45 protein-coding genes (1 of these 45 running past the window's edge) are annotated in these 57,671 nt (G+C 55.0%); 17 read left to right on the top strand and 28 right to left on the bottom strand.

Annotated features, from left to right (window positions below; translation table 11 throughout):
- From VHE34_RS09990 to VHE34_RS10030, 9 genes are all read right to left on the bottom strand, one after another.
- On the bottom strand, positions 1–4,068 hold a 4,068-nt coding region (locus tag VHE34_RS09990; RefSeq protein ID WP_325587312.1), incomplete at its 3' end, for an amino acid adenylation domain-containing protein.
- A gap of 9 nt (positions 4,069–4,077) precedes the next feature.
- Positions 4,078–5,844, bottom strand: coding sequence for an NAD(P)/FAD-dependent oxidoreductase (locus tag VHE34_RS09995; protein ID WP_325587314.1), 1,767 nt, complete (start codon positions 5,842–5,844; stop codon positions 4,078–4,080).
- Between the two features lie 12 nt (positions 5,845–5,856).
- Positions 5,857–6,168, bottom strand: coding sequence for a hypothetical protein (locus VHE34_RS10000; RefSeq protein ID WP_325587316.1), 312 nt, complete (start codon positions 6,166–6,168; stop codon positions 5,857–5,859).
- Positions 6,169–6,173: 5 nt separating this feature from the next.
- On the bottom strand, positions 6,174–6,539 hold the full coding sequence (locus VHE34_RS10005; protein ID WP_325587318.1) for a hypothetical protein: 366 nt from the start codon (positions 6,537–6,539) through the stop codon (positions 6,174–6,176).
- Positions 6,540–6,541: 2 nt separating this feature from the next.
- Entirely contained in the window at positions 6,542–8,983 is a 2,442-nt protein-coding gene (locus VHE34_RS10010; protein ID WP_325587320.1) for a penicillin acylase family protein, read from the bottom strand.
- A 19-nt stretch (positions 8,984–9,002) separates the two neighbouring features.
- On the bottom strand, positions 9,003–10,097 hold the full coding sequence (locus VHE34_RS10015) for a VOC family protein (protein WP_325587322.1): 1,095 nt from the start codon (positions 10,095–10,097) through the stop codon (positions 9,003–9,005).
- A gap of 11 nt (positions 10,098–10,108) precedes the next feature.
- Entirely contained in the window at positions 10,109–12,202 is a 2,094-nt protein-coding gene (locus VHE34_RS10020) for an aminotransferase class I/II-fold pyridoxal phosphate-dependent enzyme (RefSeq protein ID WP_325587324.1), read from the bottom strand.
- 244 nt (positions 12,203–12,446) lie between these two features.
- Positions 12,447–16,067, bottom strand: a complete 3,621-nt coding sequence (locus VHE34_RS10025) for a hypothetical protein (RefSeq protein WP_325587326.1) — start codon at positions 16,065–16,067, stop codon at positions 12,447–12,449.
- A 29-nt stretch (positions 16,068–16,096) separates the two neighbouring features.
- On the bottom strand, positions 16,097–16,975 hold the full coding sequence (locus VHE34_RS10030; RefSeq protein WP_325587328.1) for an ABC transporter ATP-binding protein: 879 nt from the start codon (positions 16,973–16,975) through the stop codon (positions 16,097–16,099).
- Positions 16,976–17,255: 280 nt separating this feature from the next.
- Between VHE34_RS10030 and VHE34_RS10035 the strand changes: the two genes are divergently transcribed.
- Both VHE34_RS10035 and VHE34_RS10040 read left to right on the top strand, forming a co-directional pair.
- Entirely contained in the window at positions 17,256–18,290 is a 1,035-nt protein-coding gene (locus tag VHE34_RS10035; protein ID WP_325587330.1) for a histidine kinase, read from the top strand.
- Positions 18,287–18,997 carry a LytTR family DNA-binding domain-containing protein gene (locus VHE34_RS10040; RefSeq protein WP_325587332.1) on the top strand — a complete coding sequence of 237 codons (711 nt, stop codon included), beginning with the start codon at positions 18,287–18,289 and terminating at the stop codon, positions 18,995–18,997. The genes VHE34_RS10035 and VHE34_RS10040 overlap by 4 nt, the downstream gene beginning before the upstream one ends.
- Here the strand turns inward: VHE34_RS10040 and VHE34_RS10045 are convergent.
- The 7 genes from VHE34_RS10045 to VHE34_RS10075 form a co-directional block, all read right to left on the bottom strand.
- On the bottom strand, positions 18,961–19,515 hold the full coding sequence (locus VHE34_RS10045) for a UpxY family transcription antiterminator (RefSeq protein WP_325587334.1): 555 nt from the start codon (positions 19,513–19,515) through the stop codon (positions 18,961–18,963). The genes VHE34_RS10040 and VHE34_RS10045 overlap by 37 nt on opposite strands.
- 133 nt (positions 19,516–19,648) lie before the next feature.
- On the bottom strand, positions 19,649–20,323 hold the full coding sequence (locus VHE34_RS10050; RefSeq protein WP_325587336.1) for a response regulator transcription factor: 675 nt from the start codon (positions 20,321–20,323) through the stop codon (positions 19,649–19,651).
- A 420-nt stretch (positions 20,324–20,743) separates the two neighbouring features.
- The gene (locus tag VHE34_RS10055) at positions 20,744–21,226 is read right to left on the bottom strand and encodes a cytidine deaminase (protein WP_325587338.1); all 483 of its coding nucleotides are present in this window, start codon (positions 21,224–21,226) and stop codon (positions 20,744–20,746) included.
- A 2-nt stretch (positions 21,227–21,228) separates the two neighbouring features.
- The gene (locus tag VHE34_RS10060; protein WP_325587340.1) at positions 21,229–22,461 is read right to left on the bottom strand and encodes a transglutaminase domain-containing protein; all 1,233 of its coding nucleotides are present in this window, start codon (positions 22,459–22,461) and stop codon (positions 21,229–21,231) included.
- Positions 22,462–22,480: 19 nt separating this feature from the next.
- Positions 22,481–24,028: a signal peptidase I gene (gene lepB, locus VHE34_RS10065; RefSeq protein WP_325587342.1), complete on the bottom strand. Its 1,548-nt coding sequence runs from the start codon at positions 24,026–24,028 to the stop codon at positions 22,481–22,483.
- Positions 24,029–24,081: 53 nt separating this feature from the next.
- Positions 24,082–24,765 (bottom strand): alpha/beta hydrolase, encoded by a 684-nt coding sequence (locus tag VHE34_RS10070; RefSeq protein WP_325587344.1) that lies wholly within the window; start codon positions 24,763–24,765, stop codon positions 24,082–24,084.
- A gap of 5 nt (positions 24,766–24,770) precedes the next feature.
- A complete protein-coding gene (locus tag VHE34_RS10075) occupies positions 24,771–25,934 on the bottom strand; it encodes a sigma-54 dependent transcriptional regulator (protein ID WP_325587346.1) in 1,164 nt (387 codons plus the stop codon).
- A gap of 78 nt (positions 25,935–26,012) precedes the next feature.
- Here VHE34_RS10075 and VHE34_RS10080 point away from each other — a divergent pair, with 78 nt between their 5' ends.
- The 3 genes from VHE34_RS10080 (at position 26,013) to VHE34_RS10090 (ending at position 27,722) form a co-directional block, all read left to right on the top strand.
- Positions 26,013–26,672, top strand: coding sequence for a 4'-phosphopantetheinyl transferase family protein (locus VHE34_RS10080; RefSeq protein ID WP_325587348.1), 660 nt, complete (start codon positions 26,013–26,015; stop codon positions 26,670–26,672).
- A gap of 12 nt (positions 26,673–26,684) precedes the next feature.
- A complete protein-coding gene (locus tag VHE34_RS10085; RefSeq protein ID WP_325587350.1) occupies positions 26,685–27,479 on the top strand; it encodes a DUF4846 domain-containing protein in 795 nt (264 codons plus the stop codon).
- Positions 27,480–27,590: 111 nt separating this feature from the next.
- Positions 27,591–27,722: a hypothetical protein gene (locus tag VHE34_RS10090; protein WP_325587353.1), complete on the top strand. Its 132-nt coding sequence runs from the start codon at positions 27,591–27,593 to the stop codon at positions 27,720–27,722.
- Between the two features lie 41 nt (positions 27,723–27,763).
- On the opposite strand, the gene VHE34_RS10095 is transcribed toward VHE34_RS10090, so the two are convergent.
- Positions 27,764–28,750, bottom strand: a complete 987-nt coding sequence (locus VHE34_RS10095; RefSeq protein ID WP_325587355.1) for a pyruvate dehydrogenase complex E1 component subunit beta — start codon at positions 28,748–28,750, stop codon at positions 27,764–27,766.
- Between the two features lie 191 nt (positions 28,751–28,941).
- Here VHE34_RS10095 and VHE34_RS10100 point away from each other — a divergent pair, with 191 nt between their 5' ends.
- Positions 28,942–29,400, top strand: coding sequence for a DinB family protein (locus tag VHE34_RS10100; RefSeq protein ID WP_325587357.1), 459 nt, complete (start codon positions 28,942–28,944; stop codon positions 29,398–29,400).
- Between the two features lie 76 nt (positions 29,401–29,476).
- Here VHE34_RS10100 and VHE34_RS10105 read toward each other — a convergent pair whose 3' ends face one another.
- Genes VHE34_RS10105 through VHE34_RS10115 form a run of 3 tightly spaced genes read right to left on the bottom strand, consistent with a single transcriptional unit; the run spans position 29,477 to position 38,080 of the window.
- On the bottom strand, positions 29,477–30,925 hold the full coding sequence (locus tag VHE34_RS10105) for a hybrid sensor histidine kinase/response regulator (protein WP_325587359.1): 1,449 nt from the start codon (positions 30,923–30,925) through the stop codon (positions 29,477–29,479).
- A 13-nt stretch (positions 30,926–30,938) separates the two neighbouring features.
- Complete coding sequence (locus VHE34_RS10110) at positions 30,939–32,222, bottom strand: response regulator (RefSeq protein WP_325587361.1); 1,284 nt, start codon at positions 32,220–32,222, stop codon at positions 30,939–30,941.
- A 14-nt stretch (positions 32,223–32,236) separates the two neighbouring features.
- Positions 32,237–38,080 (bottom strand): HAMP domain-containing protein, encoded by a 5,844-nt coding sequence (locus VHE34_RS10115; protein WP_325587363.1) that lies wholly within the window; start codon positions 38,078–38,080, stop codon positions 32,237–32,239.
- Positions 38,081–38,187: 107 nt separating this feature from the next.
- Between VHE34_RS10115 and VHE34_RS10120 the strand changes: the two genes are divergently transcribed.
- From VHE34_RS10120 to VHE34_RS10150, 7 genes are all read left to right on the top strand, one after another.
- Positions 38,188–38,634 carry a response regulator gene (locus tag VHE34_RS10120; RefSeq protein ID WP_325587365.1) on the top strand — a complete coding sequence of 149 codons (447 nt, stop codon included), beginning with the start codon at positions 38,188–38,190 and terminating at the stop codon, positions 38,632–38,634.
- Positions 38,635–38,754: 120 nt separating this feature from the next.
- Positions 38,755–39,099, top strand: coding sequence for a hypothetical protein (locus VHE34_RS10125; protein WP_325587367.1), 345 nt, complete (start codon positions 38,755–38,757; stop codon positions 39,097–39,099).
- A 156-nt stretch (positions 39,100–39,255) separates the two neighbouring features.
- Positions 39,256–40,440 carry an acyltransferase family protein gene (locus VHE34_RS10130; protein WP_325587369.1) on the top strand — a complete coding sequence of 395 codons (1,185 nt, stop codon included), beginning with the start codon at positions 39,256–39,258 and terminating at the stop codon, positions 40,438–40,440.
- Positions 40,441–40,470: 30 nt separating this feature from the next.
- A complete protein-coding gene (locus tag VHE34_RS10135; protein WP_325587372.1) occupies positions 40,471–41,679 on the top strand; it encodes an acyltransferase family protein in 1,209 nt (402 codons plus the stop codon).
- 16 nt (positions 41,680–41,695) lie between these two features.
- Positions 41,696–42,727 carry a sensor histidine kinase gene (locus VHE34_RS10140; protein ID WP_325587374.1) on the top strand — a complete coding sequence of 344 codons (1,032 nt, stop codon included), beginning with the start codon at positions 41,696–41,698 and terminating at the stop codon, positions 42,725–42,727.
- Positions 42,728–42,732: 5 nt separating this feature from the next.
- The gene (locus VHE34_RS10145; protein WP_325587376.1) at positions 42,733–43,449 is read left to right on the top strand and encodes a LytTR family DNA-binding domain-containing protein; all 717 of its coding nucleotides are present in this window, start codon (positions 42,733–42,735) and stop codon (positions 43,447–43,449) included.
- 18 nt (positions 43,450–43,467) lie between these two features.
- Entirely contained in the window at positions 43,468–44,067 is a 600-nt protein-coding gene (locus VHE34_RS10150; protein WP_325587378.1) for a GNAT family protein, read from the top strand.
- Here VHE34_RS10150 and VHE34_RS10155 read toward each other — a convergent pair.
- The 6 genes from VHE34_RS10155 to VHE34_RS10180 form a co-directional block, all read right to left on the bottom strand.
- Positions 44,052–44,591, bottom strand: a complete 540-nt coding sequence (locus VHE34_RS10155; RefSeq protein ID WP_325587380.1) for a GNAT family N-acetyltransferase — start codon at positions 44,589–44,591, stop codon at positions 44,052–44,054. The two genes, VHE34_RS10150 and VHE34_RS10155, sit on opposite strands and share 16 nt — an antisense overlap.
- A gap of 79 nt (positions 44,592–44,670) precedes the next feature.
- Positions 44,671–47,724 (bottom strand): efflux RND transporter permease subunit, encoded by a 3,054-nt coding sequence (locus tag VHE34_RS10160; protein WP_325587382.1) that lies wholly within the window; start codon positions 47,722–47,724, stop codon positions 44,671–44,673.
- Positions 47,721–48,668 (bottom strand): efflux RND transporter periplasmic adaptor subunit, encoded by a 948-nt coding sequence (locus VHE34_RS10165; protein ID WP_325587384.1) that lies wholly within the window; start codon positions 48,666–48,668, stop codon positions 47,721–47,723. Before VHE34_RS10165 ends, VHE34_RS10160 begins: the two co-directional genes overlap by 4 nt.
- Positions 48,665–49,903, bottom strand: coding sequence for a TolC family protein (locus VHE34_RS10170; protein ID WP_325587386.1), 1,239 nt, complete (start codon positions 49,901–49,903; stop codon positions 48,665–48,667). The genes VHE34_RS10165 and VHE34_RS10170 overlap by 4 nt, the downstream gene beginning before the upstream one ends.
- Before the next feature lie 93 nt (positions 49,904–49,996).
- Positions 49,997–50,623 carry a hypothetical protein gene (locus VHE34_RS10175; protein ID WP_325587388.1) on the bottom strand — a complete coding sequence of 209 codons (627 nt, stop codon included), beginning with the start codon at positions 50,621–50,623 and terminating at the stop codon, positions 49,997–49,999.
- 3 nt (positions 50,624–50,626) lie between these two features.
- On the bottom strand, positions 50,627–51,877 hold the full coding sequence (locus tag VHE34_RS10180; protein WP_325587390.1) for a HAMP domain-containing sensor histidine kinase: 1,251 nt from the start codon (positions 51,875–51,877) through the stop codon (positions 50,627–50,629).
- Between the two features lie 98 nt (positions 51,878–51,975).
- Here VHE34_RS10180 and VHE34_RS10185 point away from each other — a divergent pair, with 98 nt between their 5' ends.
- From VHE34_RS10185 to VHE34_RS10200, 4 genes are all read left to right on the top strand, one after another.
- The gene (locus VHE34_RS10185; protein ID WP_325587392.1) at positions 51,976–52,533 is read left to right on the top strand and encodes a DUF177 domain-containing protein; all 558 of its coding nucleotides are present in this window, start codon (positions 51,976–51,978) and stop codon (positions 52,531–52,533) included.
- A gap of 31 nt (positions 52,534–52,564) precedes the next feature.
- Positions 52,565–52,756, top strand: coding sequence for a 50S ribosomal protein L32 (gene rpmF, locus VHE34_RS10190; RefSeq protein WP_325587394.1), 192 nt, complete (start codon positions 52,565–52,567; stop codon positions 52,754–52,756).
- Between the two features lie 104 nt (positions 52,757–52,860).
- On the top strand, positions 52,861–53,802 hold the full coding sequence (plsX, locus tag VHE34_RS10195; RefSeq protein ID WP_325587396.1) for a phosphate acyltransferase PlsX: 942 nt from the start codon (positions 52,861–52,863) through the stop codon (positions 53,800–53,802).
- Positions 53,802–54,734 carry a type II CAAX prenyl endopeptidase Rce1 family protein gene (locus tag VHE34_RS10200; protein WP_325587398.1) on the top strand — a complete coding sequence of 311 codons (933 nt, stop codon included), beginning with the start codon at positions 53,802–53,804 and terminating at the stop codon, positions 54,732–54,734. The genes plsX and VHE34_RS10200 overlap by 1 nt, the downstream gene beginning before the upstream one ends.
- A gap of 53 nt (positions 54,735–54,787) precedes the next feature.
- Here the strand turns inward: VHE34_RS10200 and VHE34_RS10205 are convergent, their stop codons facing one another.
- Positions 54,788–57,202, bottom strand: a complete 2,415-nt coding sequence (locus VHE34_RS10205; RefSeq protein ID WP_325587400.1) for an ABC transporter permease — start codon at positions 57,200–57,202, stop codon at positions 54,788–54,790.
- Positions 57,203–57,331: 129 nt separating this feature from the next.
- Positions 57,332–57,671: the 3' portion of an ABC transporter permease gene (locus VHE34_RS10210; protein WP_325587402.1), read on the bottom strand. 197 nt of this gene lie beyond the right edge of the window; 340 of the gene's 537 nt are visible here — the last part of the coding sequence; its start codon lies off the right edge, out of view — the gene reads right to left on this strand; its stop codon occupies positions 57,332–57,334.

Raw genomic sequence — 57,671 nt, forward strand, 5'->3', positions numbered from 1 at the left:
GGTCGGCAGCTCCAGCGGCAGCACCCCCGTCAGCCGGCTCTTCCAGTAGCCCAGCTTCCCGGCCAGCACCTCCCCTTTCAGGTGGTTGCGCTGCCAGATGGCATAATCGGCATATTGCAACGGCAACGGCAGCAGACCCGGTGGCCGCCCCGCCACCCCCGCATTGTATAATTCCATTAATTCATTCACGAGAATAGTATTCGACCAGCCATCGGTAGCGATATGATGCAACACGACCAATAGGATCCATCCACCGTTTTGCAGCGTCACCAGCTGAGCCCTTAGCTTACAATCCACGGCAAGATCGAAAGGCTGCCGGGTGAGTGACAAAAGCAGCGCCTCGAGAGGGGCACCGCCCTCTTCATAGCCTCCTCCCTCGATGATCCCCAGTGCCCATGAATAGTCTTCCGCTATCCACTGATAGGGCACCCCTGCCTCCTGGCCGATCATCGTACGCAGCACCTCATGCCGGCGGATCAACGCCTGGAAGGCCCGCTCCATTGCCGCCGGATCGATATCGCCAGGGAGCTGCAAGGCCATAGGATTATGGTAGGCGACGGTTCCCTCCAGCCGGTCGATGAACCACAGCCGCTCCTGGCTGTAGGAAAGGGGCATCCTGGATGTCGTGCGTGCTATCGGCGTCAGCGGCTCCTGCACCATGCGTTCCCGTCCCGACCAAAATGCCAGCAGCGAAGAAATGGTCGGATGATCGAATAATTCCCCGATGGATATCTCCATCTGCAGTTGATCGCGCATTGCGGTTATCAGCCGGATGGCAAGCAACGAATGACCGCCGGACTGAAAAAAATCATCCTCCAGGCCTATCCGCTCCAGTCCCAACAGGGTCTTCCAGATTGCCGTCATCCTTATCTCTGCCTCCGTTCGTGGCTCCTCATACGAGGCTGCATCGACACCTTCTTCCGTTATGCCCGCCAATGCAATTCTATCCAGCTTCCCATTGCCGGTCAGCGGCAGTTCCTTCACCCTGATGATCCGTGCCGGGATCATATATTCCGGCAGCCGCATCCGTAAATACGCTTTCATTTCCGACGCATCGAATACATCGCTTCCCGCCAGGTAGACCACCAACTCCTGTCCGCCGTGCTCCCTTTGACGGGCCGCCACCACCAGGCGCAGCGCCGGATCATACTCCTTTAGCATGGATTCGATCTCTCCCGGCTCTACCCGGTAACCGCGGATCTTCACCTGATCGTCCATCCTGCCGATATACTCGATGCTGCCATCCGGCAGCCACCGTACCCTGTCCCCCGTTTTATAGGATAAGGCCCATTCACCGCTTCCGTATGGGTTGTTTACGAACCGGTCCCCGGTCATCTCCGGCTGATTGATATATCCCCGGGCAAGCCCGGGACCGGATATATATAATTCACCCGGCGCCCCCACCGGGCAAAGGCGTGACATTTCATTCAAAACATAAACCCTGGTTCCCGGAAACGGCTTACCCACAGGCACTCTTCCGGAATGACTCCGGTCGGTCCGGACAACATGCAATAATTTACCAATGGTGGTCTCCGTTGGACCATAATGGTTGACGATGCTGCAACTGCCGCCGGATGCGGCGATCATCTCGGCGACATGGCCATTCAATGCCTCACCGCCGAAGATCAATAATTTATTGGGTAACAGCAGATCATGCCCGCTGCTCAGTGCCGCCCAATGGGACGGTACGATCTTTAAACACTCGATCTGTTCCCGTTCAAAATATTCCCGCAGCGCCCGGGCATCGCTCAACATGCCCTGCGGGAACAGATGCAAAGCGGCGCCGGACAACAAGGCCCCATAGATCGATGTGTTTCCCAGGTCGGCCGATAGCGTCGAAACCAGGGCGAACGAACGACATTTTCCGGTGTTCGCCATTTGTTCCAATCCCTCCGCATAATCCAAAAGGCTTCGATGGTCGATCAACACTCCTTTCGGTCTGCCCGTCGACCCGGAAGTGTAGATGACATAGGCGCCGGCTTCTGCACCCGGTTCCATATCCATATCGGCATCGCTCTCGAGGCTGATGACGGCATCCTCCAGGTGCAAGTCGATCAACTGCAGGTCATTCAGTTGTGGATGCCCGACCACGATAGTCGCTACCCCATCCCTCATCCGGCTGCTGCATATCAGCACCCCAGGACAGATATCTTCCAGGATGTATTGCATCCGGTCGGCCGGATTCGCGGGATCGACCGGAACGTAGACGCCGCCCGCTTTCAGGATGCCCCAGATTGCGATGAGGCTGTCTATTCCCGCTTCGAGCACCATCGGCACCAACCTGTCCTTCCCAACTCCCTTGCGTCGAAGATAGCGGCCCAGCTGGTTCGATCTCCTGTTCAGCTCCCGGTAGCTGAGTCTCGTATCTCCGTACACGAGGGCAGTTGCTTCAGGCGACCTTCTGACCTGCTCATTCCACCTCCCCACAACCGTGGTCCATTTACGGAACCGCTTTTCGCCTGCCGCCGTCTCCCAGTCCCCCACGGGGAACACCTCCGCCAGTCGACGCCGTTCCGTCTCGTCCATCAGTTCCAGTTCATCAATCGCCTTGTCAAGGTCTCCTGACACCCGTCCAAGCAGGTTCATATAGTGATTCAATAATCCCTCCATCGCATAACGGGAATAAAGCTCCCTTCGATAAACGATATCGATGGTCAACTCCCTGTTGATACCCGATAGGGCAATGGTGAGATCGAATTTCGGCACGATCTTTTCAAAAGTCTCCGGCTCCATCCGAAGACCCGGCACAAGGGTTCCCTCCCCTCCCGGCGCATTTTCCAGAACGAACATGATACCGAACAGGGGAGCTCGCCCCGCCTCCCGCCTGATACCAAGAGCTTCTACGATCTTTCCAAACGGTACCTCCTGGTTCTCCAACGCATCTAGCGTCGTTTGCTTCACCTGATGCAGCAATTCCCGGAAACACATCCCGGCCCGGAGACTGCTCCTGATGACAAGTGTATTGGAAAAAAAACCAATAATTCGTTCGGTTTCATGCCGCTGCCTCCCGGCAACCGAACTCCCGACACCAATGTCTTCCGCTCCTGTATGCCGGAACAGCAATACTTTGAATACACTCAACAACAACATATACTGCGTAACCTGCTCCTGCCGTGACAGCATTTGCAGCGCGCTCGTAACATGCTCTTCGGCCCTCGCACTCACGATCCCTCCGGGTTGCCCCGCCGTCTCCGGCAGTTGATGCTCCGGAGGAAGGTGGAAGACGGGCATTCCTTTCAACTGCTGGCGCCAGTACAAAACCTTGCCATCGAAAACCTCGCCCGAACAACTGGCCCTTTGCCAGGCTGCGTAATCCCGATACTGAATGGGCAGAGGCTGCAGATCTGCCGGCCGGCCAGTGACGGCAGCCGAATAGAGGCTGGTCAATTCATTGATCAGGATACCGACCGACCATCCGTCCGCAGCAATATGATGAAGCACGAGCACTAGAATATGCTCCTGCTCTCCGATACAAATCAATCGGCATCGGAGCATATAATCTGCGGCCATGCGAAACGGTTCGTCGATCAGGCCGATGATCCGCTGTTCAAGCAACGCCGGATCACCGGGGTCCGCCGGCACCTCCGTCACCGTCATCCGCCAATCATCGGCGGGTATAACCTCCTGGTAGGGAACCCCGTTCTCCTGGCGGATTACGGTCCGCAGGATCTCGTGTCGCACAACCAGCTTTCTGAGGGAATCTTCCAGTATATTTCTTTCCAGGTGGCCCCTCAACCGCAACACCGAAGGCAGATGGTATGCCCTGCTGCCTTCCTTCTGGTCTACGAACCATAACCGCTCCTGTGAAAAAGACAATGGATATCGACCCGCCCCCCCCTTTTGACGGAGTATCGGCAGCTGCCTGTCGTCGTCCTTTTTCAGCTGGAAATGCTCATTCCTGAGAAATTGAACGATCGACTCCTTACTGATCCTGATCCTGCTTAGCAGACCTTCATCAACCTCCATTCCTTCCGGCACCCGTAATTGCAACTGGTCCTCCTGTAGCGAAATGTCAATGCCCAGCTTCTTTGCCGCATGAACAAGCTCTAACGTGTCGTTGATTTTCACAAGCGAAGGTTAAATGAATTGAACCTGCCGGTCCACAGGTTGCTCCTGGTCCTTCCCGGTTTGGGTATCGAATCGGTATAGCTCCCTCAATTGATCATCGACCTCTTTCAGACCCCTCACCTCCGTGCGGGGAGAGAACAACCTGTCCTCTGCCCACCTCCCGGGATCGAGGCTTACGCCCCATACATTGATCCAATAAGGGTCCGGCAAAAGACTTAGTGTCTCCGGCATGCAATCTTCCAGGATCATCCTGAACAGCACCTGCGCAAAATCCTCGATATACCGCATGGCCTCCCGGTAATCACTCACCAGCTCATCGGCAGTTTTGCCGGGCCGCAACACCCGGTCATAAAGCGTTTTGATGAAGGGCACCGCGAGGTAATCGATAAAGCGGAACGAGAAGCTCCCACGCGATCTGCCCGACCACTCCACAAACAGTTTCCGGATACGGAGACTTAAGACGCTGAATGAATTGATCACTTCCCTTACCCTTATGAATTTCTTGTCATCCAGGAAGATAGCATTGAACATCTGGGGTGCCGCAATCGTCCAGCCGACAACGATATCCCACAGATAGCTCAACGACTCCACCTGGGGGTTCCCAAAATAGGGATACGAGGATTGAATATCCGCAATAAGCCATTCATTCTGAGAGATGATGAATTGATCATAGAACTGCACTCGCTCCCGATCCACAACTCCCAGGGAAAGGTCGTCCTCTATCAATCTGGTTATTGCCATATTGGTCAGGCCGATCAGGTTCGATCCGGGTGAGTAAAAGGGGTCCGGGAACACCGCTGCCTCCCCGGTACAAGCCCACCGGTGCTCGGACATGATCTTTCTTGACGAATAACTGTAATGCCTCAACCCGAGAAAATCCATTACCTCGAAGGACCTCATATGATCGGCCACCTCGGGGTACCGATGCCGGATCCAGGCCTCGGCCTTCGAAAGGGTGTTCAGATCGCTGTATGATTGCACCTTTTCGTCTATCACGACGCCGATACTGGTATTGTTGTTGGTGAGTGGAATGATCCATATCCAGAATCCGGGCCCCATCAAATGCGTCGTCGAATAGTACCGGATCCGGTGGGGCACCCGCTGGTGCCACTCCCGGTCGTCCGCGGATACGAGATCGCTGACGTCGAATCTTCCTTTCACCCGGAACCAGACGGCGCTGCACTTGCTGTCGACCTGCTTGCGAAATCCCAGTTTTTTTTGCAGCAACGATCTCCTTCCCGTCGCGTCGATCGCCCATCGGCAGGTCACATGCACTTCTTCCCCCCCCGCATCGAGGTAGACTACCTCGTGTCCGGCGCCCTCCCTGAGCTGGATATCCGTCACTGATACTCCATCGACGATCCTGACCCCATTGACCCGGTTCAGCCAGGCAAGGTCGTTCTCAAATTTCCCCCTGTCGATCTGGTAGGAATCCACCGGCGAGAATTTGGATAACCCCACCTCCGCAAATTCGCCAAACTGCTTGCCCTCTTCCCTGAAGAAATATCGAAGTCCCGCCTTGACATATTGATCGTTTTTCAGATAACCCGAAAGCTGTAACACCTCCCGGAAATAATACCCGGCGATCTCAACGGTCGATTCCCCAACCTTGTATGCTGCCTCCCGCACAGGGAAGCGGTTCTTTTCCAGAACGAGGATATTGATCGCCGGGATCGTCAATGTGAGCTGCCGGGCCAGCGATAACCCGGCAAGACCTCCACCGCTTATGATCACATCATAAGCGTACGGCGACACGGTTGGTTCGGCTGTTTGCATAATGATCGCTTGCTAGTTGGTGGTAGTGGTTTCCATCGAAGCCTTATCATTTTTCTCCTTTTCTTCCGCGCTGAAGGTCACCCGGAATCTCAGATCGGACAATTTCCTTTCGTGGTTGACCCGGTAACTGAAATTGTCGAAACTTTCCAGATCGGCCACGATATGCTCCATCGCATCTTCCTTTCCGGCGGGAGTCACAAAAAAGATCGCAGCGGTTAGCCTTGTCAGCAAATTTTCATAGGGAAGCGCCCACTCGCTTACGATCCCTCCGTCCTTGAGACGGGACAATACTTCTTTCACGTCGTTGATTTCTTTTACGTACATGGTGTTTATGTTTTTAGATTGATAATTGATTGCCGCCGATTCAGCGATTGCCGGAACAAATACCCGGTCAGCGAGCCTAAACCCGCCAGAAGACCTCCGATGATCATACACACCAGGATCAACCCTCCCCAATGACCAAGATGCAGCAGGCGGGCGATTCGTGTCGCCAGGATATGGTCATTTCGTACCGAACGGATAAAGATCAGCGCTCCCCACACAAGTCCGTTACCAAGAAAACCCTGTAAAAAGGACGAACGCCCGCTTTTGCCAAAACAAAATCCACCGACCATAGCTATCGGGACTGTCGACCACCAGAAAGGAATAAGGAAATTGGCCAGCAGCGAGCCGGCAAAGACCAGGATAAAAACCATATCTATTTTGGCTTGATTGTAAGGGTAGATAGAATTCCGGCCCCACCCCGTTTCCCGGAAGGCAGAAAGATCAGTTCGTTCAACCGCCCATCCCGCCAGCCCTCGAACAGGTTATCGTAATAATAGCTTCCAGGATTGCCCGACTGTCCCCCAGGTAAAATGCCGTATCCCCTGACCACAGGCCCCAACTCGACCACCATCCGCCAGGATGGACCCGTGCGGTCGGAAACCGCATCGATTGTATTGGGCGCTCCGTCAACACTGTAAGGTCCGATGCCGAACATGGGGATCCCGCTCGGGTGACCGATCAGGCATAGCCGGCTGTTTCCCCACTCCCACCGGCTATCCATATCGCCCAGGTTCTTCCGTAGCCCGGCAACGGCCGTAGAGTAAGCTCTGTTGATCACATCGGTAGCCGTCTCTCTTCGTCCGGTACGCTTATCATCGATCCAACCGGAGCCGGGATCTCGCAGGATCAATGCCGCAGTCTTTTGATTATCGGGCCAGGGCAGCGGTATCTTGCCATCCGCCTCAAGATCATCCGACCAGATTTCCCGGTATAACTCATCCCACCATGCCGTAAAAACAGTCGCTCCGATCGAATGGCGTTTGTACTCGAGGTCCCAACCCCGCAGTTCCTGTAACACCAGCTTGTCCCCGGGGATGCGGGTGCTGTCAAGTTCTTTTAACATCTGCGGCAGCACTTCGGAAGCAAGTTCGCTGTAACTATCGGCTTGTAGCAGGCGAAAACTGTCAACGTTGATGGCCGACATGCCCGAGAGGCGCATATTGATCCTCCTCGCCCTGTCATTGGGTTCGAATAGACCGGCAATGATATAGGGATAACTGGAGTCGGTGAGCGATTGATTCGCCGAACTGACAAACTTCCTCGGCGGATCAAGGACATAAGGCGTTCGATCCGCCGGTATCCATCCCTTCCAGTCATTTGCCGACCGGCTTCCATCCAACAGGACGCGCACCCGGTCCCGCGACCCGATGGGAAACCGACCAGCGGAAGTGATGGCGATTTGGTTGTCATTGTCCGCATAGACGAAATTCTGGGCGGGACAGCAGAAATAGGTCAGGGCATTCCGGTAGTCTCCATAATTCCGGGCCCTGTTGAGAAGGTAAAAGGTCTTCAACTCATTGGAAATTTCGTGCATCGTCCATCGCATGGCCAAACCATCCAGGGGACCAGGCCGGTCCGACAACTGATCGGTGGAGTGCCTTTCACCATCATAAACGACCGGTCCATGACAGGTAGAAAGAACGGTATCGTATTCCTTCCGCCCTCCCCTGAGCGTGAATTCCTCCACCCGGCGCTCCACCTCCCGCCATTCACCGTCATACAGATACTCCTTCTTCGTCGCGTCCCGGAACTTCACACGGTACCAATCGATCACTTCGGCGGATGTATTGGTCACTCCCCAGGCGATCTTGCTATTGTATCCGATCACGACACAGGGTAACCCCGGTATCGAAACTCCATATACATTTTCACCGGGACTCTGCAGCTGCACTTGATACCAGATGGACGGCAGGGTTAGCAACAGGTGAGGGTCATTCGCCAGTAACGGGTACCCGCTCGCTGTCTTGCTGCCATTCACCGCCCAATTGTTACTTCCGATCCCCTCGGGCCAGTGCTTTGCGCTTACGATCGCCGGCAGGGCAGCAACGTTCCTGCCGGCGCCGGCCGTCCTTTCCCCGGGCTTGAAGTTCCAGGGGGTGTTCACCGGTATTACAGGCTCCGGATTGGCAGATGGTGAATACAACTCATTGAACTTTCCCTGCCCCAGGATCTCCAATGCGTTCGTCATCTTGAATGCGGATTCGCCTCCCGTCAGTGTCTCGGCCATTAATTTCAACACCAGCAGACTGTATAAAGGCCGCCAATGCTGTGGCTTGTAGCCGAACAACTTGAACTCCACCGGGTAGTCCGCCTCTCCGAGCCCGTCGATATATGCATTGACACCCGCCGCATAGCCTTCCAGGGCCGTTCGGGTATCCGGATCGCCCATGACGGAGTCCAGGGCGCGCTGCGCCGCATAGGCAAGTCCGATACGCCTCTTGAACATATCCCGGCCGAGCACCCCGCGGCCAAGTACTTCGGATAACCTGCCGGCAGCCGTCCTCACTTCCATGTCCATCTGCCATAACCTGTCCCTGGCAGTGACATATCCCTGCGCAAAAAAAAGGTCATAGTCACTCTCCGAAAAAATATGCGGCACTGCATTGGAATCATATTGCACAAAGATATCGGCATGCGCTCCGCGGAGCCTCATCGCTCTGTCGCCCGAAAGCTGCCGCCTTTCTGCATTCTGCCAGACACCTACCGACGGACTCAGGAACCCGCCCAACGGCGGCAACATTCCGATCCGTAACTGCAGGATGGCGATAAAGGCGCTTAACAGAAAAAGTGACGCCAGCATTCGAAGTATTCGCATTTCAGTCGATTGATATTTCTCAGACTTTTTGGATCTCCATTTCCTCGGCCCTCTTCAGCACATTGATATTGTTTAGCGCGAACCCGCAGTACCCGTTCACCCGCTGTACGATCTCATATAGAAAGAACGGCCGGTCACTGATCGGCTTGATGAACTTTTGCAACAGGTAGGTGTCCTGTTCCTTGTCGATCAGGATGCCTTCCTCCTGCAAACTATCGAGGTCGATCCCCCTGAGATCGGGGTTATCACGCAACAACGCATAATAGGAGTCCGGAAATCGAACGAATTCCACATTCTTCTCCCGGAAAGCTCTCGTGGTGGCTACCATATCATCCGTTGCAAATGCGAGATGGTGAATCCCGGGACCAAAGGTCTCGATATTCTTCTGAACCTTGGATTTGCTCATGTAGTTCTCCGGCTCGGCAATGACAAGCGTAAGCTTCTTATCCGGAGATTGATTGATATTCAGTAGCATCCCGGTCTTATTATCCTCCCCGGTGCCGATACTCTGCACCATACGGGTACCGATGGCCTGCGTCAGGTAATTTGTCCAATATCCGCTTTCGTTGATCCGAACTTCGCCGGCGATATGATCGATGGCTTGCAGACGCACCTTGCCGGCCCCGGGCGGTCTCTTCAACCGCCTGTAACCGGGTTTCCATGCCCCATTGTAGGATTCCCTGTTGCTAAAGACGATCTCGGAATGATCATAGAATTTTACGGCTGCCTCCTCGATAAACCCCGTCTCGTCCTCCAGCCGGGTCGGAAATTTCACCGGGATCGCCCCCCCGGAAATGCTCCTCTCGAAGGCTTGCTTCACCGAAGGAACACGCAGAGCCACCCGTTTGACCCCACAATAGTTGGCCCTAACGAACGCGGCTATTTCCGCATCCCCCCTTTCGGCGCCAATCGGATAGGTTGAAGACAGCACCACCGTAGCGTCTCCGCTTTCCATCACATAGGACGAGATCCCAGCCCGCCCGGACTCGAGATCCGAACAGGCGACAGCGGTGAACCCCAAAGCCTCGGTATGCCAGTATGCAAGGGCCTTGGCCATGGGAGTATATATTTCCACGTAATCAATGGTGTGATCGGCAAGGACAGACTGTTTCATATCGGTGTTTTTTAATTTGCTAATGCCTCCTCTTTTTCCAACGCCGCCGCGGTATCCGGCTGTCCGCCTACCCTCGATTTCAGATAGGCTGCCAGCTGCCTCAACCCCAGGTCGATGTTCTCCAGTGATAGATTCGAAAAGGTCAACCGGATCTCGTTCTCACCCCCGTCGCCAAGATAGAAATACCGCATCGGGCAGAATATTACACGGTGCTTCGCAGCACAACGGAATACGTCCTCGCTGTCGACCTTGAAGGGAAGCGACATTTTGATGAAAAAGCCGCCGTCCGGCTCATTCCATGTAATGCCCTTTGCCCAGGTTTTCTCGAATCGCTTTATATACTCGTGTAAACCGGCGATCATCAAATTCCTTTTCCGCTTATAACTCTCGAATTTCGGTTTGTTCCATTCGCTCAATGTGCACCCCAGCTCCAGCAGGACTCCTCCCACTATCGCCTGGGTTATGGCCGACGTATTGTTGGTCAGCTGGGCCTTCACTTTTACCATCTCGTCAATCAACAGCGTCGTTTCCCCATCTTCATTCTCGATCCGCTGATCGGCCGCAATAAGCCCTACCCGTAAACCCGGGAACAGGGATTTCGAGAAAGACCCGACATAGATCACCCGGTTATACCTGTCCAATGACTTCAGCGTCGGGTTCTTTTTCTGAGCATAGGTAAAGCTGTTATACACACTGTCCTCGATGATCAGGAAATTGTATTGCCTTGCCAGTTCGAGAAGCCGGAGCCGGTTCCCCACCGGCATACAGGCTCCCGACGGATTCTGATAATCCGGTATCACATAGAGTAGCTTTACCTTCCTGCCCGTCCTGTTCAACTCGATGATCCGGTTCTTTAGGATCCTGAGATCGATGCCTTCTTCATCGATCGGGACGCCCGAGACGGCATAGTCGAACACCTTCGTAAAACTGCTCAGCCCGATATAGCTGGGATCTTCGACAAGGATAACGTCCTTTTCCCGGTCGCAGATCGCGGACACAATGACGGCAAAGGCTTCCTGGGCGCCGACCGTCATCAGGATATGCTCCCCCCTTACGTTGATATTCTCGTCGTTTCGCAGATACTCCGCCAGTATGTCATTGACGATGCCCTTGGTCCGGTTATATTGCCCGATCTTGTTGACTACCTGCTTCTTGGCCTTACCGGTCAACCTGACCTCGTGGTTGACGAAAAGATCGAATTTCGAGATCTGATTCTCTATGTCGAAAAACTCCTCGTCAGGCTGTCCGGCGACGAAGGACACCGCATCGGGGAATTTGTATTGGATATCGTTCAAAAACCCGATCACATTATTGAAGCCTTTGCCGATATAGGTGTTCAATGGATAGTTGCGCAGGATCAGATCCTGCTCGGGCAACAAAAGGTATTCGATAAGCTTTTCCTCGAGGTGCTCCAGGCAGTTGAAGAGGTCATCAAAGGAATCGATGATAAAATACTCCGATTGCAATTTATAAGGGTTATATGGCGTACGGAAGATATGCCCGACCTCGAAAGGGTACTTCGGCACATCCTCCTTAAGGATATTGGATGTCTCCTCTGCCGAAGTAATGATCGCGCCGCCGTACGCCCGGTACTCCCCGTCTTCCCTGATGATCCCCATCTCGTAAGTGTACCAGTATAAACGGCCGAGGAAATCTATAGCCCGGTCGTTATTTACATATTTTAAGGCTATAATACTATACGCAGTAAGGAATTTGATGAATTTGTCATTGGTCAGCAGCGGCAAATGACCACACACATCATGAAAGATATCCGGCTGTTCGCTGAAATCGATCTCGTGCGGCTTACGGATCGACACATTCACCGGATATTGTTTGTTGATAAGCATATAAAAGAAGTCCCGTGTCGGAATGAGCCCTGTTACGGGGATCAGTGTCCATCCCGAAATGACTTCCAGTCTCCTGCTGGTCTCCTCGATCCGGATAACCCTCTCCTTGCTGAGCTGCAGCTTGTTGAATCCGATCAGATATTCCTTGCTTACCGCACCGCTGTTGCGTTCCTGCTGTCTCCTGCATAAGGTCTTCCAGGTCTCATGATCCTCGGGGGAGTACACGTCATAGTTTTGAGAAACAAGTACTTGTTCCATAATAAAAAATATTTGATGATTGAAAGAAGATATCCCGGGGGCGTGGGAATGGAATAGAGCTATCGCTACAGCATGTAACATGCTCTCTTCTCAACGGCGGGGACTAACCCTCGGACAGATACTTGGAATGGCTGGAATTTGCCGTTGCGCCTGTAAAATAATTGAAAACAAAAAGAGCAACCATGCGCGACTACTATTTCTGACTTCGGGTAGTACGAAAAAATAATTTAAAGATTTTAGCAGTTCAGAAGATGTTCCTGCTGTTGTCTCGCTGATCGAAGTCGATAAGTTTCGCATAAGGATCGATCGCAACCCTTACCGGTTTCACCGGCAGGATCATTTCTATCCTGTGCACGCCGGGCCCGAATTTCATTCTCTTTAGAAATAAGACATTTTCCCGGCGCAGCCCTTCCTTATCGGCGCTGTCGGGTCCGAAGGCGCCTATTTCTATATGATCCTCCATGTTTGGATCCGGAATTTCCAGGTCACGGTCATCCATAACCATTTTCTCCGTCCTTACTTCCATCGTCAGAACATATTTTCCCGAACTTGCCGACGGTACCACCGTCGCCGATATGATCCGGTTATCGTATCTTGTCACCCGGCGCCAGCCGTCCCTCAAATAATACTGAAATGAGTCCGGAACATGCTTTTGCAAACAGCCGTAAAGAACAAAACCGGCCCTGCCCTTCAATGGCCTCCGGGGGTCGCAGGAATCGGCGAATTCGCGCAAAGCGGTATTGATACTATCCTCACCGATCAGCTCCTTTAACCCGTACAACAGGAAACCCGCCTTGATCTCCTGGTCATATCGCCTGGTAGAGGACAACAATGGCTCCTGATTGTCTCTGCTGCTCGCGATAGCATAGTCGGAGAGCTCCTGCTCCCTTAGAGCTCTTCCGTAGTAGGAACCGTATCTCCTGTCATACAGGACAAGCGCACAATAGGTCGACAACCCCTCCGCAACGGCAGACCCCTCCTTCATCGCTTCAGGCCGGTAACCGAATCGCCACCACTGGCCGGCCAACTGCCTCGCTGTATAGAAATAACAATAATCCGCCGGGCCATCCGGTCTTATCCCATTTCGCAGATCGGCATTCCATGCATAATATTCCGCATCGGTGATCAGCCCGGGATAAACGGCTGAGTACGGTCCGTAATTGGATGTTTCGGCAAGCCTGATCTTCGCCGCCGGGTAATCTCCAAAACTCGCAGAATAGTACTTTAGCCCATCCCGCAAGGCGGCTGTCAATCTCCGCGTATTTTGATCCTGTCGGCCAACATGGTATATCCCGATGCCGATCGTTCTTCCCGATGACAGGACAACGCTGTCTTTTTCTTCATCGTAGGCGGCGGAAAGCACTGCATAGGGAGCGGGTACCGTGGATTCCCATTTGTACTCGGCATATCGCCGGCCCCCCCTGCTCCACTCCCTCGACACCCGGCCCGGCGCCAACGCCACCTGGTCCGAAACCGTGCTCACCGTAATGTCCATCGACAAAGGAGAAGCCTGCACAGCCGGACGGATGATTGCCATCGGGGCAAGCCCGAATTCCTTTCTTTCCGCACTTTCCGTCAACTGCCTGCCGGGGTCATAACCGGTAACAGGAATGATCCCTTGCAAATATGTCCCGTTATGCAGGATGTCCGTGCCATACAGATCGTTGCAGAAGCCCCGGTACTGCGTCGATACCCATAGCTCCAGATCGATGGAATCGCCCGGCTGGAGGGGCTGGGTTAAATGATAGACCCGGCACCTGCTCGTATCGAAGGCCGGCCTCAGAAAATCATAACTTCCCCTTGGAAAAAGTAGCGGCGACGTATACCCGACGGCGGCTCCGCCTCGTGAGACCCGATAGTCCGTGAAACGGTCTCCGTCCAGCAATATACTGTCGATACGGCTAACGGTCGTATTGACAAAGGTGATATGGCCACTTGCCTGCATCGAATGCCCGCCTGGAAAAATATCCACATCCATTTTCAAACGGGAAAGCGTCGGGACCGGCATTTGCGCATATGCCGACATTTTCTTTTCATACTCCGCCATTCGTCCCTCCTCTTCCTTGTCCGTAAGATAATTGTTCAGATAGCTCACATTATAGTAGATATATCCGCCACAGCCAAGAAACAATACCACAAGCACCGCGGCCAGCAAGACACTTCCTGCCCGGATGCGCCCGCGCAGCTGGCGGATCCGGTCTCCCATCGATAGAATGACCCCTCTCCCGTATACCAGATACCCCAACCATAACAAGATACCTCCGCCCAACGACCAATAGACGGTGAACCAATGCACCCCGGCCGCCATATGCCCCTGTCCCTCCATGTCCGAATAATTGAAAAAGGGCGTGACGGAAAATAGCAAAAGGTGATAATTTATTTCCATACTCCCTGGCAGGAAGGAAGTGGCCGTGAACCAGGCCAGTATCCCCGCCGCATGCGCCGCAAATTTATTGTTGATCAGGACATGGACCATCAACGAAAGCATCGCCATCTGGAAGACCCCCGGCAACAGCAGCGTAAAATAGGCGTCTGCCATTAACCCCGCATTGAACTCCAGGTAATCCTTCGCCCACTGCACAAGGAAAATGACCACTCCGGGTACCAGGATCAGAAACGCGCCGAGGAGGAAAAGGGCAATGGCCTTCGAACCGTAAATAACCCAGTCCGGTGGCGGAAAGGTATCACTGATCACGGCAAAACGCGCCGATCTCTCGCGATGCACCGATTCCCCGGCATAGAAGATCAGGACAAGGAAGAGATAGGGGAAAATATCGTTCTTGAAGGAATTGATCAGCGCAACGGTCCTCGGCAGATCCCTGACCTGGTAATTCTCCGCGCCCAACCAAAAAAAGAAGACCAGGAACAGTAGGTATGCCGCCAGAATGATCCTGAAAAAAATGTCCCGGCTGAAGTTCTTTATTTCCACCCGGACGAGGGTCTTCATACACCGCAAAATATATTTCCGCCCGAATCGGGGTAAAATGAAGGGCATTTTTATCGCCTCTCCGATGAGCCGGTCCCCCTTTCCGCCAGGCTTCTTTCGCTCCCTTGCGGGAACGAGGAACCGGCCGAAGCTGAACCGCGAATAAGTATAGAACAGGATCAGCACACCAATCACCGTCCATATCAGCCTGTTTACCAGGAATAACCCGCTGAATGGCAGAACGGCGGAATTCCTCGTTGCCGGGGGATAGCTCCCGGTAATAAGCCTGACAGAATTGAACGCGAAGGGGTCCGCCAACTGGGAGAAGACGGTATTATTCGTGAAATCGAAATAGACCCTGGCAGCCAGATAAGCCAGCAAAAGGATGACAGCGCCGCTATAGATCACCCGGATGCTCCTGCTGACGGCCACCAGTCCGAAGAAAAGACAGGCAGGAAAAAAGAAGTCAGGCAGCAGAATCGTTGCAAATGCACCGAGATACCGGGCGCCGCCGTCCGGTCCCAGTCTCTCAACCGGTGTCCACCCCGTATTCGCCCCGACCCTGGTTCCGATAAAGATCCCCAACAGGATCAGCAGTCCCGACAAGGCCACGAAAAAGAAGGATCCAAGAAAACGGCCCCAAAAATAATCGCGTTCCGAAATGGGATAGCTTAGGTAATACTCCCTTGTATGATATTCGATATCCCGGTATAAGGATAACCCCATCAGGAATGATACGGGCAGAAGAAGCAGGATGCTGATCATTGCCGAAAATCGTTCGATCACCGCAGGCGCATTGTAAAATTGCCCATCGCCGGCCGCAACCAGGCCGCCGGCAAACGCCAATAGCGTCAGCAATGACGGCCCCAGCAGGTAAATATACACGATCGGCTGCCGGGCTTTATACCTTAATTCAAACAGGAAGATCTTGGTAAGCATCGACGTATTTTGAATAAAGAATATGGCGGTTATCTTTTACCGGAGCCCGCAAGGCTGTTGAAATATACATCTTCCAGCACCGGCGCCACCGATGAAAATCCATCGCCCGGGTCACCGGTGCTACAGATTCGGATCCACAATTGGCCGGATCTCAATTGCGTGTAAAGCACCCGGTGCTTTGCGGAAACTGCGGCCAGCTCTTCATGGCTTGCCCATTTTGCAAATACCCTGCCCTCCATCTCTCGCACCGCCCCATCCGGGCTCCCCGTATGCACGATCTCCCCATTGTCCAAAATGGCGAACGCCGTACAAAGTGCGCTGACGTCGTCTACAATGTGAGTGGAAAGAATGACGATGGTATCCTGACCCACCTGGGCCAACAGGTTGTAAAAACGGTTGCGTTCAGCCGGATCCAACCCGGCGGTCGGCTCGTCCACGATGATCAGCCGCGGAGCCCCGATCAGGGCCTGAGCAATCCCGAACCGCTGCTTCATTCCACCCGAATACGAAGCCAGCGTCCTTTTCCGGAACTCGATCAAATTCACCTTTTCCAACAACTCCCGCACCAACCTTTTCCGTTCCCCTGAACGGCCAATACCCTTCAAAACGGCTGTATGATCAAGCATCTCTTCCGCGGTTACCCTCGGGTACACGCCAAACTCCTGCGGCAAATAGCCCATCTTCCGCCGCATTTCCATTTTCTCCCGGATCACGTCCACGCCGTCCAGCCGGATCGATCCCTTGTCGGGCTCCTGCAACGTGGCGATCGTCCGCATAAAAGACGATTTACCGGCACCGTTGGGTCCTAACAAACCGAACATGCCGTTTGGAATTTCCAGCGAAACATTTTTCAGCGCCTGAACGCCGTTGACATAGGTTTTGCTGAGGGAAGAGACGATAAGACTCATAACGATGATTTGTATGACACCAAAGTCAAAAATGCGAACTTATTCCTAAGCGGCGAAATATCCAGGGCATACAGCCCCCCGGCACAGACGGAACCGCCCCTGTAAAGTTCCGGTCATCCGAAACGGGATCCTGCATTTTGGACATGGTTTCTCCCGGCTTCATCACGACCGGAATCCGGCAACAGATGAGAACCAATGATTAATGCATTCCCTGCCGGAATGCAAATTTCCCGGCGATATTTTTGGCGGTTGCCGCCGGTTTTCAGAAATTCATTCCGGAATGAAGCGCCTGGAAAAATGGATCTTTAATTTATTCGCGGCCCGGACGGCGGCGCATGTCTGCTTTTGCCTGGTCTTTATCATCGTTTTTACGATTCCCGCCTTTTTCAGGGGCCGCAATTTCAACTTCGACACGAACGGCATCGTCCTCTGTGGTTTTCTCCTCGCCACCACGTACTCCGGCCGCTGGGCTTGTAAGAAATGGATCCTTAAAAAAAAGATCCTGAGGTTCCTCCCCGTATTCCTCCTCCTTGTATTGCTCCTGGCCACCATCGGGGCCAAGGGGGCAAGCGTCCTTTTCTCCGGCAACAAGGTCTCCTTCTGGAATTTCCTCGCTGCCTCCATTCCCCTGGTGCTGCTGTTTATGTTCCTCGGCATCTTCGTGACGATCACCCGGGTCACCCTTTTGCGCCAGATGACCGATGCGCTCATTGCTCAGCAACAAAAGCAAAGCGAGCTGGAATTGCTGATCTCCCAACTCAGCCCCCATTTCCTGTTCAATACCCTAAATAACCTCTACGGGCTCTCCTTAACCCGGCATGAGGTAATTCCGGGCCTCTTGCTCAAATTGTCCGACCTGCTCCGCTACTCGGTTTATGATACTCGCAAAGCATTTGTCCCCCTCCGGGACGAGATCGGTTATATTTCTAATTATATCGAACTGGAGAAGATCCGCATGGGCGCAAACCTGATCTTATCCCATCGTTTCGATGTTCCATGCGATAGCCAGATGTTCATTGCACCCATGCTGTTGATCGTATTTCTCGAAAATGCATTTAAACACGGCAAGAACACCTTGAATGGAACGGTCACGATAGATATCGATCTTCATATCTCCCGGGAAAGGATACACTATACCGTCAGGAACAGCTTTCAGCAGCATGATCATTACCCTTCCATCCCCCACCGGCAGTCAGGTGTCGGCCTGGCCAATACCGTCAAAAGGCTCGAATTGCTATACCCCTCTGAATACCGGCTGCATAATTATGTGGAAAATAATTACTACATTGTTGAACTTCAACTCCCCGTCAGATGAAAACCTACAATTGCCTGATTGTCGACGACGAACCGATCGCAAGGGCGATTATCCGGAACTACTGTAGCTATCTTCCCGCGTTGCATATTGCTTCGGAATGTGGGAATGCGCTCGAAGCCAAGCAGGCTATGCAGGAACAGGACATCGCCATTATGTTCCTCGATATCAACCTGCCCGTTCTGGATGGCCTCAATTTCTTAAAGACGTTGAGATCGAAACCGCAGGTGATCTTTACAACGGCCTTCAAAGAGTATGCATTGAATGCCTTCGATCTTTCCGCCTGCGACTATCTGCTTAAACCATTCTCCCTGGAACGTTTTATCGTAGCCGTAGATAAAGCACTCGAACGATTGGAACCCACCGGTACAGCGCCGCCACCTCCCGCACGCGAGACCGTCGGCGACTTCATCTTTCTCAGAACCGAAGGCCGGATCTTTCAAATCCCATTGTCCGATCTTCTCTACGCGGAAGCCAGCGGAAACTATACAAAAGTAATTACGGAAACCATGGACATCAGGCCGGCGATGCCGCTGTCAGGTATTGAAAAGATGCTTCCGGTTCACCTTTTCAGCAAAATTCACAGGTCCTTTATTGTGAACAGATCGAAAATATCGCACATTGAAGGTAACCGCGTCTTCGTCAGAAAGACCGGGATCCCCATCGGCAGTAACTACAGGGAGGCATTTCTCCGGACGCTCGGATTGTGAACCGCAGACGCTCCCTGGACCATCAAACACTCGGGACTGAGAGTGACCAAGAGATTCCGCTGAAGCAGGTCAACCCGGACAAGCACCCTCCGGGCTCCGTTATATTCGATCAGTTCACAGCAAACGCCGGTAAGCGCTCCCTGGCTGATAACACATCTTATGCCCGGCTCGAATCGATCGGTGGAAACCTCCAATCCCCTGTCCAGCCCCGTTAGCAGTTCGATATTCTTTACTACGGAATCCTGCACCCTGGCAATTTCCCTGCCACATTTTACATAGTATAAATATCCTTCGGCATCCATTCCGTCATAGTAGTCCTGACGGTCCTTCAGATAAATAAAGACATAAGACGGGAATAACGGATCATCGACATATTTTTTCCGGTCATGCCAGACCCTGAGCACTTTTCGCGTAGGCAGGAACGCCATGATCTTCGATTCCTTCAATCGATTGTAATACGTTTTCTCATGGCAAGGCCTCGTATACACCAGGTACCACCCTGAATGGAAGTTATTCATACAAACCGTTGTTTATAGTTAACCTGGCTGCCATGGATCTAGTCCGTCGATGGCAATTCCAACAATGGTTTAAAAGTAGGGGATTACTCGGGAAGCCGAGATCGTACCGACGCGAAATCTGGTTCGGTTTTTACTATTGTGCATTCGGGACCGTGCTCCCGACAATCTTCTTGTTAAGGGCATATCTGATAAGACCAATCGTCGACTTGGCGCCAATCTTCTCCTTGATATCCTGACGTATCTTTTCAACCGATCGCACGCCGAGAAACAGCGCATCGGCGATCTCTTTGTTGCTCTTTTCTTCCCAGATCAGTTGTAGTATCCGCTTCTCCCGGTCGTTGAGAGAGGGATGTGGTTCATCCATACCTAGCCTTGCATTGTTCTGTTTCGTCCAGTAAAGCGCTTCGGTAAACACCTTATTCCGGAAGATCCTTCCATCAGCCGCCGCGATGATTGCCTGAACAAGATCTTCCGGCTCGTCATTCTTTGAGACACAACCGTGTATCCCGTTCTCCAGCAGGTCGCTGATGAAGTCCATGTCCGAAACCATCGACAAAATTAAGACCCTTATTTTGGGATAGGCATTCCGCACGATCTTCAACGCTTCCAGGCCGTCAAACTCCCGAAGGAGAACGTCCATGAGTAACACATCGACATGCGTATATTTAAGACTGGACAGTAGATGACCGACGTCCGAGGCCTGAACGACGACCTTGAAATTCTTTTGTTCAGAGAGGTAGCTTTTTAACGTCTTCCGGAACAGGACATGGTCGTCAACAATGGCGAGGTTGATAGGTATTGATAGCATAAGGTCATTTTAAAGGCGGCGTACGAAATCCTACCCCAGGGTCCATTCGGACATGGGTATACAATTCAATGCATATCAGTATGATGACAGCTAATTTTGGCTTAACCAATAGAGACCTTAACGGGCGGGGAAACCGGAAGCGGGCAGATGTTTATCTAAAACTGCAATAGCCCGTCTGTGTGCACTAATTTATGACAAAAGTATATAACAAAAAAAAATTCATTCTGGATTAGTTGACAGATTTCAGCTGGTCAGGCGTACGCAGTTGGAAAAATTATTGTCCGGAATTTATATAACACTCATTTCGAGATTTTTGCCGAACGGAAGCGTTACCGAATATCGGCAGGGGACTACGAACGCAAGCGCGGTGACATAAGGGTTACCACCGACAGACAGCATATTGCTTCGTTCAACCGGATCTTATCTCAACTCATCGCTGGAAAAGGCGAACGGCAGCAGTGTCGCCGATCCCTCCAGAACCAAGACCTTCCCGCTTTGTCCGGCAAGAATGATCCTCATCGACCGTCCCGTCCGTTGCTCGAATTCCTGCAACGACTGCCGGCAGATACCACAGGGCGAGATGGGCCGGTCACTGGCCCCCCTTTCGCTGTCATAGCTGACGGCGAGGCTCTCGATCGGCACGCCCGGACACAGCGATGCGGCAACAGACAATAACGTTCGTTCGGCGCAGATGCCTGCAGGGAAAGAAGCATTTTCCTGGTTGGTGCCAGTGACGATCTGGCCGTTCGACAATCTTGCAGCGGCGCCCACGCGGAAGCGGCTATAGGGTGCGTAAGCGTCCTTGGTTACATTCCTGGCCAGGTCCAGCAGCGCAGCGTCTTCCTTTGGCAGTCCCTCTGCCGAATCGTATTCCTCAAATTGGATTTGAAATTGTTTGTGCATAGCTAGTTTAAAGGTACTCCAAACCAGCTGTATTTACGAAATGCCATTTTCCGACCCAACTTTCCCTTGCCGAGATACCTGGTCAGCCATTCCTGCTGTTCCTTTACATGCGTCGCAAGTTCTGCCATCGCGTCCTTCAACTGGCTGAGCGGTTGTCGTACGCGGTTGTCGGCCGGAGTTACAACGATCGCATTTGCCCCCGAGCGGGCCGCGGTCAGCTCATGATCGGCGCTGTCCAGCATCTGTTGGATCTCGGCATCCGGCTTTTCCGGCTTGAATTGGGCGTTGTAGTAATTGATATAATTGTTGAATTGCCTGATCGCATTATTGTATTGACCCAGTACGGAGTTATAGGCGTATATCACGCCGTTCTGGCGTTCTACCTCGGCTTGCTGGCGCTGATTCTCCACCAGTCGCCGATAATTTTCCAGGTCCACTTTCAAATGCCGCAGCCGGTCGAAGATCATCGAGTTGCGCGTGCCGTTGCGTTCGACGCGCACAGCCTCGGCAGCCTCCCGATCCTCTGGGCTGAGCGCCTCATAGGCCTTGATCGAATCCGGGAAATTGAAATAAGGCCTGTTTTTATCCTGCACGGTCCTGCCTTCATAAAAATCCTGGTTGGTCACGGGATAATACAGCATCTCCCAGAGGTAATCGAAGGGCATATGCGTCTTTATAAAGACATACGGGCTGGCCTTGAAATAAGACTCGTTCAGTTTACGGACAAATTTACCCTGCTCGACATATCCAGCACCCCAGGTGGGGTCGAACAGCCACCAGGTGCCGTCGAGAAAGGCGCCACACCAGGCATGCGGGATAAAGTCCACGAAGCCGCGCTGTTTGGTGTACCCCTGTATCTCCACCGCCCGGACGCCCGCCCGCTGACAAACGGCAACAAACAAAGCAGCGTAGTTCTCGCAGATGCCTTTATGTGTACGCAGGGGCTTTGCTATTTTTTCGTTCGCGTCCTCGTAGAAATTGATGGCGAACATATTGGCAATATCATACTGGATATTGTTGGCTATCCAGATAAAGATCGCCCGGGTTCGCGCTTCGGGGGTGGAAAAATTCGCGGCGACATAGTCTCCCAACCGGTCGGCGCTTGACGTCACCGAATCGGGCCAGTGGACGGCCTTCGCATCGATTTGTGCAAAAGGACCGGGTTTGCCGGAAACTTTCTGGGCCCGTGTCGCGATGGACGCCAGCAGGCTAAGTGATAAGATCAGCCATTTCATGGTCAGGGTATTAGGGTATTTATTTGATCTTCTGGAACAACCGTTTCCACCGCACTCCATGGTTCCAGCTCATCCAGATCAGCCAGGCCTCGCCGACCACATGATCCTCGGGCACAAACCCCCAGAACCGCGAATCCTGTGACTCGTGCCGGTTATCTCCCATCATCCAGTAGTAGTTCATTTTAAAGGTATACTGCGTAATAGCTGCGCCGTTCAGCCAGAACTTCCCATCCTTCATCTCAAACTGGTTGTGCTCGTATACGCGGATGGCCCGTTCATAGACGGGATAATTATCCGCCGACAGGGTCAGCGTCGCCCCCTTGGCAGGGATCCACAGCGGACCATAATTGTCCAACGCCCAGGTGGTGCCGCCAACCGCCGCAAAGGGGAACACCGGCTGCTGCGGGTCGGCATCCACAATATCCGGGACGATGCTCTTGGCCAGTCCATTCTTCAACATCTTCTCATGGGCGGCCCAGGTCAGCAACATATAATAGGTGTTGGGCGTGTTCAGCGAATGCACCTCTTGTGGATTATTGACATCCAGGTTGTACTCCTCCGCCATCACCGTCTCGTCCAGCGGTTGTCCGTTCGTCGTGACGGTATAGTATGTTTGGGATTCAGGCGGGAAGGTTTGCTTTTTTCCGTTGATATAGACTTGCTGGTTCCTGATCTGCAGTGTATCACCCGCGATCGCCACACAGCGCTTGATATAGTTCTCCTGCTTATCCACCGGCCGGATAACCAGTGGATATTGGTCCGGATTACCCAAAACAATCTGCCGCCCGCTGTCGATATTCCCGTTCCCCAACGCCCGGCAAACGGAATAATAAGGCTTCTGGGATTGATACTCGTCCAGGTTGATCACCGTATCGCCGGCAGGAAAGTTGAAGACGACCACGTCTCCTCTTTTCACCGGGCTGGCAAACCAACGCGTGTACGGGATCTTGATCCATTGCACATAGGAATTCCCGTTGGTCACCGGCAGCGTATTATGGACAAAAGGAATGGACAGCGGGGTATTGGGGATGCGCGGCCCGTAGCTGAACTTGCTGACAAAAAGGAAGTCGTTGATGAGCAGGGTCTTCTCCATCGACCCTGTAGGAATAGTGTAGGCCTCGAACACAAAAGTGCGGATCAGCGTGGCCGCCACGATAGCAAAGACCCCTGCGTCGATCCATTCCCGCGCCGTTCCTTTCCGGTGCTTCTTCGCTTCGACCGCCCCGATATACTTCACCTTCGGATCGTACCCGATCATCGGGAAATAGATCAGCGGCAGCAGCGAAGCCATCGCATGCTCCCAAAGCCTGAACTTCCCGAAGAGTTTGACGAATTCTACAAAGATGCCCAGCGAAATGAACCAGCCCACCACCGGGATCACCTGCCAAAAGACCCAGTGCTTCGGCCGCCGTGCCAGTTCCATCATGATCCAGGTATTGTAGAAGGGGACGTAGGCTTTCCATCCGGGCACCCCGGCCTTTTCAAACAATTTCGCGGCGCCGATGGAAGGGAGTACGAGAATGATGACCTGGATAAGCACGAGAACCAGCACTTGATGAGATGACATTCCTTGTAGTTTATTTTTGAATAGGGGCAAAAATAGGCTAAAATGGGTAGTTTTCAACCCAGTATCTCTCTTAGCACGCTGCTTACCGCTTCCGCCCGGTTATATACCATCAGGTGCCCACCATCGGGTATAATATGCGTCGGCTGCACCTTCCGGATAGGGAACATTCGGTCCCTGCCCCCGTGAATATGATAACAGCAACGCGGAGCCCATTCATTCTGCCAGCGCGCAATCGTCTGGATCGCCCAATATAGGAACTGCCGGTCCACTTTGTTCTGAAAATCGCTCACGAGCCGGCGATCCTCGGCAGACTCGACGCCGATAAAATAATCCTCGGCAAATCCCATCAACCTTCTCGGGGCCTTCACCCTTGGATCCAACCAGCGGGGATAGACCCGTCCGCCGATCCTGATCCAGAACGGGATCTGCAAATGATCCCGCACGCTCGACACAAGGATCACCCGCGCCCCGGGAATCTTTTTGGCGATCTCGATCGCCATCATTCCGCCAAAGGAAACACCCATCAACACCGTCGGCTCGCCGGCGGCACCCAAATCCGTCGCCTCCGGCCACAGGCTGCCGATCCCCGCCCGCATCCGGTCCGCATAATCGTCGAACGGCTCGTGAGTCGACGCCGGCATCAGCCAGGGCAACGGCCGGAGACGAACCCCGGGGAGCTCCAACCGCGATAAAATCCGCTCATCGGCGCCCAGCCCGCTGATGCAATAACAATCCAAGACCCTTATTTTTTCGGTAACACGTAATTCTCGACATCACTCTGCGTGATCGTCTTCCCCGAAAGGATGATCAGCCGCTCGACGACATTGCGCAGCTCGCGGATATTGCCCGTCCAATTGTGCTGCTGCAACGCCTTGATCGCGTCTTCATCGATCGCCTTCTTAGCGATACCATAATCCCCGCAGATATCCACCAGGAACTTCTCCACCAGCAACGGAATGTCGTCCTTCCGTTCGTTGAGGGAAGGTACGTGAATAATGATGACGCTCAGCCGGTGGTAAAGATCGAGCCGGAAATTCTTCTCCTCGACCTCTTTGAGCAGATCCTTATTCGTGGCGGCAATGACCCGCACATCGACGTTGATGTCCTTGTCGCCCCCCACGCGCGTGATCTTGCCTTCCTGCAGCGCCCGCAATACCTTGGCCTGGGCAGTGAGGCTCATATCGCCGATCTCGTCCAGGAAGAGCGTGCCGCCATTGGCCTGCTCGAACTTCCCGATCCGCTGTTTCACAGCCGATGTGAACGAGCCCTTCTCATGCCCAAACAGCTCGCTCTCGATCAGCTCGCTGGGAATAGCCGCACAGTTGACTTCCACCAGCGCGCCGCTCGCCCGGTTGCTCTTCTCATGCACCCAGCGCGCGACCAGCTCCTTCCCCACCCCATTCTCCCCCGTGACCAGGATCCGGGCCTCCGTTGGGGCCACCTTCTCGATGGTCTCCTTTATTTTGTGGATCGGCGTCGAAGCCCCTACCATCTCCTGAACCTTGCTGACCTTCCTCTTCAGCACCTTGGTCTCGGCCACCAGGGTGGTCTTGTCCATGGCGTTGCGGATGGTGATCAGCAACCGGTTGAGGTCCGGCGGCTTCGAGATATAGTCATAGGCGCCCTTTTTAACGGCTTCCACCGCGGTTTCGATCGTGCCATGCCCCGAGATCATGATGATCGGGATATCGGGATTCGTCTCCTTTGTCTTTTCAAGGAATTCGATGCCGTCTATCTTCGGCATCTTGATGTCGCACAAAATGACATCGTACTCTTTCTCTTTTACTTTTTTAAGGCCTTCTTCGCCGTCGCCGGCCTCATCGATCTTATACCCTTCATAGGAGAGGATCTCGCTGAGTGTTTTCCGTATTGCCTTTTCGTCATCAATGATCAGGATATTCGACATAGTTTCGTCCGCTTTCGCCCAAAAATACGAACTGCATTTCAAATAATTATTATAGCTTACAACCCGCAAACCGATAAGATGGCCCTTCTTCTCCTCGCCACCGAATTTCCCCGGCAGCTTCCCGATGCAGCTTTTTACCATGGACTCGACCGGCTGCCTTCGGCCCTGCACCCTAAGATTCTCCGCTACCGGCGCTGGGAGGACGCTCACGCAGCCCTTCTCGGCAAATTGCTGCTCCTGGTGGCGTTGAACGACACCGGCTCAACGGCCACCCTCGACCAGCTGCTCTACACCCCGCAGGATAAGCCCTATTTCCCGGCGGGACCAAATTTTAACATTTCCCATTCGGGTAACCGGGTGGTCTGCGCTCTAAGCACGACCGGCCGGATCGGCGTCGATATCGAGCGGGTCAAACCGCTCTCCTTCGAAGACTTCCAGACGCAGTTCACGCCCAACGAATGGCAGGCCATCCGCGGCGCGCAAGACCCCATCGCCGCCTTCTACCGTTTCTGGACGGCCAAGGAAAGCCTCATCAAAGCCGACGGCCGCGGCCTCGGCATCCCCCTGCTGGAGCTCGATGTCACCGAGTACCGCCCCATCACCCTCGACGGCGCCATCTGGACCTTCCGGCCCCTGTCCTGGTTCCCCGGCTACGCCGCCCATCTCACCACCGAAGAGCCCAACCCCGAGATCCGCTTCCGCGAACTCGATCCGGTAACCGTCGCAGCGGGACTTTAACGGCTCTTTAATATGGAATTCATCCCGCGGCTCATCCTAAGCGGCATGCGAACCCCCATCCTGCTATCCACGCTGTTGCTGGCCACCGCCTGTCAAAGCCAGTCTGCCAACCCTTATCCCACCATCGGCGCCATCCCCCTCCCACCCGGCTATCACCGGCTGCCAGCCGCCAACAGCTCCTTCGGCGCCTGGCTACGCAACATGCCCCTAAAAAAAGATCGCACCGTCTATCTCTTCGACGGTACTCCAAAACGCTACCAGGGCGCCCAGTTCGCCGTCCTCGATATCTCCGTCGGCAAGACTGATCTCCAGCAATGCGCCGACGCCGTCATGCGCCTCCGCGCGGAATACTGCTACTCAAAGCACGACCTCGCCGCCATCGATTTCTATACGGAACAAGGTGTCCGCCTCAACTTCCTCGAATGGAGCCGCCATCACCCCGGCTCCAGCCGCCGTGCCTCGTTCGACGCTTACCTTACAAAGGTATTTATGTATTGCAGCACGCGGACCCTCGAAAAACAACTGCACCCCAAATCCCCAGGCAGCGTTAACCCTGGCGATGTTTGGATAAAAGGCGGTGCTCCTGGCCACGCCACGATCGTCGTGGATGTCGCCGAAGATGCCGCCGGCCATCGCATCTACCTGCTGGCCCAAAGCTATATGCCGGCCCAGGATATTCACCTCGTCAAAAATCCCGCCGACGCCGGTCTAAGCCCGTGGTATACAGCCGATACCACTCGAGATATCCTTGAAACCCCCGAATGGACATTCACAACCAACCAGTTACGAAGTTGGTCATCCCCATAGTAGTTTTCATCGTAAAAACCCCATTGCATCTCCGGCGACGATGCAGTATATTAGTGCTATCCAACGACCTGTTAAAAACCAACCATTTAATAATCCAAAAAAGTATTCCCTATGAATCAGAATCTAGAGGCTCCCGCCACCGGTAAGATCCTTTTCAAATTGACCGTTCTTGGTTGTGTTTTACTTGGTTGCGTCTATGGCTTTCTGATGTTGTTCAACACGGCGCTCGCCGCCCTCAAATAAGAAACTAAAAACCCGCCGGATGGCGGGTTTTTTATTGGGAGCTATTTCTGTAGGTACATCACCTCTTTCACCAGCTTCACCGTCCTGGCCACATCCGGAAGCGCCAGCGCCACCAGGTTGGGCGCATAGTGCAGCGGCGCATCGGCCGACGTGATCCGGCGGATCGGCGCATCCAGGTAATCGAAACCTTCCTTCTGGATGCGGTAGCTGATCTCCGATGAGATCGACGCAAACGGCCACTGCTCTTCCACGATCACCAGCCGGTTGGTCTTCTTGACGCTTTCGAGGATGGTCATCCAGTCCAGCGGGCGGATCGTCCGCAGATCGATCACCTCGGCGCTGACGCCTTCCTTCTCGAGCTCCGCGGCGGCGCCCAGCGCAACCTTCATCATCTTATTATAGGAGACGATGGTCACATCCTTTCCGGGCTTCTTGATATCGCACTTTCCCAGCTCGATATAATATTCTTCGGTAGGTACTTCCGACTTGTCGCCATACATCACTTCGCTTTCCATGAAGATCACGGGATCTTCTTCATACCGGATCGCCTGCTTCAGCAAACCCTTCGCGTCGTACCCATTGCTCGGGCTGACGACCTTGAGACCGGGGATATTCGCATAATAGCTTTCAAAGGCCGTAGAGTGCTGCGCGCCCAACTGACCCGCCGACCCGTTGGGTCCGCGGAAAACGATCGGGCAGCCTACCTGGCCGCCGCTCATCGCCAGCATCTTGGACGCCGTGTTCAGGATCTGATCCAACGCCAGCACCGCAAAGTTCCAGGTCATGAACTCGACAACCGGCCGGAGCCCGTTCTGCGCGGCGCCCACGCCGATGGCGGCGAATCCGAGCTCCGAAATGGGCGTATCGATCACCCGCTTTGGGCCGAACTCATCCAGCATCCCCTGGCTCACCTTGTAGGCGCCATTGTATTCCGCAACTTCTTCTCCCATCAAAAAAACCCGGTCGTCGCGCCGCATTTCCTCGCTCATAGCTTCGCGCAGAGCCTCTCTGAAAGCAATTGTTCTCATGAATTGTTATTTATTTTGGCGCCTCTGGCGCCTATTTCGCTAATGTCCGGCCTTCGGCCAACGGGCCCCTGGCCCGTTAAGAGCCGCAAATTTATTGGTTGTCAGGGAGAATATCAAATCGGTCTATATACCCACTTGCATGAAAACAAATTTACATATATTCGCCGCGCATACCACCACAAATACATTCCATGGAGTCCACCATCGGCTACCTCGAAAAGATCATTCGCATCTACAGCAAGCGACTCGAAACGCCGAGCGATGAGACCTATGACTCGCGGCCCCAACCCGATAAATGGAGCAAGCGCGAGATCCTGGGCCACCTCGTCGATTCAGCGCAGAACAATATCCGCCGCTTCATCGTCGCCCAATACGAAGACATACCCAACACTCCTTACGCCCAGGACGAATGGGTGAAGCTCGCCGGCTACCGGGACTATCCTGTCCGCGACCTGATCGCCCTCTGGACCGGGCTGAACAAACATATGGTACACGTGCTGTCCCACATGCCCCCCGGCGGGGCACAGCGGAAATGTAAGATGGGCGGACAACCCCAGACCCTGGAATGGGTGGCGGCAGACTACTGCAACCATTTGTTGCATCATCTTCACCAGATCCTCGACCTCGACCCGATCGCCTATCCGGGCTAGCCGGCCCACGGGGCCGGCGGCCGAAGGCCAGAAAAATAGCGGATACAAACGGGATGCGCTTGCGCATCCAACAAGGTCAGGAAACCTGTTCAAACGTAAGCATAAAATTCGTGCCCTCGCCGATTTGCGAGCTGACGTCGATCCCTGCCCGATGCGATTGCAGGATATTCCAGGTCGCCGCCAACCCAAGGCCGAACCCATTGGTCTTGGAAGTGAAATAAGGCTCGAAGATGCGCGAGATATTCTCCTCGGGAATGCCGCCCCCATTGTCGGAAATGCTCACCTTGTATTGCTGCGGCATCTCCTCGCGGATCGCGATCGTGATCACACCCGACTGCGCGGGCACCGCCTCCACGGCATTGATCAGGATATTCAGAAACGCGATCCGTAATTTCTCCTTGTCGGCCATCACGAAAGCCGGCTTCTCGGGATAAATCAGCTCAAGACGGATATTCTTCAGCGAGATGCGGTCAGAAGCCGCGGCCAGCGTATTGTCAAGCACCTCCTGTAAGCGGGTCCGCTGAAGCGAGATCTCGGCCGGACGGGAGAGGTCCAGCAGCTCGGAGATCAATCCGTCTATCCGTCCACAATTTCGGGCAATGATGTCCAGGTAGATATTGGAGTCTTCGCTGTCCATCTCGGGCTTCAGCTGTTCGACGGAAAGATTGATATTGGTCAGCGGGTTGCGCACCTCATGCGCCAGCGTCCGCAGCAGCGTCGCCGTCGATCGGAGTTTCTCGATCTGGAACGTAGCCCGCTCGATCCGTTTCAGGTTGGTGATATCGTGGATGATGCCCTGGATATAGGTCTCGCCGCTGGAATATACTTCCCAGGAGATGGACAGGATACAGTTGCGCCGCTCCTTGTTCCGGGTCAGCAACTCCACCTCGAGGTCTTCGACCTCCCCTGTCTGGGAGAGCCGTTCCCGCAACTGGTCCGCGGTTTCCTTGCGCGTAAAAAGGTCATAGAGGCTCATCCGCATCAGCTCTTCCTTCCCGTATTTGAACAGTTCGCACGTAGCGGCATTCACATCCCGGAAGACAAGGTCGTCGCTGGTGAGGAACACGGCATCCTTGCTTCGCTCGAAGATATTGCGGAACTTCCGTTCATTCACGCGCAGGGCCTTTATATATGCGCTCCGTTCCAACGCATAGCGGATGCACCGCTCCAGCTTCTCGGTATTGATCTCCGACTTTACCAGGTAATCCACCGCCCCGAAGTTCATCGCCTGCACGTCGAGGTCCCGGTTGCCGATGCCTGTTAGCAGCACAAGCGGCTCCTCGCAACCCATCGCAATGGCCTCCTTCAGCAGCTCCAGGCCCGTCTTCGCACCCAGCAGGTAATCCACGAAATACAGGTCGTATCGCTTCTGCCCGATCCGCTGCAGCGCCTCGTTGTAGTCATAGCACCAGTCGATCAGGAATGCCTTGTCCGGGATATCCTTGATACAGGCCTCGATGATCAGGAAGTCGTCCTCATCGTCCTCTACGATCAGTATTTTCGTTGGAAGGTTGGAAGCCTGCATGCTATCAGATGAGTTAATTTAAGTCGCTAATGTCGTGATTTTTTTCCACCAATTCGCCATTCAATCCGCCGAGCGGAAGCGAGACAATGAATACCGCCCCTTCGCCCGGTCTGCCCAGCGCCGAGATATATCCTTTGTGCATCTCCACGATCTTTTTGCACAGCGCGAGCCCGATACCGGTGCCCTCGTATTCGACGCTGGAATGCAGACGGCGGAACATGTCGAATATTTGGTCCGCATATTTCTGATCAAAGCCGATGCCATTGTCTTCGATATAGATGCGTCCATACCGGGTCTCCTCCCGCCCGCCCAAAGAAGTGACGGCCGGCCCCTCTTCATACCGGATACGTATCTGTGGCGGCTCCTTTTTCTTGCTGTATTTCAGCGAATTGCTGAGCAGGTTGGAGAAGAGCGGTCCCATCAGCACCGTGCTGGCGGGCAGCACAGGCAACCGGTCCACGGTCACGCTGGCGCCTTTTTCCAGGATGACGCCTTCCATCTCGGACAGCACGTCTCCTACCACCCCGTTGAGGTCCACCTCCTCGAAGTTCTGCTTTTCCACCGAGATCTTGGAGAACCGGAGGATATCGTTGATGAGGTCCTGCATCCGCTTGGACACTTCCTGGATCCGGTTGAGATACAATCGCCCCTCCTTGCCAAAATTGTTCTCGGGACTCCCCAGCAACCGGTCGCTGAACATCCGGATCTTCCTGAGCGGCGCCTGCAGGTCATGCGAGGCCATGAAAGCGAACAGGTCCAGGTCCTTATTGGCCGCCTCGAGCCGGGCAATATTCTCCAGCAGCTGCCGGTTCAATTCGGTCACCTTTTCCTCGGAGGCCTTTCGTTCGTTGATCTCCATCTCCAGGTTCCGGTTGATGGCCACCAGCTTCTGCTCCTGGGCGATCAGCCGCTGGTTCTTCCGGTATAGGTCGACAAAGACCGACACTTTCGCTCGCAGAAGGTCCGGGTTCACCGGCTTGTAGATATAGTCGACGGCGCCCGCCCGGTAACCTTTGAAGAGGTTCTCCTCTCCATAGTTATTGGCGGTGATGAAAATGATGGGAATATGCCGCAACCGCTCCCGCTCGTAGATCAGTGATGCCGTCTCGAACCCGTTCAGGTTGGGCATTTGCACGTCCATGAGAATAAGGGCAAAATCCAGGTCGGTCAGGAGGGTCTTCAGCACCTGGCGACCCGAAGAAGCTTTTACAAAGCGATAACCATCAGGTTCCAAAACCGTCTCCAGGGACAGCAGGTTGTCCTCCCGGTCATCGACTAACATGATCTTTGGTTGCATGTCTCTAATCAGGATTATTTATAGAACCAGACCCGCATCAGGGACAGGAGCTGGTCGATCTTCAAGGGTTTTGTGATATAGTCCGATGCGCCCGCCTCGATACACTTCTGGCGGTCGCCCTTCATGGCCTTCGCCGTCACCGCGATGATGGGCAGGGTATTGTTCTTGTGCTCCCGCCGGATCTTCTGTGTCGTCTCATACCCGTCCATCTCCGGCATCATGATATCCATCAATACCATATCCACTTTTTGCTTATCATCGTTGATGATCTGGATCGCTTCCTTACCGCTCTCGGCCGTCACGACGTTGATATTGTATCGTTCGAACACTGTCGTCAGTGCAAAGAGATTCCGGACATCGTCATCCACCACAAGCACATTCTTCCCCGTAAGGATATCGTCCTTCATCCGCAGCTGCTCGATCACCCGCCGTTTTTCCGGCGCCAGGTCCCGGTGGTTGATATGCAGATGCAGCACGGTTTCTTCCAGCAGATGCTCCAGGCTGTTGACGCCCTTCAGCAACACGGCGTTGGACGACCGGTTCAGATGATACAGCTCCTTCTTGTTGAAGTCCTTCGCGGAATAGACGATCACGGGCGTCAGCTTGTTCTTCGTCTCGCTGACACGGGTCACGAGGTCCACCCCCGAGATATCGGGCAGCGTATAGTCGAGGATGATACAGTCGTACGTCTTCATATCCGTTTGCTCCAGCGCCCGCCGGCCGTCGGCCGCGATGGTCACCTGCACATTTTCACTTTGCAGCATCTTGCTGATCTGCGAAGAGTCAAGCTCGTTGTCCTCCACCACGAGCACCTTCCGCGTTTCCTTGTTGCTGAACGTCCGGATATCCTCGAAAAGTTCGTTCAAGGCCTCGTTCTCCAATGGCTTCAGTAAGAAGCTGCGGGCGCCGCGTTTCAGCGCCAGGGCCTGGTTTTCCTCCCCGGAGATGAGGTGGATCGGGATATGGCGATAGTTCAGGTCATTCCGCAAAAGGTCCAGCACTTTCCAGCCGCTCGTGTCCGGCAGCTTCACATCAAGCGTGATGGCAATGGGCGTGAACCGGTTTATGAAGTCAAACACTTCCAGGTAGTTCGTCGCTACCACAGCCTTCAGATCGTACTGGTGGGCCTTTTCGATGATGATCCGGCCAAAGCGCAGGTCGTCTTCCACGATCAGCACGATCTTATCGCCTGGCTGGATCGACGTCCGGTCATCCCCCGTATCATTGATCATCTCGTTGACGATATTCATATTCCCCGCCTCCATCGGTTCGGTGACCCGCAGGGAGTTCAGCAGGGTGTCGATCTCGGTATTGTCATTGTTCAGCCGCAGCTGCTGATAGGCGTTCAGGCTCTCGGGCGCCTCCTTGGTGATGATACCCGTGATGTTCTCCACCGGCAGGAAGAGGGTGAAGGTGCTGCCCCGGCCCGGCGTCGACTCCAGCTCGATCGTTCCCCCCAGCAGCTCGGCCAGACCGCGGCTGATGGACAAGCCCAGACCCGTACCCCCGTATTTCCGGCTGGTCGAGCCTTCCGCCTGCTGGAAGGCCTCGAAGATGATATTCTGTTTCTCCTGCGGAATACCGATACCCGTGTCGCTGATCGCAAAGCCCACCACCTGCCGGGCCTCATCGAGCGATGGCGTACCGGACTTCCAGTTGCGGGAGGCCTCGTAGATCTTCAGCTTCACCTCGCCCTTCTCGGTAAACTTGAAAGAGTTGGAGAGCAGGTTCTTGAGGATCTGGTTCAGACGCTGCAGGTCCGTCTCCATGCTCTGCGGAAGCCTTGGGTCCGTTTCGATCGTAAACCGTACATGCCGCGCCTCGGAGATGGGCTTGAAGGTCGTTTCCACAAAGGAAGCGATCTCCGTGAATCGCACCGGCGAGACATTCGCAGTGATGAACCCACTCTCGATCTTCGACAGGTCGAGGATGTCATTGATCAGCTGGATCAGGTCGTCCCCGCAGGAGTGGATGGTCTTGGCGTACCGGATCTGCTTGTCGCTGAGGTTGCCCTCTACGTTCTCATACAGTTGCTGTGCGAGTATCAACAAGCTGTTCAACGGCGTCCGCAGCTCGTGCGACATATTGGCCAAAAATTCCGATTTGTATTTCGATGTCAGGGTCAGCTGCTCGGCCTTTTCTTCCAGCGACCGCCGCGCCTCTTCGACTTCCTTGTTCTTGGCTTCCACTTCGTTCTTCTGTTTCACCAGCAGCAGGGCCTTGTCCTGCAGCTCGTCGTTGGTGCGGCGCAGTTCCTCCTGCTGGATCTTCAGCTCGCCGGCCAGCGACTGCGACTGCTCCAGCAGCTCCTCCGTCCGGGAGCTGGCCTCGATGGTGTTCAGCACGATGCCGATACTCTCGGTCAGCTGACCGAGGAAGTCGAGGTGGGTCTGACCGAAGATATCCAGCGATGCCAGCTCGATGACGGCTTTTACCTTGTTCTCGAACAACACCGGCAGGATGATCAGATTCGCGGGTTTGGATCGCCCCAGTCCGCTGCTGATCTTGATATAATTGCTCGGGACATTGCTCAGGATGATGCGTTCCTTCTCGAAAGCCACCTGCCCGATAAGCCCTTCGCCGATCGCGAACTCCGTCGGGATATTCTTATCCGATTTGTACCCGTAGGCGGCAAACAACCGCAGCTTGTCCTCCCGGGTGCCTTCGTCCTGCTTGAGGATGAAGAAGGCGCCATAGTGCGCCGAGACGACTTGCGCCAATTCCGACAGGATGCGCTGGGTCACCGTATTCAGGTCTTTCTGTCCTTGCAGCATCTGCGTGAACTTCGCAAGGTTGGACTTCAGCCAGTCCTGCTCCTGGTTGCGGAGTGTCGTTTCCTTCAGGTTTGCGATCATTTGATTGATGGTATCCTTCAACGCTTCCACCTCACCCTTGGCCTCTACGCGTATCGTTCGCGTTAAGTCGCCTTTTGTTACCGCAGATGCCACTTCAGAAATGCTTCGCACCTGCGTGGTCAGGTTCTGCGCCAGCTGGTTCACGTTCTCCGTCAGGTTCTTCCAGATACCCGATGCGCCCGGCACGCTCGCCTGGCCGCCCAGCCGTCCTTCGACACCTACCTCACGGGCCACCGTCGTTACCTGGTCGGCAAAGGTCGCCAGTGTATCGATCATCTCGTTGATGGTGTCGGTCAGCTGCGCGACCTCACCCCTGGACACAATGGACAATTTTTGTTTCAGGTTACCCGTCGCCACGGCCGTCACGACCTTGGCGATCCCCCGCACCTGGTTGGTCAGGTTGGAGGCCATCATATTCACCGAGTCGGTCAGGTCCTTCCAGGTGCCGGCAACACCCCGCACCTCGGCCTGGCCGCCCAGCTTTCCTTCCGTGCCTACTTCCCGCGCGACACGCGTCACCTCGAAGGCAAAGGAGTTCAGCTGCTCCACCATCACGTTGATGGTATTCTTCAAATCCAATATCTCCCCTTTTACGTCGATGGCGACGGTCTTCGACAGGTCGCCCGACGCCACCGCCTTGGTTACCTCGGCGATATTGCGCACCTGTGCGGTCAGGTTACCCGTCATCGAGTTCACCGAATCGGTCAGGTCCTTCCAGGTACCGGCGACGCCCGGCACAAAGGCCTGGCCGCCCAGCTTCCCATCGCTACCCACCTCCCGCGCCACCCGGGTCACCTCGGAGGCAAAGGCCCGCAGCTGGTCCACCATCGTATTGAGCGTTTCTTTCAGCTGCAGGATCTCACCCCGCACGTCCACCGTGATCTTCTTCGACATATCCCCGTTGGCCACCGCGAAGGCGACCTCGGCGATATTCCGCACCTGCCCGGTAAGATTGGAAGCCATTCCATTGACGGAGTCGGTCAGGTCCTTCCAGGTCCCGGCGACGCCCGGCACGAAGGCCTGGCCGCCCAGTTTCCCTTCCGTACCCACTTCCCGCGCCACGCGGGTCACCTCGGAGGCAAAGCCCCGCAGCTGGTCCACCATTGTATTGATCGTATTCTTCAGCTCCAGGATCTCCCCTTGGACGTCCACGGTGATCTTCCGCGAAAGGTCCCCGTTAGCCACCGCCGTCGTCACCTCTGCAATATTGCGCACCTGCGCCGTCAGGTTACCAGCCATCTTGTTCACGGAGTCGGTCAGATCCTTCCAGGTGCCGCCGACGCCGGGCACATCGGCCTGGCCACCCAGCTTCCCTTCCGAACCCACTTCCCGCGCCACCCGCGTCACCTCCGATCCGAAGGAGTTCAGCTGGTCCACCATCGTGTTGATCGTTTCCTTCAGCTGGGCGATCTCCCCCCGTACGTCCACCGTGATCTTGCGCGAAAGGTCACCCTTTGCCACCGCCGTCGTCACCTCGGCAATATTGCGCACCTGGGCCGTCAGGTTACCAGCCATCAGGTTCACCGAGTCGGTCAGGTCCTTCCAGACCCCGCCGACGCCTTCCACCGCGGCCTGGCCACCGAGCTTACCCTCGGAACCCACTTCCCGCGCCACCCGTGTCACTTCCGAGCTGAAGGAATTCAGCTGGTCCACCATCGTATTGATCGTATTCTTCAATTCGAGAATTTCTCCCTTTACGGCCACATCGATCTTGCGCGAAAGGTCACCCGTGGCCACGGCGGTGGTCACCTCGGCGATGTTTCGCACCTGGGCCGTCAGGTTACCGGCCATGATATTCACCGAGTCGGTCAGATCCTTCCAGGTACCGCCGACACCCGGCACGTCGGCCTGGCCGCCAAGCTTCCCTTCCGAACCTACTTCCCGCGCCACGCGCGTTACCTCGGAGCTGAAGGAGTTCAGCTGGTCCACCATCGTATTGATCGTATTCTTCAGCTCGAGGATCTCCCCTTTCACGTCCACCGTGATCTTGCGCGAGAGGTCGCCCTTGGCCACCGCCGTGGTCACCTCGGCGATGTTGCGCACCTGCCCCGTCAGGTTGGAGGCCATGGCATTCACGGAGTCGGTCAGGTCCTTCCAGGTACCCCCCACCCCACGCACGTGCGCCTGGCCACCCAGCTTACCTTCCGTCCCTACCTCCAATGCAACCCGCGTCACCTCGGAACTGAAGGAGTTCAGCTGGTCCACCAGCGTATTGATGGTATTCTTTAGCTCGAGGATCTCCCCTTTCACATCCACCGTGATCTTCTTCGACAGGTCGCCCTTGGCCACCGCCGTGGTCACTTCGGCAATGTTGCGCACCTGGGCCGTCAGGTTACCCGCCATCAGGTTCACCGAGTCGGTCAGGTCCTTCCACACCCCGCCGACGCCCTTGACCTTGGCCTGGCCACCCAGCTTCCCCTCCGAGCCCACTTCCCGCGCCACACGCGTCACCTCCATGCTGAAGAGGTTCAGCTGCTTCACCATGTCGTTCACCTCCCGGGCGATGCGCGAGAACTCTCCCTGCAGGGTATGACCGCCGATCTCCAGCGGCATGTTCTGCGAGAGGTTCCCCTTCGCCACCGACGAGATCACATGCGCGATCTCGATCGTCGGATGCACCAGGTCGGAGATCAGCGCATTGAGCGAGTCGACACCCATAGCCCAGCCGCCCTTGGCGTTCGGCACCGCGATGCGCTGGGTCAGCTTCCCCTGCTTACCGATCGTATTGCCGGCCCGGGTGAATTCCTTCATCATCTCGTCGTTAAGGGAAATAATTTCGTTCAACGTATCATAGATGCGTCCCCTGACGCCTACTTCGCCGATCGGCATCCGCACCGTAAAATTACCGTTGCGAACCTGTAGTAGAATTCGCAGTAATTCTTTGTCATCCAAATGCGCCCCGGATTCGTATGTCTTAACGCGTGATACGGTTCTGGCGGTTCCATTGGAGGAGGGGGTTGGCTTGGCTTTCTTTTTGATTTCCTTAGTGGTGGATAGTCCCATATTGGAATTTTGCTTTATGTAACTGTTATCGGGAGTTCAGGATTTTACCACAATATATGCGCCATATATTTGGCAAGGTTCTGGTTAGGTAACAAATTAATTATTTTATGAAAAGCAACACGCGCCTGATATACATCGTAGATGACGACCCGGATGACAGGCAGATCATTCTCGATGCCTTCCTGGAGAAGAGCCCACAGATCGACTACGTTTTTCTCGAGAATGCGGAGACGCTCATGGAGACCCTGTATGCGGCCGAAGCAGAGCTTCCGGCCCTTATCCTGCTCGATCTCAACATGCCCGGGATGCTGGGCCTTCATGCGCTGAAAGAGATCCGCGCCAACCGGCAATTCAGCCAGATCCCCATCATCGTTCTGACCACATCTACCCTTCACCAGGACAGGAAAATGTCTTACGAACTGGGTGCCAGCTGCTTTCTCCGGAAGCCGGATTCCTTCGTCGAATTGGTCGATATTACCGACTGCATCGTGAAACTTTGGCTTCATGAATATCATCATCCGCAGACGCAATTTCCACCAGCGGAAAAACTTTAGCGCTTTTTTTTGAAAGTGTGGAATCTTTTCCACAGTTTATTACTGATAATCCGGCAGATAGCAGGGGAATGCCTTTTGAACCGTCTTTGGGAAAACGGCACATCAACTAAATCAAACAACATGAAAACACGTAAGATCATCTTCCTGCTACCTGCCCTGTTCTTCTTCTTTACGTTGCGCGGGCTTAGCGAGGGTATCCACGACGGCAGCACGCCGGTCACGCTGCCCTCCAAACAGGAATTGGCCACGATGACCGAAGGACAGAAGCAGGCCCTTGTTCAGCAGATGAAGGACCGCGTCGGGTATATCAAGACGATGGATAAGTCTCAGCTGACAAAGGCGGACCGCAAGGCGCTCCGTGCCGAGCTGAAAAGCATGAAGAAGGAATCCCGGGCGGTCACCGGCGTGTATATCTCCGTCGGCGCCCTGATCATCATCATTCTTTTGCTTATCATCATCATTTAGTGCTTTAGACACCTCTCCCCACAGGCCGGTTCCCTCTTCACCAGGGGCCGGCCATTCTTTTGGCCGTTCCTTTGGCCGCCAATAACCGCCCATACGTCAAAGAAAATTGCCCGCCGCCCCTTCGCCCGCTAGTTTTACGGCACAATCAAAACAGCCATGGAACTAGCCATCCCCACCACTACCGCCCCCGCGCCGGTCGCCGTCACCGCCCGCCTCCCCTTTATCGATAACCTGCGCTGGACCATGATTATGCTCGTCCTCAGCATGCATGCCGCCGTCACCTACAGCAACCACGGCAGCTGGTACTACAACGAAGCCACCCACCTCAACCGGCTCGAAGACATTAGCTTCCTTACCTACCAGGTGTTCCTCCAGTCCTTCTTCATGGGCCTGCTCTTCTTCGTAGCCGGCTATTTCGTTCCCGGCGCCTTCGATCGCAAGGGCGCCACCCGGTTCCTGAAGGACCGCGCCTATCGTCTCGGCCTCCCTTCGCTGCTCTATATCTTCGTCCTTCACCCCATCACCTGTTATTACGCCGCCGGCGTCTGGGCCCCGGATGACCCCAACCGCAGCTTCCTCCGCGAATACGCCCATTATATCACCCGCGGCCACTTCCTCTCGGGCAACGGCCCCCTCTGGTTTTGCATCGCCCTATTGTTCTTCTGCTGCGTCTATGCCGCCTGGCGCACCCTCTCCTCTCCGAAGACATCCACCGGACCCAAATCCTTTCCGCGCAACGCCGCGATCACCGGGTTCATCCTCCTCGTCGCCGTCGCCACCTTCCTTGTCCGCACGTTCTGGCGCAATGGAACGTCCTGGTACAATATGCAATTCGGTTATTTCTCCCAGTATATCGCTTTCTTCATTGCCGGGACGCTCGCCTACCGCCACAGCTGGTTGACGACCCTGCCCACATCTACGGGCAGACGCTGGGGCCGCATCGGCCTTTTCGGCGGGCTCGCCATCTGGGCCGGACTCATCACCTCCTATATCATCGCCCCTCCCCCATCCGGCGCCTTTGACGGCGGCTGGCACTGGCAAAGCCTGGGCATGTCCATCCTCGAATCACTCGCCGGCGTCGGCCTCTCCCTCGGCTGTCTCACGCTGTTCCGCGAGAAATTCAACCGCCAGGGGCCTCGCGCCGGTTTCTTCTCTGCCAATGCCTTCGCCGTCTACGTCTTCCACCCGCCGATCCTCATCGCCATCACCCGGCTCATGAGCGGCTGGCAAGGCGAGGCGCTGCTGAAATTCCTCGTCGCCACCGTGCTGAGCATCGTCGCTACCTATGCCCTCTCCGCCGGAGTCTTCCGCCGGCTGCCGCTGCTGAAAAACATCCTTTAACTTCGTATCTTACCTGTGCAAACGTCTGCCATGCCGCTCCTGGCTCCCTCCATAACGACAACGCCTCACGCCGGCCCGTCCGCAGCCGCGCGTGGCCATGCCGTGCGGCTGCCCTTTATCGATAACCTGCGATGGGTCATGATCGTCCTGGTAGTCGCCATGCATGCCGCCGTCACTTATGGCATCCCCGGCCTCTGGTATTACACCGAAGCCGCTCCCTTAAGCCGGGGTGAACAGCTGTTCTTCTATGCCTTCGCTTTTTTCACAAAGACCTTTCGCATGGGAATCCTCTTCTTTATCGCCGGTTATTTTGTTCCCGGCGCGTATGACCGGAAAGGCGCCGGCCCTTACCTGCGGGACCGGGCCTACCGGCTGGGCCTGCCGACTCTTCTCTTCATGCTGATCCTGAGTCCCGTCACGGGCTGGCTGGGCGGATGGCATCGCAGCGCCGGCAGCCCCCTCCGCAGCTTTGCGCATGAATACAAACACTACCTCCTCAGCGGTACCTTTCTCAGTGGCTTTGGCCCCCTCTGGTTCTGTGTGCTTCTGCTCCTCTTCTCCTGCATCTATGTCGCGTGCCGCGAGCTCGGGCCGACCCTGACATCGCCCGCATCCGCTCCCCGTAATTTTCCGGGATTCGGCGTCCTGCTGATCTTTATTGCGCTTATCGGCGTCTGCACCTTCGGGGTAAGGGTCTCCTGGCCCATCGGAACAGCCTTCTTTAATTTACAATTGGGCTATTTTCCGCAATACGTAGCCTTTTTCTTCGCCGGAACCCTGGCCTGGCGTCACGATTGGATGAACACGCTCACTGCCTCCGCCGGCAAACGCTGGGGGCTGATCGCTCTTGTGGCAGGACCCCTCGTCTGGATCGCCCTGCTCTTCGCCGGCGACGCATTCAACACGCCCTCGTTCTTCATCGGCGGCTGGCACTGGCAAAGCCTCGCGATCTCGTTGCTGGAAGCGATCTTAGGGGTTGGCATCTCCCTGGGCATCATCGCCGTGTTCCGGGACAGGTTCAACCGGCAAGGGCCCCGCGCCGCCTTCCTCTCCGCGAATTCCTTTGCCGTATACGTATTCCATGCAACCATCCTCGTGGCTGTTTCCCGCGCCATGGCCGGATGGCAGGCGTCCGCCCTGCTGAAATTTGCTGTTGCCGCCATGCTCGCCGTCACCTTGACCTATATCCTCGCCGCAACCCTGTTCCGCCGAATCCCATTATTGAAAAAGATACTGTAAAGAGGGAGACCACAACATGAAATTCTTTTGGAAATACATCTTTCCGCCCATCTACGGCATCCTCATCTACCTGACGATCCGCGTGCTGCTGGACACCGTCACGGGCATGCGCTGGTGGAACCGGAATTGGCAGATCAATACATTGGACATTGTCACCACGATCCTATTCAGCTTTGCGTTTCTGTACATGTTCCGCCGTTTGCTCCGGTGGTTCGACAAGAAATGGCCGGCGGCCGATTTCAGTTCCAAACGTATCGGCCGCGAGTTATTTTTCCTGATCCTCCTGGACCTCATTTTTCAGAATGCGGTGTTGATTCCATACACGGCGAACACCGACGACGGTTTGCAGTCCTGGGACATCGCCGATATAAATACAGTTCCCCTGCTTTATTCGCTGATCCTCTATGGCATCGTGCGCAGCAACACGTTTCTCAAAGCACACATCGCTTCCAAGATCCAGCTCGAGAAGATCACCAACGACCAGTTACAGACCGAACTGAAATTCCTGAAGGCGCAATACCATCCGCATTTCCTGTTCAACGCCCTCAACACCATTTATTTTCAAATGGATGAGGATGTCACCGCCGCCAAGCAGAGCGTCGAGAAATTCTCCGAGCTGCTCCGCTACCAGCTCTACGATCAGCAGCAAACGGTGCCGGTCAGCCAGGAGATCCGTTATCTCGACAATTTCATCCGCCTGCAGCAGGCGCGGAGCTCCGAGCGGCTTCAGCTGACGACCCGCTTCGATCCCCGGCTCGACGGCCAGCAAGTCTACCCGCTCCTCTTCCTGCCGCTGGTGGAGAACGCCTTCAAATACGTCGGCGGAGAGTATCACCTCGATATCAGCGCCGCGCTCGAAGGCGATCGCATCGAATTCCGCGTCATCAACAACATCCCGGCGAATATCCCCGAATCCACCCGCGCCGACAAAGGCATCGGCCTGGAAAACCTTCGCCGCCGGCTCGAGCTCCTCTATCCCAAACGACATGCGTTGATTGCAGAAAAAAAAGACCGACAATTTTCCGCCATTCTAACCCTTCAATATTGACATCGATGTCCACCACCCGCATAAAATGCATCATCACCGACGATGAACCCTTCGCCCGAAAAGGACTGCAGGGTTACATCGGGCAGATCGATTTCCTCGACCTCCGCGGCATCTGCGAAAATGCCATCGAACTCAACTCGCTGTTGAAACGCGAGCCGGTCGATCTGCTCTTTCTCGATATCGAAATGCCTTATCTCACGGGCATCGACTTTCTCAAACAGCTTGCCACCCCGCCCCGCGTGATCTTTACCACCGCCTACGAGAAATATGCCGTGCAGGGTTTCGAGCTCGAAGTGCTGGACTACCTGCTGAAGCCCATTTCCTTCGACCGCTTCCTGAAAGCCGCCAACAAGGCCTTCGACTATTTCCTTCAGCAGCAGACCCCGGCTGCGACGGAAGACTACATCTTTGTCAAGGCCGACAGCCGCCTGGAGAAGATCGCCTTTGCCGACATCCTCTTCGCCGAGGCCCTCGAAAACTATGTCGCGATCTATACACGCGAAAAAAAGGTCATCACCCATCTTACTCTTAAAATGCTGCAGGAAAAGCTCCCTCCTTCCGCCTTTGTCCAACCCCACAAATCCTACCTGGTGGCCATCGACAAGATCAATTCCATCGAAGGAAATATCCTTCACATCACTCAATACCAGGTGCCGATCAGCAAATACCAGAAGGAGGAGATCATGGAAAAGATCGTTAACAGTAAGTTACTGAAACGCTGAGATACCTATCTTTAGGGCATGATCGAACTGAACAACCCCTGGATCACCCTGCGATTTCTAAAGGAGGGTCACCGTGCGACCCTGCGCCGCCTGGCAAAGGACGAACGTATTTGGGAATATACAAAGACGCTGCTGCTGACCGACACCTACGACCGGCAATTCGATAAATACTTCGACGACGCCCTCGGTTTTTCTACTCCTGCCGCCCGGGCCTATTGCATATTTGACGCCGTCACCGGCGATACCATCGGCATGACCCGCGCCTATGACCTCGATCCCCGGGTGAAAAAAGCAACCATCGGTCACACCTGGTATACCCCCGCCGTCTGGGGAAAGGTGCACAACAAAGCCTGCAAGCTGCTCCTGCTGGAATATCTTTTCGAGACCATCGGCCTCCAACGGGTGGACTTCAGAGTGGCCGGCCAGAACATCCGCAGCCAGAAAGCAGTGATGAAGATCGGCGGAATGCCCGAAGGCGTCCTGCGACGTTATTCCCTGCGCAACGACGGCACCTACGCCGACGCGCATTATTTCTCGATCCTCGGCGATGAATGGCCCGAGAAAAAGGTCCGACTCCAGGAGATGGTGAATGCCCTCGCTGCTCAGACCGGGTCCTGAGAAAGCCGTTTGCGCATCCACCAGTCGGTCTGCGCATCCAGTCCGACAAAGAACACATGCTCCCCAAACCGCTCGAACCCCCATTTGCGGTAAAAAGCCTGCGCCCGGTGGTTATGCTCCCAGACCCCCAACCATATCCAATCGAAACCCCTGGACGCTGCCAGCTCGACAGCAGCCCGCATCAGCGCAGGCCCGATCCCCTTCCCGATCATTTTTTTTTCGGAATACAACTGCACGATCTCGATCGCCTTCTCTCCCCGCAGTTCCCGGGGCGGCTCTCCTACTCGCAACGATACATAGCCTACCGCTTCCCCATCGACATAGGCCAGCAAAAAATCCCGGCCCTCGGCGCCGACTTCCGCCTTCTGTCGCTCCACCGTATTCTGCTCGTGCAGAAAAATGTCCATATTTTCCGGGGTGTTGTATTCGCCAAAAGATTCGATAAAGGTCCGCCGCGCAAGGTCGACGACCAGATCCGCATCCGCCGCCTCTGCGGACCGGATGACAATACCAGGTGTTTCCATACCTGCAAACTACGAAAAATCTCCTTTCGGGATACTCGCTGCGGCGCCGGGTGGGTCCCGCCGCCGCCAAACCCGCCTTCTATCCGGCAGGCGCCGGCTCGATCAGCCCGCGTCCGCCGCTCCGGTGATAGAGCATTCGTAAAAGCGAAGGCAGCACGATCAGCAGCAACGGAAGCGCGACTACGAATCCCCCGATGACCGCAATGGCCAGTGGCTGATGCAGCTGCGCCCCCGCACCGATACCCAGAGCAAGGGGCATCAGGGCAATGATGGCCCCAAGCGCGGTCATGAGCTTCGGCCGTAGCCGGGTGGAAATGGCATAGATCACCGCTTCATCCACGGTCATGGTATGCAAGCTGTCCCTGAACTGAAGGAAGGTGAAGATGGCATTTTCCCCAATGATCCCGACGATCATGATCAGTCCCGTATAGCTGCCTACGTTCAAAGGGGTCTTTGTGAGATACAGCGCCAGGTAGCTCCCGGAAATACCCAGCACCGCGACCACGAGAATGGTCAGCGCCACTACGAACCGGCGATAGAGGAAAAGGATGACGCCGAATACCATCAGGCTGGCCGTGATAAGGATCACCAGCAGTTCGCTAAAGGATTGCTGCTGCTCCGCATAAGCGCCGCCGTAGGTGATATGATATCCCGCGGGAAGAACTATCTTCGAACTCACCTCGGCCTGGATGTCTTTCATGACGCTCCCGAGGTCGCGCCCTTCCAACCGGCCAGTCACCACTCCCATCGATTGCAGGTTCTCCCGCTGGATCTCTGCATCTCCCGGTTTCACCGTCACGGTTGCCAGATCGGTTATCGGCTTCAGCCTTCCATCCGGCAGGAATATTTGTAATCGACTGATGTCCGACACGCCAAGCGTGCGGCTGCCGGGATAGACCATTCGGATATTGCTGAGCTGCTCCTTCTCCGGCAGTGTGCCCACGATATTTCCTTCCAGCGCAGTCTGCAGCTGGTATTGCAGGTTCGCCGGCGTGAGCCCGAACTGCGCAAGCCGGTCGTAATTGGGTTCGACGCTCACCGATGGACCAGCGATCACGATCCCGTCGAACATATCCGCGGTCCCCTCCACCTTCGAGACCAGCTCGTTCACCTGTTTCGACAGGTCATGCAGCTTCGATTGGTCATCGCCGAAGATCTTTATTTCGATAGGCTGGACGGATGTCATCAGGTCACCCAGCATATCCCCGATTACCTGGCCGAAATCGATCCGTAAGGCTGGTTGTGTGGCCTCGATCTTTTGACGGAGGCCGCTGATCACCTCTTCGGTTGACTTGTCCCGTTCCTTCTTCAACTGGATCAGGTAGTCGCCCCGGTTGGGCTCGGTGATAAAAAAGCCCATTTCCGTTCCCGTACGCCGCGAATATGCCTCCACCTCCGGCGTCGCCACGATGATCTTCTCGACCTCGCGCAGCATCCGGTCCGTTTCCTGCAATGTCGTGCCGGGTGGGGAATTATAGTCCAGCACGATGCTGCCTTCGTCCATTTCCGGGAGAAAGCCGGTCTCCAGCTGCGGTACGATAAACCAGATCGACCAGCCGAGCCCGGCCATGATGACGAGACTCAGCCAGGGGCGGCGGATAAAAAAGGCCACCCAACGCTGGTTCTTCACATTGTGCGGCTTCAGCTGTTTCCGTTTCTTCCCCTCCCGGGTCAACAGCAGGTAGACCACGGGCAACCCGATCCAGGTCACGAAGAAGGAACATACAAGCGTGATGATCATGGTATTGGTCAGCACCTTGAAATACGCTCCCGCAACGCCGCTCATCAGGACAAAGGGAATGAAGATGACGATGGTGCTGACCGAAGACCCGAGCATCGCCGGGAACAGATAGTGAACGGCCTTTTGCACCAGTGTCCGCGACGAATCTTCCGGATGCTCCTCATGGGTCCGGTGTATCTGCTCGACCACCACGATGGCATCGTCGATGATCAGGCCGATGGCGGCTGCGATGGCGCCCAGGGTCATGATGTTGAAGGTATAGCCGATGGCATATAGTACGATCAGCGTCAGCAGAAGCGTGACCGGGATGGTGATGAGGATGGTCGTACTGGCCTTCAGGCTGCGGAGGAAAATGATCGCCACGATGATCGCCAGCCCCAGACCCATCCAAAGGCTGTCCGTGACGCTCTTCACCGAAGTATTGACAAAATCGGCCTGGATATAGTAAGGTTTGATCGTAACCCCTTTGGGCAGCGTCTTTTGCAACTCGGCGACCTTCGCCTCCATGGCGTCCGACATCTCGATCAGGTTGGAGTTGGGTTGCTTGATCACCGCAACCAGTACGGCATCTTTCCCGTTTGCGTTGATCCGCGTATACTCCACCATCTCCCGGATATCGACGGCGGCGATATCCTGCAGGAGAATGACCCTTCTGCCGGTATTGCGCACCACGATATGGCCGATATCCTCGCGGGTATGGACCGTGGCGTCCGTCACGGTCAGATAGAGGAAATGATAGTCCGAGAGGTACCCGTTGGATTTGATAAAGCCGGTCTGACCGATGACCGTGTTGAGCACGTCGGGGGTGATCGAGAGGGTGCTCATTTTACGGGCGTCCAGCGTGATCCAGTATTCCTTTGTCCGGCCCCCGATGATCCGTATTTCCGAGACTCCCGCCACTTGGGACAGAAATGGCTTCACGGTGTAATTCGCCAACAGCTTCAGCTCTATCGGCGACAGGTTATGGCTCTCCAGGGTATAGCCCATGACCGGGAGGATCGAGGGGTTCATTTTCTCTACCGTGATCTGCGTCTCAGCCGGGAGATCGTTCTTTATCTCGGCGATCCGTGATTCGATCTGCTGTTGCGCAAGGTTGATATCCGCCTTCCAGTCCATAAAGGCCGAGATCTCACAGCTGCCCCGGCTGGTGGTGCTGCGGACATATTGCAGATCGGGAACCCGCTTGATCGCGTTCTCCAGCGGCTTGGTCACGGTGACCATCATCTTGCTGACGGGCTGTAAACCCGCATCCGCAATGACCTTGATCTTGGGAAACGTGACATCCGGAAAGAGCGAGGTCTGAAGGCGGCCATAAACGAACAGGCCACCCAGAATGATGATTACGAGAGTAACCGTGAGCGGGTTCTTATATTTGACAAAGAAATTTTTCATGGAGTACCTCCCGATCCAATGACCACTTTCACCTTCGCCGTGTCGGGCAGCCCATAATTACCGGTGACCAATATCTTGTCCTCCTTGCCGAACTGCGGCGAAAGGATCTCCACCCTGTCCCGGGTCTCGATGCCTTTTTTCACGGGCACCTTGACCGCAGTGGCACTATCAATTAGCCTCATGACCCAGAAATTGCTTTCCGTTTCGTCGGTCAGTACGGCGTCCCTGGGCAGGGACTGGGTATTGGGCTTCGCGGTCTTCAGTATCCTGACTTTGGCGATCAGATTTTCCGGGATGGCTCCCGCAGACGGTACCCGGATCACGACGTTCTGCGTCTGCGAGGCCGAGTCCACCGTGGGCATGGCGGCCCCCACCACTCCGTTCAGTTTGGTGCCATCCGGCAGGACCAGCTCGACGCTGCTTTTTCCCAGCACATAAGGCCTCAGTTCGTACGGCAGGTCCAGCAGGAACACAAAGCTGCTCCGGTCGCTGATGACGGCCAATTGCTCGCCGTCCTGCACATAGTCCCCCGATTGGTGGTTTAGTTGAGTGATATAGCCATGCTGACTGGCGCGGATGCTGCTGACTCCCGAAAAATGCAACGTCGTATCCAGCTTTTCGATCGCATTGCCGATGCTTTGGGCCTCCTTGGTCTTCATCGTGAACAGCACCTGTCCCTTCTCCACATTCTTCCCCGGATAGACATCAGCCGATTGCAGGTAACCGTTGGCGATCGCCTTTACATAGCTTTTCTGAAGGAAGGCCGACACCGCATTCAGCTCGATATAGTCCCCCATGGCGCCATGACTGACATCGACAACGGTCACCGGCGTGCCGGTCTCTGCCGAATCGGCCGTCCCGGCTTTGGATTCCGGTTTCGCGGCGCTGCCGCAGGCAGCGAAAAACATCGCCGCTAACACGACACCTACAAAATTGATATTCATCGATTCCAATAATTGATCTGGTTGATGATCTGCAGCCGCGTAATGTTGTTCTGCGTCAGCAGGTTCCTGGCGCTGAGATAATTGCTCAGCGCGATGATATAGTCCGCGATCCTTGCATCCCCCGTGCCCAGCAGCTTTCCATTGACATCGATCAGCGTCTGCGAATACTTTACCTGCTCATTGATCTGCCCGATCAATTCCTCCGTGGCCTGCAGCTGCTGCCTCAGCTGGGCGATCTGCTGGTCATATTGTTTGGTGAAAAAATCCTTGTATCCCGCCCTCGTCCGTTCGGCAATGTCCAATTTGCTGTACTGCATCTTCCGCTGGTGACCGTCATAGATCGGAACCGACACCGAGACACCGAAGCTCACGCCGAAATTCTTGTAGCCCTGGTATTCAAACGAGGAAGAAAAACCGCCGTCGGCATAGAGACTGGCCTTGGGCCGGTAGCTGTAATCGATCAGGCTCCGGCTGTTGCGCAGCTTCAGGCTATCAAGATGGAATTGGCGGAAGAAGATCGATTGATCGATCTCCGGCAGCCTTTGCAGCTCGATCCGCGGATCATCCAGGGCCGTCGCCGCCGTGTCGACAATGCCGCATAGATAATTCAACGTGCCATGATCGTTTCGGAACTGGATCTCGAGCTGGCGCAACAACAACCCTTCTTGTTTTAACGTCACCAAAAAAGCCAGGTAATCGGTCTGCCGGTAGACGTTCTTTTGAGTGAGATCCTTCAGCAACGCCTCCTCCTTTTGCAGCAAGGCATAAACGTCCCGGTTGAAGTTCAGTTGTTGCCAATCGCCATAAGCGGTGATATATTGTGCGGTGACGCTCTTCTTCAGATCCTGCTCCGATACCTTGGCCGAATTCCCGACCCCCTGGTTCAGAAGGCGGATGGTCTCATACTCGGCATCGAGATGCTTTTGACCCACCAGGGTCTGGTTCACAGCGACCACGGTCGTGAAATTGCCGCCGTTGGAAATGGCCTGGTCATAGCCCCAGCCCTTGATCGTCGGCGCCCAGACATTGACGCTGGAACCCGTCACCTGCGGCCGGTAACCGGCCCGGACCAGGGCGCTGTCGACCTGCCCCGCCACCAGCTGGTTGCGATAATCCTTTAATAAAGGGCTGTTTTGCAGGGCCTGGTCGATATAAAAGTCCAGGCCCATCGGAGACTGGCCCCAGCCGGCGAGTCCGCCCGCTACCAGAACACCCAGGATAATAAATCGTAACATGTTAATTTTCAGACCCATTCGAAGGGCCGGTCAAAAGTATCCCGGCATCCTGTCGAAATTCTGTAGCATAGCAGCCGATCCACCCTGCCGCGCCTACTTAAACCGCACCTGCGGCAGCTTCGGCGAAATATCGAAAAAACCCGGCTTCAACTCCAGCTCCAACACCTCCGTCGCCGTGCTCTCGAGATGGAATTTCTCATTGTCGATGACCGTCTTCAACGGCAGGCAGCCCGCCTTGCTGACATAAAAGGCCCAGCCGCCATAGAGATGCTTCTGGAACATCGCGGCGTCGAGTTTGTACCGGGGACTGTAATAGAAGACGGTCGTACCGGTTTCCGTCTCCACCAGCAGCGCATCGCAGCGCTTACCCAGCACCACTTCAGCATCTTCACGGATCTCATAGTTGACAGGCTTCTCCGAGCTCTTACCGGCATCCAGCCAGTACACGGTATCCACATCCTGCTTCTTGAAATACATCCGGTTGTTCCGGTGATCGTACAGCTGCATCGAAAATCCGGCGCCATTGGTCAGCGACTCATAAAATCCTCCCTTGATATAATAGATTTCCTCATTGCCGATAAGGACGGTCAGCGCCGAATCCGAAAGCCCCGGCGTCTTGCTGGTCACGATATTCCGGTACATCACCTTGCCTTCGAAATATTGGCCCCGTGCTAAATGTCCCGCAAGGCAAAAGAATAGAATGGTGACGATTCTCATCATCGGTTAGTTGAAGGTGATATCGATGGTATGCACTTCTTCTGCAAAAGAATACTGCAATCCAAAGTGATAGTTGTCGCAGATCTGCCGGACTATGGCCAGCCCCAGCCCGGTCCCGCCCGAATGCGCCCCCTTGGTGAACCGGTCGAAGATCGTCGCCGCATCAAATCCCAGCGCGGCGCCCGAATTGCTCACCCGCAATGTCCGTTGGCTCAGCCGGATATTCACCTCTCCGCCGTCCTGGTTGTGCCGGATCGCGTTGGTCAGGAGATTGTTTAACAGGATGTCCGCCAGGTAACCGTTCATCGGCAGGGTCAGCGGGTGCAATTCCGTATGTACCGCCAGGCGCCGGTTGCGCACCCTATCCTCCAAATCTTGCAGCTTGGATTCGATCAACGGGGCCAGGTCCACCGATTCGGTATCGCCGAACTGGTTGTTCTCGATCTTTGTCAGCAGCAGCAGCGACTGGTTCAGCTGCCGTAACCGGCTGATGGCATCGTACATCGCCAGGATCGGCCGGTGATGGGCCTGCCCCAGGTTCGTATCCTGGATCAGCAGGTCCAGTTTGGAATTGAGGATGGCCAGGGGCGTCTGCATCTCATGGGAAGCATTGTCGGCAAAGCCTTTCAGCATCTCGTAATCCCGGATGATGGTGTGGGTCATCTGCCGGATCGCTTCATCCAGGTTACGGAACTCGTCGATATCGGTGGTCTGCGCCGGTAACGGTTGCCGGCTCGACAGGTTAAAGGCCCGGATGCCGTTCAGCGTCGTATAGAACGGTTGCCAGATGCGCCGCAGCAGCAGCCGGTTGGCGATAAAAAGAATGCTTAGCAACAGTCCGATCATGACTGCGGTGATCAGCATGATCCACATCAGCAGGTCCTCGGTCTCCTCCTCGGAGACGTCGACAAACACCGTGTGCCATTGACCCGCGGTCATGACCGAGAAGCGCAACTCACGATAGGCCTCCAGCTTGCCCTTCCTGCCCTCGGGCAGATAGGTTTGAGTAAAATGCCGCTTCACCGGTCTTTCCGCGTCCTCGAAGTGAATGCGTTGATCGCGGTAGGTAGCCGGCTCCGGCAGGGCATTCCGCCGGTGCACAAAATCCAGCACCTCGGACTCTTCCAGGCGTAAATGGTCATCCAGCTCAGAGACAAGCACATAGCGAACGGCAAAATAATAGCTGACGCTACCCAGTAACAAGGCCCCGATGCTGGCGACGATATTGACCCGGTTGTATTTGGTAAATAGCCTCATTGATTGTAATTTAAGGAGTTGCTATCGAAAAAAAGATCGTCGATCCGGTTTTTTCTGATTATTTATCACTACCTTTGCAAGCTCTTTAAAAAGCACTCATGAGCAGCCGCCGGGAATTTGAAATAGCGTTTGTGGGCCTTAAGGCTGGTATTCATGAGTTTAGCTATCGGATTACCGATAAGTTCTTTGAGGCCTATCAGCAACAGGACTTCCATCGTTGCGATGCCCAGGTAAAGTTGACCCTCGATAAGAAGAACAGCTTTATGCTGTTGAAGTTCGAGATCACCGGCAAGTTGGAGATCGCCTGCGACCGCTGCGGGAACCAGCTTCCGCTCGATCTCTGGGACGAATTCAACATCCTGGTCAAGCTCGTGGAAGACCCTGAGATCATGAACCAGCAGGAGGAGGATCCGGATGTGTACTATATTTCCAAGGGTGAAAGTCATCTGTACCTATCAGACTGGATCTATGAGTTCATCAACCTTAGTATTCCCATGCAGCGGATGTGCAAACCCGAAGAAATGGGCGGCCCGCACTGCAACAAGGAAGTGCTGGAAATGCTGAAAAAGCTCGAACAGGAGAAGAACCCGGCTGCGAATAATTTGTGGAAGGGCCTCGAGAAATTCAAGAATCTCGGAAACATTAAGGATCAATAATTTGTATTAGTTACTTCAAAAATAGAAGAAAATGCCAAATCCGAAACGCAGACATTCACAGCAGCGCAGTGCCAAGAGAAGGACGCATTATAAGGCTGAGAAAGTAACGTTGAGCAAAGACAGCACCACCGGCGAAATGCACGTACGTCATCGTGCCCACGTCAGCGAAGGCAAGCTGTTCTACAAGGGTAAAGTAGTCGCCGAAACTTCTCCCATTAAGTAAATCGTAGGGTCCACCGGATGGACCTGGGGGTCCATCGGCCGAAGGCCAATCATGAGCGGGGTCCGCGAATGCTGGCCCGAGGCAAAATCACATCTTGAACCACGATGAATATTGGACTCGACATGATGGGTGGGGACTTTTCACCGCTTGAAGCCGTGAAAGGTCTCCAGCTCTACCTGAACGAAGTTGCCAATCCCGCTACTCTATGGCTGGTCGGCGACGAGAACCAGGTTCGCCCCCTGTTAAAGGAATATGCTATTCCGGAGACTTCGGTGCGCGTGGTGCACGCTGCCCAGGTGATCGAAATGAACGAACACCCCACAAAAGCCCTGAAGGAAAAACAACAGTCCTCCATCGCCATCGGCTTCGGCCTGCTTGCCGCCGGCAAAATGGACGCATTCATCAGCGCCGGGAACACCGGGGCCATGCTGGTGGGCGCCCTTTATAGCCTCAAACCCATCGAAGGCGTCCAGCGCCCTACCATTTCCACCGTCATCCCAAAGGATAATGGCAAGACCGGCATCCTGCTCGACGTCGGCCTCAACGCCGACTGCAAGCCAGAGAATCTGAACCAGTTTGCCATCCTCGGCTCGCTCTACGCCAAGCACATCCTCGGCATCGAAAAGCCGCGCGTAGGCCTGCTGAATATCGGGGAAGAGGAAGGAAAGGGGAATATCCTGGCCCAGGGCGCCTACCCCTTGTTAAAAGAAAACGAACATATCCACTTCATCGGCAATATCGAAGGCCGGGATATCCTGCTCGACAAGGCCGACGTTACCGTCTGCGAAGGCTTCACGGGCAACGTCATCCTCAAGCTGGCCGAATCCCTCTTCGACATCACCCGCCGTCATCAAACGGAAAGCGAATACTTCGACCGATTCGATTTCGAATACTATGGCGGCACGCCCCTGCTCGGCGTCACCAAGCCCGTCATCATCGGTCATGGTATCTCGCGCAGCAAGTCCTTCCTCAACATGATCCGGCTGGCGCAGAAAATGCTCGAAACCGATCTGCTCGGTAAAATGAAAGAACATTTTCATTCCTGATGCGCGCGTTCATCAACTATCTGACCGCCTATCTTCGCAGCACCTCCCGCCCCGCCCTCTTCATTACCCTTCTCTTTGTCGCCGCCCTGGTCGCCGCCAATTATACCGTCGGCATCGAGAGCCGCATCCGCGCTCTCCCGTGGTATTTGGCCCTTGGGGCATTTTTTTTGTTTTATCTCGTCGTCCTCGCCCTGGTCTGGGGCTTACAGTATGAGTGGAATAAAACGAATCTCAAACAACCAAAGCTCCTGATCCTGCTGGGGCTCGCCCCGCTGTACTTCGCGCTCAAGATGGTCCACTGGGATATTCTGCCCCTCCTGCCTGCGGCCATCAAATTCCCCTGGGATCGCTACACCCAGCTCGTGCTGCAACTGCCGTTGAAGTTGCTCCTGCTGTTTGCCATTCTCCGGACCCTGTATACGGCAGGACTCCTGCCCGGCAATAGCTTCGCCTCCGCGGTCGGTCTGACCCGGGCCAATTTCAATGCCCTGCCCTATTTTGGATTGCTTCTCTGTACCGTCCCCCTCATCGTCCTCGCTTCAACCCAGCACGACTTCCTGCTGGTCTACCCCAAGGTGAAGAACCTCTCCTTTATCAATGGGTATGCAAAACCGGAATGGCCCTGGAAATTATTGTATGAGGTCTCCTACGGGCTCGACTTCCTCGGCATCGAGCTCTTCTTCCGCGGCCTTCTCGTCGTCGTGCTGGTCAACTATGTAGGCCAGGATGCCATCCTGCCGATGGCCGCCTTCTATTGTACCATCCACTTCGGCAAGCCCCTCGGCGAATGCATCTCTTCCTTCTTTGGCGGTCTGATCCTCGGCGTCCTCGCTGCCCGTACCCGCACCATCCTTGGCGGCCTCATCGTCCACCTTGGCCTGGCCTGGTTCATGGAGCTCGGCGGCTGGTTGGGCGGCCTTTGGCATCATTAGGGAACACTGACCGCGGCCGCCACTCCACTTTCAGCCAAGAGCCGCGGAACGCCTCATTCGCTACGCAAAGACTTCACCGGATTCGCCAGCGCCGCCCGGATCGTTTGCACCGCGATCAGGGCGATCATGATCACCGCCAAACACCCGATCGCCCCAAGGAATGGCCACGCCGTGATTGTTATCCGCGTTGCATAATTATCCAGCCAGCGTTGCATCAGCCAATAGGCAAACGGACTCGCGATCAACCCGGCTATCACCAGCACCGGCAGATAATCCCCTACAAAAAGCCGAACGATACCTTTCGCAGAGGCACCGATCACCTTGCGGATGGCAATCTCTTTGGTCCGTCGCCGCACGCTGTTGGATACAAGACCCAGCACCCCCAACAGGACAATGATAAAAGAAAGCACCGTCGCCGTCGTCGCCGCTTTCCGCATCCGCAGCTCGCTCTTGTAAATGGACTGTAATGTCTCGTCCATGAAGGTATATTCGAAGGGCGCCCCGGGCATCAGCGCCGCCCATTGCTTCTGTAACGCCTCGATTGTGGCGCCGATATTTCCGGGCCGTAGCTTGAAGGAGAAATACCGGTAGACGGGAAATTGCTCCAGATGAGTAAAGATCTCGGGCCGGATGGGCGCCCCCATCACGTTGAAATGAAAATCCCTGACCACCCCACATATCGTAAATGCATTCGGAGCATTGTACAGCCGCACCCGCTGACCGATGGCCGCCGCAGGTGTTGGATAGCCCAGACCCCTTGCGGCCGTTTCGTTCACTACCATCCGCAGCGTATCCTGCGGACCATGTTCTCCCGGCCGGCAAAAGAAGATTCCCGCCGCCATGGGGATCTGATAAGTGCCCGCATACTGCTCGTCCGTCAAAAGAATATCGCTTAGCACCGAACGGGTGCTGTCGGTGCCTTCCCGGTAAGTCCCGATACTGCCCAAACCCATCCCGTTTGGTATCGAATAGCTCAGCGTGGCCTGCCTGATATCCGGCATCCGCCTGAATACGTCGCGAATAGTCTCCATCTTGCGAACGCCATTGCGCGTCCAGTCCCGTGGAACGCTCGCCGAGACGACATACTCCTTATCGTATCCCAGCCGGTCGCTGAAGAATAACCGGATCTGTTGGGCGATGATGATCGCCCCGACAAACACAACCGTAGCCGTCGCAAATTGAAAGCCCACCAGCCCCTTGCGCATCCATACATTTTCCTTTATCGTACCAACCTTGCTTTTTAACGCATCGATCGAAGACAGCGAGGATAACAATACTGCCGGATATAAACCCGCCAACCATCCCGTCACCACGGCAAAAAGCGCAATCACCCCCCAGCCCACCACAGGTAAGGCCCACAAAGAAGGAATGGCGCTGCCCAGCATCCCCGCGAAAAAGGGACGGCACAATTGGAAGATCGCAAGCGCGATCACCGTCGACACCGCCGCCAGCAGGATCGACTCGGTCAGGAACTGCACCCGCAGCTGATGGCGCAGACTGCCCAGCACTTTGCGGATGCCGATCTCTTTCATTCTCGAATTGCTCCGGCTGACGGACAGATTGATGAAATTGATCACCGCCATGGCCAGGATGAACAAGGCCACCGACGACAGGGTGAAGAGCAGTTTTCGAACCAACCCGTTATTTGCCGACAAATAGTAGTCGGTCAATGGAACCGGCACCACCGTCATATTTTCGGATATGATCGCCGGCACATTTGCCTTGATCAAATACTTGATCGGCGCTTCCAACGCCTCCGGCTTGACACCCTTTTGGAGTTCGACATAGCTTACGATAACCGTGTTGGGCCAATCCATGTTGCGGCCGAAGTAATTGAGATTGGCAGCCGGGATGTACACCCCGTTGTCATTGTTATCGTTCAGTACCGTCACCGAATTGCGCGAAGGCTTCCTCATAACTCCCGTGATCCGGAAATTCTGCCGGCTCCCGGAAAAATTATCGATGACCAGGTTCTGTCCTACTACATCCGTCCGGCCAAAATATTTGATCGCCTTTTCTTCCGTGATCACCACGGAGAACGGGTTGTTCAGCGCCGTCGCCGGATCGCCCTGTGCCAGCGAGAAACCATACATGGTCAACAGCGTGCTGTCGCCCACCTGCAGCCCTTCTTTGAAATGCTTATCCCCATAACTGACCGTGGAGTTGATCCCATCCCAGCGATAATAGTTGGCCACCAGCGAAGGATAGTTGTCCTTCAACGCCTTTGCCAGCTGACCCAGCGTCGTTATAGCCAGCTGGCTGCTCATCGAATTCTTCCCCTTGCTCTGCAGAAAATACTGCCGGTCGGCATGCCGCAGCTGGTGATTGACCCGGCTCTCCGACCAGCAGAAAGCGGCGATCAGTAACGTAAACGCAATACCGACGGAAAGACCTGCTATATTGATCACTGAGTGGAACCGGCTCCGCGCGATATTACGGACAGCCGTTTTGTAGTAGGTGGCGAGCATAGGAAACCTGAAGTTTCTGTCTCCACCGCAAAAGAGTGCCAATTTTGTAACCATCTGAAAATCATCTCACAACGTTATTCACGCGATGTGCCGCTGTCCGCTTTCAGCCCAAAAACTGTCCGCATCCGATCAATTCTCCCTGAGGCTTCGAATGGGATTGCTCCTCGCCGCTGATAGCGTTTGCCCCGCAATGAGCACCACGATGAAGAATCCCAGTCCGCCCGTCGCGATCAAAAACGGCCATCCGGTGAGCGCGATTCGTGTTGCATATTCATCCAGCCAGTGCTGCAGCATCCACCAGGCCACTGCCCCAGCAGCGAACCCCGCCACTATCAACACCGACAGGTACTCGCGCAAAAACAGCCGGATGATGCCCGGCACCCTGGCCCCGATCACCTTGCGGATGGCGATCTCCCTCCTCCGCAATTGCACGCCGTTAGCGACAAGCCCCACCACCCCCAGCAGCACA

The organism is Puia sp., assembly GCF_035546395.1.
Lineage (GTDB): Bacteria > Bacteroidota > Bacteroidia > Chitinophagales > Chitinophagaceae > Puia.

Bases quoted from the DNA above. Each gene is read 5' to 3' on its own strand.
- VHE34_RS10185 (WP_325587392.1), top strand. From the start codon at position 51,976: ATGAGCAGCCGCCGGGAATTTGAAATAGCGTTTGTGGGCCTTAAGGCT.
- VHE34_RS10075 (WP_325587346.1), bottom strand. From the start codon at position 25,934: ATGTCGAATATCCTGATCATTGATGACGAAAAGGCAATACGGAAAACA.
- VHE34_RS10165 (WP_325587384.1), bottom strand. From the start codon at position 48,668: ATGAATATCAATTTTGTAGGTGTCGTGTTAGCGGCGATGTTTTTCGCT.
- plsX (WP_325587396.1), top strand. From the start codon at position 52,861: ATGAATATTGGACTCGACATGATGGGTGGGGACTTTTCACCGCTTGAA.
- VHE34_RS10080 (WP_325587348.1), top strand. From the start codon at position 26,013: ATGGCCCTTCTTCTCCTCGCCACCGAATTTCCCCGGCAGCTTCCCGAT.
- VHE34_RS10140 (WP_325587374.1), top strand. From the start codon at position 41,696: ATGAAATTCTTTTGGAAATACATCTTTCCGCCCATCTACGGCATCCTC.
- VHE34_RS10040 (WP_325587332.1), top strand. From the start codon at position 18,287: ATGAAAACCTACAATTGCCTGATTGTCGACGACGAACCGATCGCAAGG.
- rpmF (WP_325587394.1), top strand. From the start codon at position 52,565: ATGCCAAATCCGAAACGCAGACATTCACAGCAGCGCAGTGCCAAGAGA.
- VHE34_RS10160 (WP_325587382.1), bottom strand. From the start codon at position 47,724: ATGAAAAATTTCTTTGTCAAATATAAGAACCCGCTCACGGTTACTCTC.
- VHE34_RS10180 (WP_325587390.1), bottom strand. From the start codon at position 51,877: ATGAGGCTATTTACCAAATACAACCGGGTCAATATCGTCGCCAGCATC.
- VHE34_RS10010 (WP_325587320.1), bottom strand. From the start codon at position 8,983: ATGCGAATACTTCGAATGCTGGCGTCACTTTTTCTGTTAAGCGCCTTT.
- VHE34_RS10085 (WP_325587350.1), top strand. From the start codon at position 26,685: ATGGAATTCATCCCGCGGCTCATCCTAAGCGGCATGCGAACCCCCATC.
- VHE34_RS10020 (WP_325587324.1), bottom strand. From the start codon at position 12,202: ATGGAACAAGTACTTGTTTCTCAAAACTATGACGTGTACTCCCCCGAG.
- VHE34_RS10115 (WP_325587363.1), bottom strand. From the start codon at position 38,080: ATGGGACTATCCACCACTAAGGAAATCAAAAAGAAAGCCAAGCCAACC.
- VHE34_RS10015 (WP_325587322.1), bottom strand. From the start codon at position 10,097: ATGAAACAGTCTGTCCTTGCCGATCACACCATTGATTACGTGGAAATA.
- VHE34_RS10090 (WP_325587353.1), top strand. From the start codon at position 27,591: ATGAATCAGAATCTAGAGGCTCCCGCCACCGGTAAGATCCTTTTCAAA.
- lepB (WP_325587342.1), bottom strand. From the start codon at position 24,028: ATGTCATCTCATCAAGTGCTGGTTCTCGTGCTTATCCAGGTCATCATT.
- VHE34_RS10030 (WP_325587328.1), bottom strand. From the start codon at position 16,975: ATGAGTCTTATCGTCTCTTCCCTCAGCAAAACCTATGTCAACGGCGTT.
- VHE34_RS10055 (WP_325587338.1), bottom strand. From the start codon at position 21,226: ATGCACAAACAATTTCAAATCCAATTTGAGGAATACGATTCGGCAGAG.
- VHE34_RS10120 (WP_325587365.1), top strand. From the start codon at position 38,188: ATGAAAAGCAACACGCGCCTGATATACATCGTAGATGACGACCCGGAT.
- VHE34_RS10170 (WP_325587386.1), bottom strand. From the start codon at position 49,903: ATGTTACGATTTATTATCCTGGGTGTTCTGGTAGCGGGCGGACTCGCC.
- VHE34_RS10100 (WP_325587357.1), top strand. From the start codon at position 28,942: ATGGAGTCCACCATCGGCTACCTCGAAAAGATCATTCGCATCTACAGC.
- VHE34_RS10060 (WP_325587340.1), bottom strand. From the start codon at position 22,461: ATGAAATGGCTGATCTTATCACTTAGCCTGCTGGCGTCCATCGCGACA.
- VHE34_RS10155 (WP_325587380.1), bottom strand. From the start codon at position 44,591: ATGGAAACACCTGGTATTGTCATCCGGTCCGCAGAGGCGGCGGATGCG.
- VHE34_RS10125 (WP_325587367.1), top strand. From the start codon at position 38,755: ATGAAAACACGTAAGATCATCTTCCTGCTACCTGCCCTGTTCTTCTTC.
- VHE34_RS10105 (WP_325587359.1), bottom strand. From the start codon at position 30,925: ATGCAGGCTTCCAACCTTCCAACGAAAATACTGATCGTAGAGGACGAT.
- VHE34_RS10135 (WP_325587372.1), top strand. From the start codon at position 40,471: ATGCCGCTCCTGGCTCCCTCCATAACGACAACGCCTCACGCCGGCCCG.
- VHE34_RS10035 (WP_325587330.1), top strand. From the start codon at position 17,256: ATGAAGCGCCTGGAAAAATGGATCTTTAATTTATTCGCGGCCCGGACG.
- VHE34_RS10205 (WP_325587400.1), bottom strand. From the start codon at position 57,202: ATGCTCGCCACCTACTACAAAACGGCTGTCCGTAATATCGCGCGGAGC.
- VHE34_RS10110 (WP_325587361.1), bottom strand. From the start codon at position 32,222: ATGCAACCAAAGATCATGTTAGTCGATGACCGGGAGGACAACCTGCTG.
- VHE34_RS10025 (WP_325587326.1), bottom strand. From the start codon at position 16,067: ATGCTTACCAAGATCTTCCTGTTTGAATTAAGGTATAAAGCCCGGCAG.
- VHE34_RS10095 (WP_325587355.1), bottom strand. From the start codon at position 28,750: ATGAGAACAATTGCTTTCAGAGAGGCTCTGCGCGAAGCTATGAGCGAG.
- VHE34_RS10145 (WP_325587376.1), top strand. From the start codon at position 42,733: ATGTCCACCACCCGCATAAAATGCATCATCACCGACGATGAACCCTTC.
- VHE34_RS10150 (WP_325587378.1), top strand. From the start codon at position 43,468: ATGATCGAACTGAACAACCCCTGGATCACCCTGCGATTTCTAAAGGAG.
- VHE34_RS10200 (WP_325587398.1), top strand. From the start codon at position 53,802: ATGCGCGCGTTCATCAACTATCTGACCGCCTATCTTCGCAGCACCTCC.
- VHE34_RS09995 (WP_325587314.1), bottom strand. From the start codon at position 5,844: ATGCAAACAGCCGAACCAACCGTGTCGCCGTACGCTTATGATGTGATC.
- VHE34_RS10175 (WP_325587388.1), bottom strand. From the start codon at position 50,623: ATGATGAGAATCGTCACCATTCTATTCTTTTGCCTTGCGGGACATTTA.
- VHE34_RS10045 (WP_325587334.1), bottom strand. From the start codon at position 19,515: ATGAATAACTTCCATTCAGGGTGGTACCTGGTGTATACGAGGCCTTGC.
- VHE34_RS10005 (WP_325587318.1), bottom strand. From the start codon at position 6,539: ATGGTTTTTATCCTGGTCTTTGCCGGCTCGCTGCTGGCCAATTTCCTT.
- VHE34_RS10130 (WP_325587369.1), top strand. From the start codon at position 39,256: ATGGAACTAGCCATCCCCACCACTACCGCCCCCGCGCCGGTCGCCGTC.
- VHE34_RS10050 (WP_325587336.1), bottom strand. From the start codon at position 20,323: ATGCTATCAATACCTATCAACCTCGCCATTGTTGACGACCATGTCCTG.
- VHE34_RS10000 (WP_325587316.1), bottom strand. From the start codon at position 6,168: ATGTACGTAAAAGAAATCAACGACGTGAAAGAAGTATTGTCCCGTCTC.